We start from the raw sequence: 57,420 nt of genomic DNA, 5'->3' as shown, positions 1-57,420 counted from the left end.
CAAGACTACCTTGGTTCAAGGTATAGCTGAAGGTTTAGGAATCTCAGACTCGATCGAAAGTCCTACTTTCACGCTAATTAACGAGTATTTTACAGGGCGAGTTCCGCTGTATCATCTAGATTTGTATCGACTGGAACCCGAAGAAGCGGAGGCTTTGCACTTAGAAAGTTATTGGGACGGCTTAGAAATGGATTTGGGAATTGTGGCGATCGAATGGGCGGAAAGATTGCAGTACAAACCCGAAAATTATTTGCAAATTTCTTTGAGTTATCTAGATAACGGGCGGCAAGTCGAAGTAATTGGTAATGGCGACTTATTGGATTGGCAATGGTAAATTTGAGAAAAGGCGATTGAATTTAGATGTTGCACCATTCTCACTCAGCCTTTTCTGAACAGGCTTTCCGGCCTGTTCCACAAGAAGAAAATTCACTCTTTGTGGAACAGGCCGGAAAGCCTGTTAAGAGAGAATAGTGCAACCTCTCAGCGCGAACTTACTGCGGACCGTTGACACGAATCAATTTGCCTCTCAAACTTTCTTCACCAGCAATAGCATCATTGATGCGTGTTGCCAACCTTTCTAGATTTTTATCGTCTGTACACACGATAATACCAGCATGATGTGGTTGTTGAGTGTGCAAGAGAATGAAATGCCGACGATTTTGCGTCATAACCGCCCGATCGTTATTCACAGCAAAGGCTAATACTTCGGGGTCATCATCTCCGGCATTTCCTACCTCTTGAATAGTCAGGGCATCGTGACCGAAATTTCGCAGCAATGCCACAACAGAAAACGGGAACTGTTCATCTGCATACAGACGTGCCATAAATTATACTTCCTGCATCATTGCTGCTGCTTCTTCTCGGAGTGCTGTTTCAATTTCTTTGGAGTTAGCCTCAGCATAAGTCCAGACATTTACTAAGTTTGCAGCATTCAACTGGGGATAAAATTGTAGAAGTTCAGCATCACTTGAACCTTGACGGCGCAAACTCACGAACAGCCAAACGGGAAGTCTAGTTTTGGCAATGCAAGCATCGCCACCACACACGTCGGGAGTTTTGGTAATTCCTGGCCAACTATTGTTTATACTTTGGGTTAAAAGCCGGATCACTTCAGCTTTCTCAGTCGGAGTTAAGGCCAGGAGTTGTGTTTCTAGTTCTTGGAGAAGCATGGGTAATATCGCCTTTGCGATCGGGAATACCCAATTATAACACTTGAGTTAAATTCAGGCTTACTCAGCGTCAAATGTCAATGCTTCTCCCCTCACATTTGTATCCAATTTACCATTATCAAAAACAACTTTTCCTCCCACAACCGTGACCACAGGCCATCCAGTCAAACTCCAACCTTCAAAGGAACTCCAGCCGCACTTGCTCGCCATCTCTGCGCCGACCACCTGGCGGTATTTCTCCAAATCAACTAAGACTAAATCGGCGTCAAAACCCGGAGCAATCGCCCCTTTGTTCGGAATCTTATAAGCCTTAGCAACTGCAGCCGACATCCAATTAGCAACTTGAGCAACTGTACATCTTCCCTCTACTGCTTGCGTCAGCATCAAAGGCAAAGAAGTTTCGACTCCCGGCATTCCTGACGGCGTATTTGGATATTCTTGAGCTTTTTCTGCTAATGTGTGCGGCGCGTGGTCGGTGGCGATAAAATCAATTACGCCGTCGAGTAAAGCTTGCCAAAGTATTTCGTTATCGCGGGGTTCGCGCAAAGGCGGATTCATCTGAGCTAAACTGCCAATTTTTTGATAGGCGCTGGTATTTAACAACAAATGCTGCGGCGTAACTTCTGCTGTCACCCAACTCGGTTTTTCCTGGCGCAAAAACTCAGCTTCATCCCCCGTTGAAAGGTGCAGAATGTGCAGTCGGCGCTGATATTTATTAGAAAGTTTTACTGCTAGTTGAGTTGCCAATAAAGCTGCTTGATTGTCTTGAATTTGGGAGTGCACTGCAACATCGGAAATCCCGGCAAATTCCTGACGCCTCTGGTTGATTCTAGCTTGGTCTTCTGCGTGCACGGCAATTAGTCGATCGCCTGCAGCAAAAATCGCCTCTAAAGTTGCTTCTCCATCCACCAACAACTGCCCGTGCATCGAACCCATAAACACCTTAATTCCCGGAGTCGGATTCGCATTCAACAAATCCGGCAAATTCTCCGGCGTTGCACCAATAAAAAAGCCGTAATTCACCAAACACTTCTCGGCAGCGCGACTTAGTTTATCATCTAAGGCAGCTTGGGTTGTAGTCAGGGGTCGCGTATTCGGCATTTCGAGAAACGATGTCACGCCGCCTTTAGCGCAAGCACAGCTAGCGGTAAACAAGTCTTCCTTGTGTTCTAAACCCGGTTCCCGGAAGTGTACCTGGGGATCAATTACTCCGGGTAACAGAGTTAAGCCTTTCGCATCTATTTCTCGATCGCCAGATTCGACAATTTCAGCAGCAACCTTGACAATTTTGCGATCGCAGATTTGCACATCTCCTACCAAAAACTCACCATTGGGCAAAAGAATGCGAGCGCGACGGATTAACAAACTTGATTGGGGAGTCATAAGATATCCTTAATTGAGTAAACAGCGTGCTAGCATGGAAGCATTATTAAGTTTATAATTCGTATCCAGCTCAGTCACTACAATACCCTATGACTCGTCTAGACAAGTCAGCCGACGAAAAACCTCCGCAAGACACCGAAAATCCTTGGATCGAAGGAATTAAGACGATCGGCTTAGCAGCATTTTTAGCCTTTGGTATCCGCACCCTGGTTGCCGAAGCACGCTACATTCCCACCGGCTCAATGCTCCCAACCTTACAAATTAACGATCGATTAATTATAGATAAGGTAAGCTATCGATTCCAAGAGCCCCAGCGAGGAGATATTATCGTATTTATGCCTCCAGACCAGGCTAGTTTGTGCACGGGACAGCCGCCACCGATCAAAGATGCCTATATCAAGCGAGTGATCGGGCTTCCAGGGGACACTGTGGAAGTCAGAGAGGGAAAAGTTTTTATTAACAAGCAGCCGCTACAGGAAAAATATATTGAAGAAATTCCGCAGTATCCCTACGGGCCTGAAGTTGTAGCTCCAAATTCTTACTTGGTGCTCGGCGACAACCGCAACGCAAGCTGTGACAGTCATTACTGGGGCTTTGTACCCAAGCAAAATATCATCGGTAGGGCGATCGTCCGTTTTTGGCCACTCAACCGCACAGGTTCGATCGATCCCACGCCCATTTATCCCGCTAAAAATTAGCTACAACCCGCAACCCGCAGATTAAAATCTGCGGTTGTCAGTTTAAAGTACCAATTAGCTATTAGCCATTTTCCACGACCAAATAATTAATGGTTAAATGAGATTTAGTAGGAGGTTTCGCGATCGAGAACTTTCACAACTTTGTTATACATCTCCTCAGCTTGTTGCGGCGAATTGCCGATACTCGTCACTCCCAATTTGCCAAACTCCGACAAACAACCCATTAAATGAAACACACTGCCCGTCTCTGTACCGCTGTCAAAGTGCAGTTGATTGTCAGCAATAATATCCATCAAATCGTTCGGTAATAACCCCCGATAACGCTCTTTTTTCAAATTGTCCGAAGCGACATAATATTTCGGACGACCCTGCTGGCTGTAAAATAATCCGGTACTACGCTCGTACCGACCGTTTGTTAACAGCTTCAAAGCCATAAACGGATGAGTTGTGCCTCCTTTCCGCAAGTTAATTTCTATTGCTTGAATATCCCATTTCCCATCGGATTGCTTTACCGCGAGAAAATCTACTCCAAATCTCTCTAAAGCCCCTTTTTTAGCTAAGTTTTGCCCAACTTTCCATGCCAATTCCTGCAACGCTATTCGATAAGATTCGTCTGCCGGAAATTGGCAACCCAAGAAAATTTGACCGTCTGGGCCTCCTAAAATTTGGTCGTGGGTTGAGAGAATTTCTACTTCGCCACTGGGGACAATTCTGCCTTGAACGCTGGGCGAGAACTTTTCTTCTCCTTCGATAAATGCTTCGGCAATTGCCCCTAATTCGGGAATGCGGCTGCTAAAATTTTCCCAGGTTTCGCCCGTTGCTTGAAAGCGCAAATTATGGAAGTGATCGCCAATTGCCTTCGCTCTTTCTGTAGGCGCTTTACCTGCGAGGGGCTTCAGATCTAAAATGGCATTTCCTTCCCCCGAAAAACCTTCATTTAACTTAATTACGATCCGTTGCAAATGCGGCTGCCGTCCCCACAACTCTGCCGCAGCTTCCGCTAAATCTTCCGCATTCCAAACCAACTCGGAACCGTCAGGATAAGGCACGCCACATTCTTTAAAAATTTGCCTGCTACCGCTTTTTGTTCCCCAGTATAACAGATCGGGATCGCTGGCCCACAAAGGAATCCCCAATTTAACAGATAACTCGCGTTCTAAGGGCGTTGAGTTATAACAAACCATATAAGATTTTGTCGGCCGCACTGCTTGACGAATGCGCTCCATCAAGCGGGGACGATCTAAAATTTTCTGGGTGAGGGATTTGGCAGAAGCGTCGTAAGCACTGAATAGCAAAAGCCGATCGCGCGCGTGAGAAAACGGAATTCCCGGCAGCAATTGCAGGTAATAATCCACAATCATCGGGTGTAAGGGCTCGGAGGTAATGTAAATTAAGCGCGTGCGCGGATTTCGCAGGCGAATCAATGAAAATAAATGCCGCTCTTCGTAGTGGTAAGCACCCTCAACTTTCTGCATTTCTTGCTGATCTAAGCTGAGAGAAGGAATGATAATAATGTCACAATCTCCGCTGTCGAATTCTTCTATCGCTCGCCAACGTTCGCGTAATTCTGTCTGAAGATTGCGAAACTTCTGTGCGGATTCGGAAGATGATTTATTTAACTCTTGCATTGCGTTTTATCCTAAGTATTCAAATAATTATTGCTGATGATGTCGGGTGTGTCAGCCCCAATACTTGAGACAACTGACACAGTTTTTTTGTCTGACGCACTTTACCGGGAATATTGACAAAAATGCCCAAATAGTGATTTAAGGTGCGTCCTGCCAAATATTTGAGGCAATTCAAACAGTTTTTTCTGCCCCCACCCAAAAACCGATACCATGCCACCTACTCCTGTCGTGAATCTCCAAAAATTTTAGACCAAAGTTTAACCTCCCAGATTCATCTGTGGAATAAATCTAAAATCTAAAATCTAAAATCTAAAATTGACTGACGCACCCTACCGGGGACGCTCGTCCATTTCTGTCCATCTGCTCTAAGAAGCTCGCCGCACTCTAAAAAGTCTGGCATATTCCAATATCGGCTCTAAGCGGCGTTGATTTTGCTTGAGTGCCGATCGCAATTTTTCCGAAGGGCGGAACACCAGGGGAGCCGAATATTTGTTCAGCATCTCGATTTCTGGCGACTGACTCATCAGCATCAGCCGCACGTCTTTGTCGAGCAAATAACTCAGAGACAGCAAATCTCCCATGTTCGTAAAATCGTTGCCGCGATCGCTAATTACAATTGTATCTTTAATCGACCGATTAGCTATCGCCTCTTTGTTAATAATTTTCGCAACTTCAGCATTAAAATAGCTCAAGTCTTTGCTCCACCAAGTATCAGAAAAAGCGCTAACTGTACAGGAGGCTACACTTGCTGTAAATACCAAGGCTAAAATGACTTGCCAAAACCGCTGCTGAGTTTTCACGTTACTGGCGAGCAAGTAAGCAACTGCTAGCTGAACTCCCGGAAAGCAGGAAATCAGATAGCGGCTGACGGCCGAACGTTTGCCGCCTAGGATTATATCCGGTAACGCCAGGATCAAAAAAGGTACAAAAATTGATGTTAAAATAAACAGCCAAGTTGAAGTGCTAGCCCGACGGCAGATTTTGTAAAGGGCTGCCGCAATTAACAGCCCAAATGGCAATCTCAGCAGATAAGTCCAGATATTATCAAACCCGAAGTCGAAGTCAAAAAATAAGGCTGTAAAGCTGAGCGTCCACAATTTGAGAAGATACAGCCAACCCGGAGATACTCGCGTCCAATCTGTCGTAGCTGATGCTCGTCCCAGGTTGGTCGCCAGCACGTAAATCCAAGGAAGATACAATATTAAAGCTGCTGTTACTGCTAAAAAAAATTGGGAATTAGTTACATGACCTGGCAATTTGGTTTTTTTGACAAACAACCAGTAAGCAATTATAAAAACTCCGTGTCCGATGAGTGTTAAACTGAAGAAAGGATGAGTGTAGAAACCAAGGGCGATCGCCAGCGAGTAAAATACCCAATCTTGCCAACCCCGCAACCGCACTGCTCTCAGCAGCAGCCAACTGCTGCCAATAACTGTGGCTGTCAGCAAACTGTACTGCCTTGCTGTCTGAGCAAACAAGATGTCAAAGGGAGATAAAGCCAAAAGTGCTGTTGCTAATAACGCGGCCAAATTCGAGGCGAAAAGTTCCTGAGCTAACACGTACATCAAAGGCAACGACAGCAAACTCAATAGTGCTGGCAAACTGCGGGATGCTGTTAGAGAACTGCCAAATTGCTGCATCCACCAACGAGCCATGAGAAAGTATAAAGGCGGATGCTGCGGGTCTTCTAGTGCTAAAGAACGAATTGTTTCGGCTTCTGTACTTCCCGGTTTAATCCGCTGATATTTTTGCAATTCTGGTGCCGGAACAATCCGGTTTTGGAATAGTTCGTCGTCGATTTCTTGGCGGGTGAAACCAGCGGCGCGGATTGATGTGTAAGCTTCGTCGTGCCAGTACAGTTTGCGATCGATCTCAAAAAACCGAAATCCGATACCTAATAAAATGCCGATCGCCAATAAGTTCATCAGCCAGCGGGAATTTTTGGTATTAATAGATGTGTCTTGATGTGTTGTAGATCCCATGCTTGTCCTAATTGTGGCGATTCCCTCCGGGATAGCTACGCTTCACGGAATTTGGAACTGTAGATCATCGTAAACCTCACTCCAAGAGCGATCGATACTAACTACATCCCCTAACAGACAATAATTCTACCCTCTGCCGGATGCCGAATACTTCTACATCAGAGCCTGCTGAAAGCTGGCTGAGGCTGAACCCTCCCCAAAATCCAGAATCTTCAACCAGATCCTCCCAGAACCTCCAGACCCCAAAAATAACTGCTAACATACGTGTTGTACAGTTAATCAACAAGCTCCGCAAGGGGTCTACCCGCGTACCGCAAATGGCAAAAAAAGAAGCGTCTATAAAAACTTCCACTGAAAACTCAGAAAAGCAAAAAGCTCTAACTTCCGTACTCTCCCAAATCGAGCGCAGCTTTGGCAAAGGGGCGATCGTCCGATTGGGAGACTCCACTCGCATGAGGGTAGAAACCATTCCCACCGGAGCCCTGACACTGGACATTGCTTTGGGCGGCGGTTTGCCAAAAGGCCGAGTTATTGAAATTTACGGCCCGGAAAGTTCCGGTAAAACCACTCTAGCCCTCCACGCGATCGCCGAAGTCCAAAAATCCGGCGGTATCGCAGCCTTCGTCGATGCCGAACACGCCCTCGATCCCACCTACGCCTCCGCTTTAGGCGTCGATATTGAAAATCTCTTAGTTTCCCAGCCGGATACCGGCGAAATGGCCCTAGAAATTGTCGATCAACTCGTGCGTTCCGTCGCCGTCGATATCGTAGTAATTGACTCCGTAGCCGCCCTCGTCCCCCGCGCCGAAATCGAAGGCGACATGGGCGACTCTCACATGGGTTTGCAAGCCCGATTGATGAGTCAAGCTTTGCGGAAAATCACCGGCAATATCGGCAAATCTGGCTGTACCGTCATCTTCCTCAACCAATTGCGGCAGAAAATCGGCATAACTTACGGCAACCCCGAAACAACAACCGGCGGCAACGCACTCAAATTCTACGCCAGTGTGCGGCTTGACATTCGCCGCATTCAAAGCTTGAAAAAAGGTACAGAAGAATACGGCAACCGCACGAAAGTTAAAGTTGCTAAAAATAAAGTTGCTCCGCCTTTCCGTATTGCCGAATTTGACATTGTATTTGGCAAAGGCATTTCTACTTTAGGCTGTCTGACTGACTTGGCCGACGAAATGGGAGTAATTATCAAAAAAGGTTCTTGGTATAGCTACAACGGAGAGAACATAGCTCAAGGACGAGACAAAGTGATCCAGCACATGGAGAAAAACATCGATTTCAAAAATGAAATTGAGGAGCTAGTTAAAAAGAAACTTGAGACTGGTGCTCTAGTTTCTGCTAATTCTGTCGCTCCTATTGAGGTAGATGATGTAGATGAGGTAGATGATGTAGATGATGTAGATGATGTAGATGATGTAGAAGTTTTGGACGAAGAAATCTAATTTTTTTAGTCCTCAATTATTACTCGTTTACGGGTTGTTTACTCGTTTTACTTGTTACCAAGCTGGAGCGAAAGTAACGCTCAACAGCGACAAGCGAGCCTCGAATTTAATTTTCGCTCGGCTTCGGCTCGCTTGTCGCTTACACGGGTTAAGAGGCACAGCCAGTAAACCAGTAAACCAGTAACACAGCGAAAGGAACCAGTAAAACCAGTAAATTATGCTTCGGCGCGATCGAATTTACTGGTTTATTCGTTTTACTCGTTACTTTCGCAAAGAACGAAAGTAACGCTCAACAGCGACAAGCGAGCCTCGAATTTAATTTTCGCTCGGCTTCGGCTTTTCCTCTAGGTATCGGTTCCCAGGCTCCAGCCATAGAACCAGTAAATTGACCCGACATGATATGAGATCGGGATTGCCGAATATATTGCGGATTGCTATACTTGTACAGTAAGTAGTACAAGTGTCAAGTACATGAATATTGTTTCTTTTAGCGAAGCGAGAAATAACCTCAAGGCTGTTTTAGACAGAGTAGTGGAAGATACGGACTATACCATAATCACTAGACGGGATGCGGAAGATGCCGTGGTGATGTCGCTAGAGTTCTTTAATAGTTTGCTGGAAACAGTTCATTTACTCAAATCTCCCGCCAATGCTGCCCATTTGGAGCGTTCTATTGCTCAGTTTAAGCAGGGGAAAGTGGTAGAGCGAAATTTGTTGGATGACTAGAAAGTTAGCATGGACGGATGAGGCTTGGGGCGATTATTTATATTGGCAAGGGCAAGACAAGAAAACGTTAAAACGAATTAACAAGCTAATTGAGGCAACAATCCGATTGCCGTTTGAGGGGATCGGAAAGCCAGAACCACTGAGGGAGAATCTGGCTGGTTTTGGGTCGCGGCGAATTGATGATACGAATCGATTAGTTTATGCTGTGGATGACGGGTCTCTAACGATTATCTCTTGTCGATACCACTATTCTGATTGACATCCTCCTTCGCCTGCTTAGCTATGGTGCGGCGTTTTTGTTTAACAGGAAAGTCGGCGATTCTTTGAGCAGTTTAATTTTAATTTTATGACGATAGCGAGTTTCTATTTAACGGGCGAGCGTAACTTTTGTCACGCTATGTAAGTTTTGCAGGATAAACAGGGATGAGAGGGTACTCCTTTGCATGGCAATTGTTATGCAGTGATCCATTGTTTAGTAGTGAAGCCACAAAATAACGCGGACTTTTTATTTAAATTGCATATTCGAGGCGGGCGGGACGCCCAACCCCTACTCCCCACAGGAGTTTTATTGTTTTTTGACATACAATTTAAATCCAGAACAACTTATCCCAACAGAATTGTTTTCAAAATACTCCTTGTAAACTGGATTCATGTCTTTTGGTAAGCCGCGTGGCTCTGACAGCAGAACTGGGAGCATCTCATATTTGTAAAAATACTTCTTCTGGCTCCTTCCTTCTGCCTCTTGCCTCAAAACTCCAATTTCTAGCTTGGCTGCTTTCATTGAGATGCTCCCTACTTACGATAACTTATTCAGGCATAGAAACTGGCTGAACGTATTGAGAATTAGCGCGCACATAACAGTTTTGTCTTGTCCGCAACCAGGGTTGACCGTTCGTCATCGTAATCGCATTTACTCCCCTGAGTTCAGCAGCAATTGTATCTCTATCCGCGCGGTAAACTTGTTGAATGGCTCCGTTTGGCGTCTTACGGCAGTTGAGTTCTCCATCTCGCGACGTGACTCGCCAAGCAGGCCAAGTTGCAGAACCAGCAGTTTCAGTCAACCAAGTATTAGAATTGCTAGAAGTATAGTCGCCACTTGCATTAGGACGCGGTAAAGGTTCGACTAAATTTACTTTAAATGTCTGGCCAATAGAAGGACAATTTTCTCCTGCTTTCACCTTCCAAGTAACTTCGGCTCCCAATTGGCTGCTTCTTCCAACTTGACGCCTGACAATGGCAATATCTCCAGAACAAACAATTTTTCTGCCAGGGCCGGTCGCACTGTCTTTGAAAGTCCCATTGTAATAGTAAGAGCCGGCTGCTCCTTCGGAACGGGTAATTTGAATATTGCCCAAAAATTCCCGATTGCCTACTTTGGTCAAGTAAAAACCTCTGCGATTGTTCCCTTTTTCTGACAAGTTTAAAGTAGTTTTACCGTTAGGATTAACATAAGTCGTAGCGCTAGCAGCACCGCACCAAATCAATGACACAACTCCTGTGGATAACAAAATGGAAAGTTTTTTCACAGCAACACCTTGTATGAATCTCTACTTTATTTGTAGCTGTTGGTGGAAATGCTTGACCAGTCGCTCAAATGAGTGACACTCATTTGAGCGACATTCTAACGACATACGGGCAATCGCCCATGATTGCCACGACAAATTCGGCAACTACGGGGGATTGGCACTACGGCGTAATTCCGAAACATCAACTCTGCATAACTTCACCTTGCTTCAGCTTGCTTCAACTCTCTTCACTTGTATGCACCTGCATCACGATGCCTGCAAGCTTCCACTTCTGCCTCATTGCAAGTTCCAATAATTAGCAGCAGAATAAATTTATATACGTAAGTAAAGGGGTTCCAATGACCGCTAAATAGTGTGGATTTTACGGATACCTCCCGGTGGGTCAAGTTGGGATTCCAAAGACTAGGGTGATTTTTACAGATAGCAAATTTCACATCTAAGAAGGTTTGTAAAGAAATGTAAAAGCTCCTGATAGCCGATTGCTTTGATAGAAAGTACGATTTTTAAGCTGAGTCGGTAAAAAAAGTCGTCTTGATTCAGCGCAAAAATGAACTTGACAAACAAAAATTAATTTGCTCGAAACTTAAATCATTGTTGAAGGGAGAATAAATTATGGCTGACGGTCAATTAGGAGTTATATTAAAGATGGCTCAAACAATTAATCCTCAAATTGAGAGCGATCGACATTTTGAAATAGACTTGGCAAAATTGCGCCAACTGCCAGCAGGAACATTAGGGTGCGAAGTGGCGCGATTTCTAGACGAACAAGGCTTTGAGCCGATCGCATCGGGAGACTGGATTCAGCGAAACCACGACGTGTGGCACGTTCTGACTGGTCTTTCAGCTTCAACAGAAGATGAATTGATACTTCAAGCGTTTACTCGCGCTCAAGTATTTCGCCCTTCTTGTGCGATTTTAGTGTTAGTTGGACTGATTAGCGGCAAATGCGCGATCGGACAAATTATCAAAGGCTTAAAACACGGAAAATTAGCCACTCAGTTAATTAATTGGGACGTTGCATCTGATTGGGAAACTCCTTTATGTGAAGTTCGAGAAAAACTCGGAATTCTACCCTTAATTGATTAGATTTTAACTCGTTACCTCATTGCAAAAGTATGCAAAGCACAAGTTACAAACCGGAAATTAGCCTGAGTCCACGGGAAAGAGCGATCGCGCAATTAGTAGCCCAAGGGCTGCCCAACAAATGTATTGCCAAAAATTTAAATATCAGTCACTGGACGGTTGCTACTTACGTAAGGCGGATTTTTATCAAACTCGGTGTTTGTTCCAGAACTGCGATGATTGCACTGCTGATCCAAGAAAATTTGCTCTGGGACTGATCAATAAGTAGGGTGCGTCAGCTAGCTTTAATTCTCTGGTAATCCAGAAACTCTAGGCACGACGCACCCTAAAAAAAACCTATCCCTAGACAGATGAAAACCCGGTTTAGCTGTAAAACCGGGTTTTAATTTGCAATGTTTAAAACTTTCTATGCCAAAGCCAAAGAAGGAGAAGAATTTCTCAGAAAACTCAGCAATTCTCGATTCACCGTTTGCGGCGCTTCCTGCTGAATCCAGTGACCACAGTGAGGAACTAATTTCAACTTAAACGGAGCCGTAATTAATCTGTCTAAACCTTCTACAAGTTTGTGGCTCAAAAACGCATCTTCTTCTCCCCAAAGCACCAAAGTAGGCACTGTCACAGGTTCTAATTTCTGCCCCAAATTCCAAAGCCTCTGCGGATGAAACATCTGGCGGTAATAATTGATAGAGGCGGCTAATACTCCCGGCTTTTCTAAAGCAGTCTGATAAATCTTAGTTTCCTCAGCGCTAAAAGCTCCTTTGCGAACAGCTTGTCCTTGGAAAACATTGTGTACAAAATCTTTCAAGTTTTGCCGGATCAACCATTCGGGAATGCCGGGAACCTGAAACGCCAAAACGTACCAACTGCGGCGGATTTGATCTAAATTGCTCGCCATTTCCTGCACGAATCGCTGCGGGTGCGGAGCGTTTAAAATTGCCAAGCGGTTGAGTTGTTCGGGGAATTTTTGAGCTAAGTGCCACGCAATCGCCCCTCCCCAATCATGACCTACAACGTGAGCTTTTGTATAACCGAGGCTCGCAATCAAACCGCGAATATCCGCGCTCAGCGTATCTAAATCATAGCCGCTTTCCGGCTTGTCGGAATCGTTGTAGCCCCGCAAATCCGGCACTACCACCTTGAAATGACGCGCTAAAGCAGGGATTTGATGACGCCAAGAGTACCAAAACTCTGGAAACCCATGCAGGAGGAGAACGAGCTCGCCTTCTCCTTGAGAAACGCAGTGCAGGCGGATGTTATTGGTTTCGACAAAGATGTGTTGCTGTTCGGAATCGAAAGAATTCATAGTTGGAAAGTTAGACTTATTTTCGGGAAGTAAAGAACCCGCCGACTGATAGCAGGCTGAAACGGCCCAATGGTTTTAATTTTTCTACTTTTATTGTAGCTGCTTTTCGATCCCCGCCGCTGCAATCTAATGAAACTTAAAACTTGTATGGTTTGGGGGTGTCCTGTTTTTTAGGTGTAACTACTGAGCTTAACTTTGTCACCTTAAATCTGTTGTTTTAACAGCGGCGCAGGCGATTCAATAATAGCACAATTTCGTCAGTTGCCGATCGCATTTTTGCAGGCGATAGGTCAGATTGATTGACGATAATGCTAAACACCAGCGGCTCGTAATTCGGAACTTCGATATATCCCGACAGCGCCGAAACTCCACTCATAGTTCCTGTTTTTCCTTGCAAAATTACGCGGTTTGGTGTAATATTAAAACGATTTTTCAAAGTGCCGCTCTCGCCAGCGATCGACAGTGACTGGCGGTAAATCGATGCAGCAGGTGAATTAGCCATCAATCTCAAAGTTTCCACCAAGGCTTCTGGGCTAATTAAATTGTGGCGGGAAAGTCCCGAACCGTCGGCTAATATGTAGCTGTTTGGATTTACTCCTAATTGAGTTAAAGCGGTTTTTAACTCTTTCAAACCTATTGCCCCTGTATCCTCTTGCTGCTGGGGCATCTTGTCTGTAACTTTTCCCAGCAATCTCAATAAAACTTCTGCATAAAGATTGTTGCTTTCGCGATTAGTTTCTCTCACCAATTCCGCCATCGGGGGCGATTCAACGGTTGCTAATTCTTGATTTAAATTGCGAGAAGCCGATGCAACTAAACTCTGTTTAACAGGAATTCCCTCAGTCGCCAGGGCTTGTTGAAAATACTGCAAAAAATTATTAGCGGGGTTGACAACTGCGACATAAGCTGATTCAGGTTCGCCACCAACTTTCAACTGTCCGCTAACTCGAATTATAGGTCGATCGAACTCCCGGCCAACTTCAATAAACTCGGATTCGTTTTGAGCGACGGTAACAGTATTGTTCTGAAGTTGCCACTGATTTGCCAGCTTTGCTTCGGCAAAAGTAACTTTCAGAGGTTGCCCCAGAGCCTGTGGGGACAAAAGAAGGTCGATCGCGTTTTGATTGAAAATTAAACTGTTAATGGGCGCTCCGTAACCCGCTTGGGCGTCTTCCCATTCCCAATTCGGATTAACTGCACTGCCTTGAAAATAGCTGTCATCGCCAATCAACTGGTTAACTTGACTGATTCCCCGCTGCTTCAACTGCTGCGCCAAAGATTTCAACTGAGCCTCAGCAATGCTCGGATCTCCCCTGCCGGCAACGTACAAACTTCCATTTTCGCCGCTGTAAACCGATGTCTTAATCCGAAAATCAGCACCGAGTTTCTGCAAAGCAGCGGCTGTGGTTAGCAGCTTGACATTTGATGCTGGAATAAAATATTTTTGGGCGTCGCGGCTGTAGAGAGTAGCAGTAGAAGATAGAGGTTGAATCAAAATGCCCCAGCGCGATCGACTAAATTCGGGACGGTTGGCGATCGCATCTACTTGCGCTCCCAATTCCCCAGGACAAATATCCCCAGAAACCGCCGACGTTTGAGCAGTAACCGCCGACGGACGCCCCAGAACTAGGACTAACAAACTAAGCGCAATTCCTTGGATTTTCAAAGTGCCAGTTCCTTAACAATAACTATTAAAATTAGATGCGCCAGAGCTTGGAAGTTTCACCGAATCAAGTCAATATTAATAATAATAACGCGCATGAATTCTCGGATTGAACAGCGCCTCTACAGGTTTTCCCTCTTTGAAGTGCTCTTCCACAATTAACAGTACATCACTCGGTTTAACTCGACAATACCAAATTTCGTCCGGGGTAACTCGTACAGTCGGGCCAGTGGTGCACTGTCCCTGACAGCTAGTAGCCTCAACTTTCACCCCTGCAACTTGTTGAGCTTCAAAAGCAGCTAGCACTGCTGCTGAACCATTTTTCAGGCAAGATAGATACTGGCAAACCAATACACAGCGCGCTTCTGGTTGGGAGCCTGGTTCTGAGGTTGGAGATTCTGGCATTGGTAAGGATTTATCTGCTCTTTAATATATCTTAACAATCTTGGCAGGTTGATCGCTCGCCAGAGGGAGGCAAACGGCCGAATTTTATAGTGCGATCGAAAAAAACAGCAAAATTCTGGCATTCAAACTTTTTCCTTCTTTACTACCTTCAAACCAATCCTTTCAGCAGAGTTGCCTTTCTTCAGTCTGTGTCACGCTTTGCCTATATGATCGATTTAGAGCAACAACTCAATCAACCGCTAATCATGCCAAAAACAGTAGCCGATGTAATGAGCCGCGAGCCGATTTTGGCGCGACCAGAAATGCCCTTGAACGAAGCGATTAAAATTTTAGCCGATCGACGCATTAGCGGTCTTCCCGTCGTAGATGAGAATGACTTGTTGGTAGGAGTCATCTCCGAAACCGACTTGATGTGGCGCGAAACCGGCGTAACTCCCCCCGCTTATATCATGGTGCTCGACAGCGTGATTTACCTAGAAAATCCAGGTCGTTATGAGCGAGAACTCCACAAGGCTTTAGGGCAAACAGTAGGAGAAGCGATGAGTAAAGAGCCAGTTACCATCGATCCCGACAAATCTCTCCCAGAAGCTGCAAAACTAATGCACGATCGCAGCATCCACCGATTGCCAGTAGTCGATGCTGCGGGCAAAGTAATCGGCATCCTCACTAGGGGAGATATTATTCGAGCGATGGCGGCCGAGTCTTAATTAACTTTTGCAGTTCCAGGACTGTATCAGAAAACGAGCCGATCGCTCTTTCAATCTGCGAATTTTTGGCAATGGCCAATTACCAAATCTAAAATCTAAAATCTAAAATCTAAAATCCGATGAGCATTACCCCTGAGTCTGTCGAACAATTGCTGAATTCCGAGGATTTTGGCGAAAGACTGCGAGCAGTCAACCAACTGCGGCAACTAGAACCCGCGATCGCCTATAAACTCATTCAAATTGCGATCGGCGACAAAAACGTCCGGGTTCGCTACGCAGCAGTCAGCCAGATATCAACCCTCGGTACGCAGAATCTGCCGAACGCTTTAGAGGTACTGCGAAACAGCCTGAACAACGACCCCGAACCCGACGTGCAAGCAGCAGCAGCCGATGCTTTGGGCGCATTGAAATTAACCGATGCTTTAGAAGATTTGCAGCAAGTTTATAGCAGTACCTCTGAATGGCTGGTGCAACTGAGCATCGTCGCGGCTTTGGGAGAAATGGGAGATCCGAAAGCCTTTCCCATGTTAGAAAATGCCCTCACTTCTGAAAACGAATTGATCCAAACCATTGCCATCAGCGCATTAGGTGAATTGGGAGATAAACGGGCGCTGCCGCTGCTGCTTCCCTACGCTTCCAATGCAGATTGGCAGATCCGTTACAGAGTCGCCCAAGCTCTGGGGCGGTTGGGCGGTAAAGAAGCAGAGGCGGCTTTGGAAAATCTCGCCAAAGATGAGGTTGAACAAGTTGCTCTGGAGGCTAAAGCAGGACAAGAAAATAGTTTGAAATCTTGAGATTGCTTTGGCGATCGCGAACAACCCTGCGCGGTTGTGAATTTTGAATTTATTGAGATTTTTTTGTGAGGATTCTACTAAAAACTCTGTTCGCGATCGCACACAGAATTCAGAAACCCGGTTTCTTCCTATATTTGTCGTTCCTCTCTGCAAAACTCGTAGAAACCGGGTTTCTAGCCAGCCAGCCAGCGGGCTGGGTGCGTAGCGCAAACCTTACTAATCAGGAAAAATCTAAAATCTAAAATCTAAAATTGTATTGATGCCACGGGCGATCGCAAATTCCTTTGAAACTCTCCTTAAATTCGAGCGTACTCTTCGCTTTCCCAACCAGAGCCGGGATCTTGACATCCGCACTTTGAGAACAGCTATAATCAAGATAGATAAAGCAGCGGCAGGGATTAATACAAGTATTTAATGTTGCCCAGCTAGCTACTGATCGGGGAAACTATCGTTAAGACGGTAAGCCATCTACCAGCAAAACCATGTCTTAAAACTCTCGATCATCCCCATGCTTGAACTACAAAATTCCGGTTCTCAGTCCTTGGACATTTTTACAGGAGAGCGATCGGCCTCTCAAGTAGCACCAACTTCAACCAATCAAAACTTTATTTATAGAGTTTTAGAACTTACCAACTTAGAACGCAGTAAATTAGGTTTGTCGCCGCTAACCTTAAATACTCAGTTACTAAATGCGGCGGAAAATCACAGCCAAAACATGGCACTGCAAGACTTCTTTTCGCATACCGGAAAAGATGGTTCGTCATTCACCAGTCGCATTACTACAACGGGCTATCAATTCTCAGCGGCAGCAGAAAACATCGCTGCGGGATCTTCTACACCCGAACAAGTTGTATCCTCTTGGATGAACAGCAGCGGCCACCGGACTAACATTCTTAACCCCAATCTCAAAGAAATTGGGATTGGTTACTATTTCTTAGCCGACGATACTGGCACAGAAAATTTCAATCACTATTGGACGCAAGTTTTTGCGACTTCTCTTGACGGTAGTGTCAATCCCGCACCGACACCGACACCTACTCCCACGCCTACTCCCACACCTACTCCCAACACATTGGTATCGATTACTTCGCCAATACCCAATGCTACAGGGGACGGCAGCCCGACGACAGCACCCAAAAATACAGCCAGCGACGGCAATTATTTCCTATCAGATAGTGCCGATATTCAAATACCGACAAATGCTGCGGGATTGCCAATTTTTGCCCTTTCCGGCAAAGACAATATCATGGGGGGAGAAGGTGCTGATAGCATTAATGGAATGCAAGGTGCGGATACAATTAATGGCGCAGGAGGCAATGACAGCTTATCCGGCGGCAAAGAATCCGATTTGATTGATGGCGGTGTTGGCAATGATTTTATCAGCGGCAACAACGATAACGATCGACTAATCGGATCTGACGGTAACAATACTATTCGCGGTGGCAAAGAAGATGATGTCTTGATGGGCGGTAACGGTGACGATTTGTTGGCGGGCGATCGCGGGCAAGATATTTTGACCGGCGGCGCTGGAAATGATACCTTTATCTTAGCAGGAGGTTTGTCTGCTTCGGCTACTTTAATTAGTGCCGATGTAATTGTCGATTTGGGGGCTGGAGATAGAATTGGTTTGACGGACGGTATCGGATTTGCAAACTTGACTTTTGAAGCTGTGAGTTTGCAGTTGGATGGAGGCGCAAGCGTCGCTTCTACGGCGATTAAGTCTGGCAGTAATTATTTGGGAATCGTGCAGGGTGTCAGTCAAAGTCAGCTTACATCTTCTGTTTTTGTCAACGCCTAAAAAACAACCTACCCAGATTCCCGACTTCTTGGAGCAATACTTAAGTGCCAAATAGTTTGCTAAAATTCTCCATAGTTAATCATTGAGAGGAAGTTTTGTGTTTGCTGTCAAACGAGCGCTCAAACTGAATAACAACGAAGCGACTTTGATGGCAAAACACGCAGGATTCCGGCGCTTAGTATTTAACTTTGGGTTAAGCTTGCGGACTAAAATATATAACGAGGGGAAATTCACCGATTCAAAGGTGATCGACGAAGTTAAAAAAGTTCTCACCAACTACGTCAAGAAACAGCCTGAATTTGGTTGGATGAACCAATTATCTAGTCGAGTCTACCAAAATGCTTTAATTGACTTGAAAGATGCTTTTAGTCGGTATCGCTCTGGAAAAGCAGGTCATCCAAAATTTGCTAGCCGCCGAGACGGTCAATCTTTCACAGTCGATTCGTCGAACGGCAAAGTTTTGCTAAACGCTGGCAACACAATAAAAATTCCTACCTTGGGAATTTTTCGTCTCTACGAAGCCCTGGAATGTGGTTATGTGTCTCAAACTTTTACGATTTCAAAAGAAGGAAGTCGTTGGTTTGTTTCCTTTTGCGTTGATGCCGAACGTTTGCCAGTTCAACAATCTGAAAGCTCTGTAGGAATCGATGTAGGCATTAATTCTTTTGCCACGCTGTCAAATCAGCAGGTCTTTGATGCGCCAAAGCCGTTAAAGCAAGCGAAAACCAAACTTGCTAAATTGCAACGCAAAGCATCAAAACAGGTAAGAGGCTCCCAAAATCAGCGCAAAACCTACCATAAAATCCGTCGGCTCCATGCACGGATAGCTCGTATTCGTTTAGATTTCCTTCACAAGCTAACAACTTATTTAGCCCAAACTTTTAAGCTAATTAAGATTGAAAACTTGAACCTTCAAGGAATGATGGCGAATCACAAGTTAGCCGGGGCAATATCGGATCTAGGGTTTTACGAATTCAAACGCCAACTCGATTATAAGTGCAAAATGTATGGGGCAAATTTGGTGCTGGTAGACCAATGGTTCCCCAGCACTAAAACTTGTTCTAATTGTGGCACTAAAAAAGATATGCCACTAAGCATTCGGACTTTTGACTGTCCTGCTTGTGGCAGATCTTTAGATCGTGATTTCAACGCCAGCATCAACATTTTAAACTGGGAACCCTCGGCTGGAGGGGGATAGCCTACTTATCTTGGGATTAGCCGTCTACCCAACAGCGTAGGAAGTAAACTCCGAATTGTATCTAAAGATGGCTTTAGGTAAGTTTAGATAAGTTTTATAAAGCAGCGATAGATGCTGGATCAGACTGAAACGACTCGTTTAGCAGTTTGGCGATGGTGTCAGCGTTAGCAGGGCGACTGAAGTAAAACCCTTGACCTTCATCGCAGCCTCGCGCTTGCAGGTAGTCACGCTGCTCCTTGGTTTCAATCCCTTCTGCGGTGATCGTTAACCGCAGACTTTTTGCCAGAGCAATGATCGCATCAGTAATGGTGGCGCTGTCCGGGTTAGACAGTACATCTTGGACAAAGGATCGATCGATCTTGAGCATATTAACCGGAAACCGTTGCAGGTAGTTGAGGGAAGAATAACCTGTGCCAAAGTCGTCTAGGGCGAGGGACACGCCAAGTTCTCGCAGTTGCGTTAAGGTTTTGACCGATCGCTCAATGTCAGTCATCAAGGCAGTTTCAGTCACTTCCAGTTCTAAATACGCAGCTTCGAGTTCCGTCTCTGCCAAAATTTGGCCAACCATCTCAACCAGATTCGCCTGCTCAAATTGTCGAGCCGACAGATTCACCGAAATCCGCAGCGCTGGCAGCCCAGCCAGTTGCCAGCTACGGGTTTGAGCGCAAGCCGTTCGCAAGATCCATTCACCAATGGGCACGATCTCGCCATTGGCTTCGGCGATCGGAATAAATTTTGCCGGAGAGACCAAACCCTCTGTAGAATGCTGCCAGCGAACCAGCGCCTCCGTTGCTGTTACCTGTCCGGTGTGCAGGTCGATCAGCGGTTGATAGTAAACCAGTAGTTCGTGACGCTCCAGCGCTCCGCGCAGGCTATTTTCTAGGGCCAGTCGCTCCTGTAACTGAAGGTTCATTTCTGGTGAATAAAACTGATAGTGACTGCGCCCTTGCTGCTTTGCCTGATGAAGTGCGAAGTGAGCTTGCTGAAGAAGTTGCTCTGCAGAATTGGTATTTTCTAAATGGTTCAATGCAATGCCAAGACTGGCGGTAAGGTGGATCTGGTTGCCCTCCACAGAGAAAGGTTTTGCTAGCGTACTCAGCAGCAGTTGGGATAGCTTGACCACACTCTCCAGCGAGGGGAGTTCGCTGCGAGCGATCGCAAACTCACCGTCGCCCAAACGCGCCAAGACATCTGACCGATCCATGCACTGTACCACCCGCTGGGAAACGGCTCTAATTAGTAAGTCGGATATCCCAGGCTCCAACGCATGGCGCATCCCTGTGAAATCATCGATACCCAATACCAGCACTGCGACCAAGGGTGAGTCATTTTGAGATCGGGTTTGATTCAGGCGATCGCAGAATAAGTCACGATTTGGCAATCCAGTCAGTTCATCGTAGTGGGTAATGTAATGAATCAATTCATCTAGTTTGTAAAGCGTTTGTGAGGAATTTGCCATCAGCGTACCGACTTCATCAGTAAACTCTGTGGGTAATTTCGGCAATGTTCTTGTATCGAGGTAGTTTTGTAGAGCCTCCGAGGTTAAGATTACCGGAACCAGGAGGTAGCGTAGCGTAGAAAGCGTTACTGCCGTACCCGCTAATGTCGCCAGCAGAGCAATCAGCAGAACCCGGACTGATGTCTCTACAGAGTAAGCGTTTGAGGTAAGAAACCAGACCATTAAGGTTAGCAAAGGAACGTGCGTGCCTAAAAATGCAACCACCATAATTTTGGCAGTGTAGCTTTTTTTAAGCCAGGGGAGATGGCCCAAGGATGAGTATAGGTTAAGGTTAGGCTTTGGTTGCATAGGACTGGGTTTGAAATTTCAAAGTGGGTAGAGTATCCAGCAGTCTCGTACTAGGTGCGTTGGCTTCAGAAACGGCTTTTTTAACTAAGGAGCGATCGCCTTAGATTTTACCGATATTTTACAAATCGATCGACAATACCGGGCCGCGATCGCTTGTCTGATAAAATATCCAAGCGATCGCCAAACAACAAATATATATACTGACCCTAATAGCCTTTCTCAAAAACGTCAATGATCTGCGCCAAAAATCACCGAAATTGAGTTTTTTGAAACCTATAAATTAGATATACCTTTAGCTTTTAGTCCGCTACTGATAACTAATGACTAATGACTAATAACTAAATTACTAAAAAGTAAATTATGAAAAAAGTAGCGGTGTTTGGTAACGCTGGAGGCGGTAAATCAACTCTCAGCAAGAGATTATCGGAAATCACTGGTTTGCCACTTTACATCTTGGATAAGATTCAATATCAATCTGGGGGCGCTGAGGTGAACTATGAAGAATACAAGCATACCCATGAGAAAATTCTGGCGACCGATCGATGGATTATTGACGGGTTTGGTTGCAGGGAAACCCTCTGGCTGCGACTCTATGAGGCGGATAGTCTGGTTTTTGTCGATTTACCGTTATACGTGCATTTTTGGTGGGTGACTAAACGGCTGATTTCAGGTAGCTTTATACCGCCAGAAGGCTGGCCTGAAAACAGTCCGATATTGAAGAGTTCAATTAATAGTTACCGCGCTCTTTGGTTGTGTCACAAGTATTTGACTCCCAGATATCGCGAGTATGTCGATCGCGCTCAAAATACCAAAAGTGTTTATCACATCAGATCCACTGAAGAGATTTCACAATTTTTTGAATCGATATTGCAAATGACTAATGACAGATGACTAATGACAAATAGACCTCTCCAGAAATTAAGTTTTTGCCCAGACAGTGCAAGGGTTTGATCTCCTTTTTTGGAGAGGTCTAATGACTAATGACTGACTAATGACTAATTGATGCCACAGCCGATCGCAAATTTCCTTGAAACTCTTCCAAAATTCGATCGCACTCTTCCTTTTCCAAACCAGTCCAGTGCATCATCAAAGCTAATTTTACAGACTTGCCACTTTTTTCGAGCAAAAAACCCGCCTCCTCCCGGCTTAAATCAGTCAAATCCTGCAACATCCGCACAGCCCGATCGCGCAATTTCTTATTAGTAACCGCCACATCAACCATCCGATTGCCGTACACCTTCCCCAGCTTCACCATTACCCCAGTCGAAAGGATATTCAAAGCCATTTTTGTGACTGTACCGGCTTTCAAGCGCGTCGAACCCGCCACTACCTCCGGGCCAACCAACAACCGAATATCAACATCAGCCTCAAAATTCACTTGTTCGACGGGTACGCAGGCCATAAACACAGTCTTCGCCCCCCGCTGGCGCGCCGCCTGCAAAGCGCCCGCGACAAACGGCGTCGTACCTCCAGCCGTAATCCCGACAACCACATCTAAGTTGGTAATGTGACGGTGGGCGATCGCCTCAGCCCCATCCTCAGCCCGATCCTCCAAATCCTCCGAACTCCGCACCAAAGCCCCCGCACCCCCGGCAATTATGCCCTGTACGAGTTCTGGCGGCGTACAGAAGGTGGGGGGACACTCAGCCGCATCCAGCACCCCCAAGCGCCCGGAAGTACCCGCACCGACGTAAAACAGGCGACCTCCTTGACGTAGAGACTCGGCTGCAATGTCGATCGCTTGGGCTAACTGTTCGCGGGCACGGGCGATCGCGCTTAAGGTTTGGGCGTCTTCGCGGTTGAACAAGTCCACTAATTCGATCGAACTGAGTTGGTCTAAATTCTCGCTGTTGGCATTCACCTGTTCCGTCAGTAGATGCCCTCTTTCTTCTAAATTTTTCATATTTTTTGATTAGTCATTTGTCATTTGTCATTTGTCATTGTCATTAGTCGTTATCATTAGTCATTAGGTGTACAAAATAGGGTAAGCATTGCCTGCCCGCTGGTGAGCTTGGTGAAGTCGTGACTCAAAGGCTCGAAATTTGCGGTTCTGGCGATCGGCTAAATCTACTTCCGAGAGAGAGGCAATTACCCATTACCCATTACCCATTACCCATTACCCATAACTGCTGACTAATGACTAATGACTAATGACTATTACAAAAGTCCTTCGAGTCGGCGGCGAATAGAATCCAGTTCGTTTTGGGAAACCTCAGAATCAGGCTCGGGCTCGGACTCGGACTCCGGCTGCCACTGAGTCTGTGTTACATTGTCTTCTGGGGGAATAGCCAGCGCGCCCGCGGGCACAAGTTCCCAATCATAATCAACACTGTTGCAGAACTCCTTAATTTCCTCCTCGTCGATCGCCTCGACAGTGGGCTCCGGGAAATCCTGAGCTTCCAACATCACGCCAAAGCGGGTGGCGTCGTCTTCTGACTCAAACATCAGAACTTTGTTGCGATCGCCGAGTTGAATGGTATGAATTCCCTCATTCTCGGTGCGGGCATTGAAGAGTAAGACGAACACTCGCATAAGTTTTAAAGACCTTCTTAACCACCGTTTTTTTATCTTAGAAGCGATCGGGCAACCGATTTTAAATTTTATATTTTAGATTTTAGATTGACCACCGATCCTGCACTGGCGGGATCGAAAAGAGTTGGGGCATTTGGACGACTTGGTTTGAAATTTTAGATTTTAGATTGACCACCGATCCTGCACTGCGGGGGGAATCTAGAGGATTTGGGAGAGTTGGAGGACTTGGTTTTAAGTGGTGTTGCGTGTTTTGATTAAGTTCGGTAAAGGTTTCTGGAGTTTACCCTGGAGTGGGGGCGTGCCTTTTGCCTGCGATCGATCCTGGGATCGGCACTTCCTACCTCACTTTTGAGTCTACCAAAGGCAGAAGCCACCCTGGCGAATCACAGAGATTATACCTGTCTAAAATCGGCTGATTCCCTATAATTTCTGAATTCTCTGATTTCTGAGAAACACCCATGACTAACTCGGACGATAACAAAAATCAACTCGCACCCCGTCCCCACCGCCGCTGGTGGCGTCTGGTGCTGCTTAGCGGTACGGGATTGGGCATTATCGCCTTGGTTGGGGCGGCGCTAGGATACCAGTGGGTGCGGGAAAAGTTAGCTCCCTTGGTGGAAACTGAAGTCAGTCAGTTGCTGAAGCGGCCCGTGCAACTCGGACGTTTGGAGGGATTTTCTCTGACAACTTTGCGCTTTGGTCGATCGACTTTACCTGCAACTCCTACCGATCCGGATTACGTTTCTACAGAAGCAGTTAAAGTGCAGTTTTCGGTTTTGCAACTGCTCTTCACCCGCACTCTCAAATTAGATATTACTTTAGTTAAAGCCAACGCTTATATCGAACAGGATGCTAAAGGCCGCTGGGTTAATCTTCCAACTGCGGAGCAGAAATCTCCGGGTTTATTTAAAACAGAAGTTGAAGCATTTCGAGCTGAAAATTCCGTCGCAGTTTTGGTACCGAGTCCCGCAGTCGGACAGAAAACTTCGGCTCCGATTTCTGTAAGCGTGAAAAATGGCAGCGCTCTATTTCGCGACCAAAATCAGCGCGTTCTCTACGAACTAAACGGTCAATTTACTAATAGCGATAATTTTATAGTTAAAGCTGATTCTATGTTACCTGCGGCTCAAACTAACGTACAGTTGCAAGGTCAAAAATTGCCTTTGCCCGACCTCGCTCGCTTGCTCAAACTTCCCGGCATTTATTTACAAAAAGGTCTTGCTAATGGCAACTTAACCGTGCAATTGCGAGACAATAAACTATGGGGAATTACCGGAACCGCTAGTTTTGGAGGAGTGCAAGCGAGTATCGCTCCGCTGAAACAAATTATACAAAATAGCAGCGGTCAGTTGCGGTTTCAGGGAACTAATGTGATTGTCGATAGTCTGGCGGCTAATTACGGTCTAATTCCGCTTAGAATAGCAGGAACAGTTGCAACTGGAACTAATTTTAATGTGGAGAACGCTAGCTTCAATCTGACAACTAACGTGCAACCAGTGGCTTTCGCAAGTGTTGTCAGTGCGGTGGAGACAGAGTTAGGGAAGAAAGTAGTATGGCCCGTTGCTGTTGCGGGGGAGGTGAAGGCGGATGCCAAGCTAACTGGAACCGTTGATCTGCCGGTGCTGACAGGTGTGATAGCCTCGACAAAACCCGCTACAGTCGATCGACTGCAATTAAACAATATTAGCACTAATTTCAAATTGGAACGCGGGAGAATGGCTCAAATCCCAACTCCCAATTCTCAATCTTCTATTCCCCCGTTTTCCTCTTTAGCATTGACTTTGAGCGATATTTTGGTAGTGCCGGCGGCGGGTGGTAAAATTGGCGGGAAAGGTGAAGTCGATATCAGGTTGGGAAGTGAGAATTCGCGATCGGGTTTGGTGTTTGACCTCCAAGCTGAAAACGTGCCGGCCGATGCGATCACCCAAATTTACGATCTCCCGATTCCTGCTACTGTTCAAATTGGCAATGTCTCCGCCAAAGCTCAAATTTTCGGCCCGTTAGACAACATTCAAGCTAGAGTTCAATGGCAAGCACCGCAAGGGACTTTCCCCGCTGCGGGCGAAATTCGAGCCGGAGGCAATTCGGTGGATTTGCAAAATACGGTTGTGAAAATTGGCGACGCTTCCGTTAACGTGGATGCTGCGTTAACAGGCCGTCAGTGGCAAGCTTTGATCGAGGGCGATCGCGTAGCCCTGAACAGTTTGCAGCAAGCCCTGCCAGACCTTAATTTGCCTCCTGAACTAGCCGGTTTGTTCAGCGGAACCGCCGAAGCTGCGGGAACTTTGGACGATTTGAGTTTAAATGCGATCGCTGCGACGGGCAAAGGAACGCTGAATATTGCTGACAGTATTGTTGATGTTAATGGTGAACTCGAATCGGGTAACTGGCAAGTTATTGGCAACACTGAAAAAGTAGCTGTCAATCAATTGATTGACATTGGCTTGCCGTTTTTAACACGGGAAACGACCGCCAATCGCGAGAATCTAGAATCTAAACTCCAAAATCTAAAATCGCTCGGCGGGCAGCTAGCAGGTGAATTTCGAGTGGGGGGCAATGTTGATAATTTGACTGCTAGCGGAATCAATGTTAGTGGCAACGGTAGACTCAATTTTGCCGACAGCAATGTCAATTTAAACGGAGAATTGGTAGCGGGAAACTGGCAAGGAACAGCACAAACCGATCGCACTGACATCAGCCGCTTAGTAGATTTGACACTGCCGATTTTAGATGTGGCTTCAGCATTCAATCCCGAAAATCAGCAATCTGCCAATCTAAAATCTAAAATCCAAAATCTAAAATCAATCGACGGACAGCTATCGAGTCAATTTACAGCATCGGGAAGTCTTGACAATTTGACAGCTAGCAGCATCAATGCCAGCGGCAACGGCAGACTCAATCTTGCTGGCGGCAATGTTAATTTAAAAGGAGAATTGGTAGCGGGAAACTGGCAGGGAACAGCAGAAACAGATCGCACTTCCATCAGGCGCTTAGGAGATTTAGGATTGCCGCTGTTAGATGTTGGCTTAGCTTTCGCTGCTGACAATCCCCAAACAGTCGCCAATATCAACAATCTAAAATCCAAAATCCAAAATCTCCAATCGCTTGACGGACAAATATCCAATGAAATTCAAGCCAGTGGCAGTCTTGATAATTCAACCGCCGCCGAGATAGGCGTCAGCAGCAGCGGCCTACTCAATATAGGGGACGGTACTCTTGCTTTTAGAGGTAAATTAGAAGACAGACGCTGGCAAGCTTTCGCCGATGCCGATCGAGTTATTCTCAGTCGCTTAGAACAAACAATCCGCAATACCCAACTCATTACCCTAACGGCGACTTTGCCTAAAGGATTTGACGGCAGAGTTAACGGCGAATTCCAAGCAGCGGGCAGTTTGGATAACTTGACAGCGAAGGGAATTAATGCTAGCGGAGAAGGAGTGATTGTGGTCGATCGACTCGGGGCGATCGATACTACAGCAAAATTGGAAAACGGCAACTTGCAAGCATTGCTGGAAACGAACGGAATTGCCGTCAGTAATTTAGAACAAACCCTCAAACAAACTGGTTTGCTGACAGCGGATTTACCGCCAGAAATTAACGGAACCCTCGACGGCCAAGTCCGCATTTTGGGAACAGTAGATAATCTAACCGCCAACAACATCACCGCCAACGGCGACGGACAAATTAGACTCGCCAACGGCGGAGGAATTGTCAATGCTAAAGGCAGCGCCGCATCGGGGAATTGGCGCGCGTCAATCGAGGGCGAGCAAATTGCTCTAAGTCGCTTCCAGCAAGCCTTTGAGTCGCAGCGACAAAGCTTGGAAACCGGAGGGGTAGTCTCCAGTACCCAAAATCTCCCCCAGCTTGGAGGACTGTTTAACGGCAATATCAATTTATCCGGCGCGATTGCCGGTTCCCTACAAACAGTTCGCGCTGGGGGAAGTTTCCGCATCTCGGAATTGCCGTTTTTGAAACAACCTTTTGAGGCAGTATTTAATTGGGACGGCAAACGGGTGGAAATTGAGAACGCCACAACTCCCGGTTTGACAGCAAACGGCTTTGTTAACGTCGAACTCGAAGGTAAAGGAGGGCCCTCAATTTCCAACTTAGATTTGGATGTCAAACTCGCCAACTTTAACCTGGAAGCCTTACCAGCAGAACAGTTAGGATTTTTGTCGGCAATTGCGGACAAAAATTCCTCACAGCAAAACTCACCCCTGCGCGGCAATGTCGATTTTACCGGCAGCCTCACCGGAACCCTCGCCGCCCTCAGCTTAGTTGGCGACGTGGAAGTTCGGGATTTAGCAGTAAATCAAATCGCTTTTGACCCGGTATTGGCGGGGAGTGTGAATGCGGATGCTGGGAAAAGTGTAGATTTGCGTTTGGCCGGCGCCAGCGACAAAATTCAAGTAGCTTTAAATCAATCTTTTCTGCCGACATCTTTCTTAATTCAACGCGGGGAATCTGTGGCTAGCGGCCAAACCGAGGGAGAAACTTTGCGAGTTAATTTAAGCGATTTTCCCCTGGCTGCTTTGAATCTATCGCCGGGGAAAGAGGCTGGTTTGGGGCCGATAACCGGTACGGTTTCGGGACAAGTAAATGTGCCTGGTTGGAAGCTGCCGTTAAATCCGGCGACTTTGCAAGCAAGCGGACAAATTGCGATCGCCCAACCTGCGATCGGCTACATTAAAGGTGACAGTTTCCAAGCCGAATTCAGCTACGCTAACGGCAGCGCCACTCTCACAAATGGCATATTCCGCCAAGGCAGCGGTCAATACTTAATTTCTGGCAATGTTCAAACAGGCGCAAATCCGCAATTTGCCGGGAAAGTTAACGTCCAGCAAGGCAATTTGCAGCAGGTTTTAACCGCTTTGCAATATTTCAATTTAGGCGACTTGGCTAGAGGCATAAAACCTCCCGTTTACGGTGACAGTGGCGACGTGCAAACTGTAGCAGTGGGAGAACCAGAAGCCCCGCTAATCGAACAGTTGCGCCGCTTGGCAGAAATAGAAGTAATTTTGCAGCAGCAGCAGGCAGTGGAAGCATCAGAAAAATTGCCTCCCTTATCCCAATTGCAAGGCACTTTTGGTGCGGAAATTGCTGTAGCCGGTTCTTTGCAAACGGGTGTGGAAGCTCAATTTAATGTGAAAGGTGATAACTGGCAGTGGGGAGAATATGTCGCTGAAACGTTCAGCCTTGAAGGCAGTTTTCAGGACGGGATTTTAACTGTTTTGCCTTTGGAAATTCGATCGGGCAAAAGTGCGATCGCCTTTTCGGGACAACTCGGGCAAAAATCTCAATCCGGGCAGTTGCGGGTAGAAAATGTGCCCGTGGAAGAGTTGGCAAAACTGGTGGAATTGCCTTTTGTGGATGTCACAGGAAATTTGAATTTGCGGGCGAATTTGGCCGGCAGTTTGGAAAACCCGCAAGCCACCGGAGAATTGAGTTTGCTTGAGGGTACGCTAAACGGAGAACCGATTAAACAAGCCGACGGCAGTTTCAGTTACAGCAACGCCCGCCTGAATTTTGGCGGCAGCGCTTTGGTAACTCAAACCGAACCAATTGAAGTGCAGGGAAGTTTGCCTTTTGAGTTGCCGTTTGCAGCGGTGAAAGCTGATAGCAATCAAATTGATTTGAGGGCGAATTTGCAAAATGAAGGTTTGGCAATTATTAATGTATTGACTCCGCAAGTTGCGTGGGTCAGCGGCCAGGGACAGGTGCAAATTCGCGTGGGAGGGACGCTGCAAGACCCGGTAGCGCAAGGAATTGCGAATTTTGAAAATGCAACTGTCCGTGCGAATGCCTTCCCAGAACCGCTGACAGGGCTGACTGGGACGGTGCGCTTTGAGGGCGATCGTATTCGGGTAGAGGGAATTCGGGGACAGTTGAGTCAGGGACAAGTTGTGGCCCAGGGTGTAATTCCGCTGTCTGTGCCCTTCGCGGAGGGCGATGTCGATGCGGATAATCCCCTGGCTGTGAATCTCGACAAGTTGGCAGTGAACCTCAGAGGATTGTACAGCGGCGGCGTTGTCGGTCAAGTGCAAGCAAGGGGCACGGCTAGGCGCCCGCAGTTGAGCGGTAATATTGAACTGTACAACGGTGAAGTATTTCTCCGGAGTCCCGGCGGCGGCACAACTGACTCAGCTTCTTCCTCTTCTGGTTCTGATTCTGCTTCCACATCTTCTCCTTCCGCTGCGACTGAGGTTTCTGATTCCCCTACAACTGAGGTTTCTGCTTCTCCTGCGACTCCGACTTCCCCTTCCTTTGAAGTTGGATTGAACGATTTGCGGCTGAATTTGGGCCGGGGAATTCGGGTAACGAGTGCGCCGATATTGAGTTTTCAGGCGACTGGGGGCTTGACGGTGAATGGAACTTTAGATGACCTTCGCCCGGAGGGTACGATTCGGTTGACTTCCGGGTCGGTGAATTTGTTTACGACGCAGTTTAGACTCGATCGAGGATACCCGCAGACTGCTACCTTTGTACCAACACAAGGACTCGATCCGACGCTGGATGTGAGATTAGCAACTTCGGTGCAGGAAGTAACGCGGTTCCGCATTCCCGGCACATCTGTAGCTTCTGAAATAGCAGACGAACCGACAAGTTTCGGCAATGTGCGGAGTGTCCGAGTTCAAGCGTTAGTGCAGGGAAGGGCTTCTCAGTTGGGGGAAAATCTGGAGTTGAGGAGTTCTCCGAGTCGATCGGAAATAGAGATTGTAGCGCTGTTAGGCGGCAGTTTCGTGGAGACTTTGGGACAGGGAGACAGTACACTGGCGATCGCAAATTTAGCTGGTGCGGGTTTATTGAACAACCTTCAATCTGCGGTTACAAACGCCACAGGATTGAGCGAATTTCGCTTATTTCCCACTCGGATTAGAGGCAACGAAGCACAAAGTGCTAGTTCCAGTTCGGGTGCGGGTTCTCTCGGCTTAGGTTTAGAAGTTGGGTTTGACATCACGCGCAATATTTCAGCATCAATCATTCGAGTTTTGTCAGCAAATCAACCGACAGAATTTACTGTGCGCTATCGATTGAGCGATAAACTTTTACTCAGAAGTTCCAGTAATTTTCAAGGAGACAATCGGGTCACTGCTGAATATGAATTGAGGTTTTAGGCATCAGCCAAAAGTCCACAGTCAACAGTTACCAATTTCTAAATAATTTGCTATAATAGTAACAGCAGTAAATTGGTACTGCCAACCCCGCACACAAGGTTATAGGAGTTAAGTCAAATGGCAAACAAACTCCAAGTTAATACACAGTCGATCGGCTACAGCGACTTTTACTGGAACCGCTTTAGTCCGAGAGTTGCGACTATCAGCAGTGTCCGCAACGCCAATCACTGGGAGGGCGGATTTATCACCTATATTGCATTTCCCACAAAAGTAGAAGCTACAGCAGCAATGAAATATTTGCTCTTGCATCAAAAAGCTGCTGATGTCGATATGCGGAAAGCCAAGCGAATGAAAGCAAAAGGCATTCGGTGGGAACTCAAAATTCGGGGTTTAGCTTTTAATGAAGTGCTGAAACTGGCAACAATGGATATAACTGGAAAGCTAGTTATGTCACCTGCAACTACTACTGAAGCCACAGGCTGATAAAAGCATTCAGATAACAGGTTGGGTTGAGACAACAAAATCCAACCCTTCCAATATTTGTCAATATCCATCTTCCTCTCTTTTCTCCTCCTCTGCGTCCTCTGTGCCCTCTGCGGTAAAAAAAAATCCTCTAAAATATATGCGTTTCATCAGTCCCAAAACAGACTTTGCATTCAAAAAAATATTCGCTTCTTCCGAACATCCAGAAATTCTCATCAGCTTTCTAAATGCAATGCTGTATAACGGAGAACCAACAATCCAAGAATTAGAAATAATTGACCCTTATTCAGCCGGAAGCGTTACAGGATTGAAAGACAGTTACCTGGATGTCAAAGCCAAGATTACCGGCAACAAAACCGTGATTGTGGAAATGCAGGTACTCAACGTTGCCGCCTTTGAAAAACGGGTAGTGTACAATGCAGCCAAAACCTATTCAACTCAACTCAAAGCGGGAGACGGTTACTTAAGATTAAATCCAGTCATTGCTTTAACCATCACCGACTTTATCTTATTTGAAAACACCGAAAAACTAATTTCCAATTTTGAATTCACAGAAACCGAAGAGAAATTCGTCTATCCCAACTGCGAGTTAAAATTAGTGTTTGTCGAGTTACCGAAATTCAAAAAAGAATTGAACGAACTTGAAACTCTGCCGGAAAAATGGATTTACTTTATGAAAAACGCGCCCTCTTTGGAAGCAGTACCAGAGACATTGGAGTCTGTTGAAGAGATTAATACCGCGCTGGAAATTGCCAACCGAGCTAATTTGACAGTCAAAGAAGCGGCAGATTTGGACAAGCGAGAAATGTTTATCCAAGATCAGCTTGGATCTGTAATGAAAGGGATAGAAATTGGTATACAACAAGGAATCGAACAGGGAATACAACAAGGAATCGAACAAGGAATCGAACAAGGAATCGAAAGGGGTAAAATTGAGGGGGAAATAGGATTAATTATGCGTCAGATAGTGCGGCGGGTGGGTGAGGTTACACTGGAAGTTCAAACTCGCATCCAGGGGTTATCTGCGGAACAGTTAGATGATTTGGGAGAGGCTTTGTTGGATTTTAGGAGTCAAGAGGATTTGATTGCGTGGTTGGAGTCTGCGGGATGAACTGATGAGTTAAAAAGAGAGGCAGGGATTTTTAACGCGGATTTGGTAGAATTCCCAATCTCTGCATTCATTTAAACTTTAGTATCTGCGGGAACTTCACTCTGTACCAGCATCCAACCTAACAGCGCTAAACTAACTCCAAGAGCGAGAAATCCTAAATCCCAAGCTAACTCGTTGATACCGGGTTTGACGTGGTGGATTCCCAAAATTTGATGGTCAACAATGCCTTCAACAAAGTCAAACAATCCAGCACCAATTAATATTGAACCGAAAAAAGTTTGAGTTGACAAAGGAACATCTTTGCGCTTCACAGCACTCCACAAACAGAGGATTCCCGCTACTGTTACCAACCAATCCGCAGCGTGAAACAGTCCATCTCCGAGGGTATTTAATTCTAAACCGCCAACAGTAGCATCGGTTTTAACGCTGCTAAACATATGGTGCCACTGGAGGAGTTGATGGATCACAATGCCGTCAAAAAAGCCGGATTGACCGATACCGAGGAGAATTCCTGCGATAATTAGAGGTCGGCGGTTGTTAACAGGGGTGGCTGGTGAGTTTGTGCGATCGTCCAATGGAAAACCTCAGATTATTTAACTGCTGAGTCTGGGTCGGTGAAGGGATTTGCCAATACATTTTTTAGTTTTGCTGGGGAGGAGGGGCGATCGCATCATCCGCGAGATAGATTTATCGAGTAAAGTGCGATCCTCTTCGAGGGCTTCGCTAACGCGCGTTGATTTTTGATGGATGATTGGAAAGTGCGATCGAATCTTGCCTGCAATAACTTTTACAACACCATCCACATACTAATTGATAGTTTTCATTACATTAAACCTCAACATATTTGCATAAAGTCCTGGCTTCAGGAATAGACGAACCAGATTGACGCAACTCTTCTAAATGAAAAACTATTGCTGCTTTAATTTGCTGTTCTACTTCCTCGATTGTTCTTCCTGTTCCTAGGTCTCCGGGGATCTCTGGGAAAATAAGCCGAAGAATTCCTGTTCCTAGGCATCCCGGGAACTATGGTAAAATAAGTCGAAGAATTGCTTTCTGATTTCTGGATGCCAATTGCATAAATTCTAATTCTGCTTTGAGTATATGCTTTTGGGTTTGCCAACACAATAGACCCTTCTGGAGTCAATTCCCATCTGTCGCGAGGCGAATTTGTTTCTACATATCGTTTAACCAAGCCATCAGCAGCCAGTTTTTTTAAGACAACCATCATGTCAGGTTCTCGCGGTACATCTCTACGGGAAAGTGCATTCGCGAGTTCGTACCAACTCCACTTTCCTTGACCTTTAGCTACTAATTGCAGCAGCACTAATTCAAGCTGGGTTAATTGAGTTAGGTTTTTCATCAAAATTCCTCTACGCTCGGATGAAATAAAACGCCGAATCCTTCTTTTAATTTATAATCTTCAAGAGTAGCTGTGTGAGCATTGTTCCAAAGTTCATAAGCCTGATCCGGGTCAGGGGGTTGTCCTGTTGGGTAGCCAAGCTTTTTATACCTAAGATACTCGCGTAACTCGTGAGTATAAAAGCGTAAATCAACAGGCTCAGCTACAAGGGTTTGGGTGGCGATACTTCTTAACCTTTCAACCATTTTTAGCTCAGCTTCACCAACTGGCTTAAATCTGCGAACATGAGCTTCAACTAAGCCAACGCCTTTATCAGTAATTTTAACATTTTGATAAGATAAGTTGAGAATCTTGCCGCCAGCTTTTGAGGGAGTGAAAGGTCTGCCACTTATTGCACCTTTTTCTAACATTGTATTCGAGTGGCTTTAATCTATCCGTAGTTAACAAAGTTCTGAAACGCTTAGATGTTAGACCTTGCAAGTCTCGACGCGAGAGAAGAGACTCTCTATTCCCCCTATTCCCCACAATGGTGCCCTCACAAAAATTGTGAATTCTAAATTCACCTGTTTCTTTCGCAACTTTTGGGGCGGTGTAGAAGACTTCGGCGGTGCGTCCACATCTAAGAAAGGCGCTCCTCCCATTCCGAGGGCTGTCTTCCCACCATCAGCAGTAACAAGTTGAGGAGACTCGTCCGAAGTATCGGCAGTCACAATCCAAATCGTTTCATCTGGCATAAGTGTTTAAGACTCCCAACTATCTAGATATTTTTGCTAGATACGATCGCCCACAATAATTTTCTATTCTACCTGAAATTTATCAACCGTTAAACAAGCCCCCGGATTCATCTGTGGAATGGGTATCCTGGCAGCCCGGAATGTTAAATTTTAATACTAAAAAATCGATCGCCCGATCGCCCAAAACTACATAAAGTGAGTTACAAGTTCGATCGTACTTCTATCAAAAATCCTAAATCCCAAAACCTCATTGCCCAAACAGACCCTTTCTGTGCAAACCTAAAAAACAGCAGACACAATTTTATAAACTCTAATTACAGAACACTAGCAACCAGTTATGCAAACTCTGCCGAACCCCACTAAAACCCTCACCACCGAACCAACCTTCGACACCACCATCAAACGCCGCAAAACCCGGCCCGTCAAAGTCGGTAGCGTCACCATCGGCGGCGGCTACCCCGTCGTCGTACAGTCGATGATTAACGAAGACACCCTCGACATCGACGGTTCAGTCGCCGGAATTCGGCGCTTGCACGAGATTGGCTGCGAAATAGTCCGCGTCACCGTGCCCAGCATGGCCCACGCCAAAGCTTTAGCCGAAATCAAGCAAAAACTGCACGCCACCTACCAACCCGTGCCCCTCGTTGCCGATGTCCACCACAACGGCATGAAAATTGCCCTGGAAGTCGCCAAACACGTAGACAAAGTGAGAATCAATCCCGGACTTTACGTGTTCGAGAAGCCGAAAGCCGACAGAAGCGAATACACCGACAGCGAATTCGCCGAAATTGGCGAAAAAATCCGCGAAACCCTGGAACCTCTGGTAATTTCCCTGCGCGACCAAGGCAAAGCTTTGCGAATCGGCGTTAATCACGGTTCCCTCGCCGAACGGATGCTGTTTACCTACGGCGACACGCCCGAAGGCATGGTGGAATCGGCCCTGGAATTCATCAAAATTTGCGAATCCCTCGACTTCCGAAATATCGTACTTTCCCTGAAAGCCTCCCGTGCACCCGTGATGGTTGCTGCTTACCGCTTGATGGTGCACCGGATGGACGAACTCGGCATGGATTACCCGCTACATTTGGGCGTGACGGAAGCAGGAGACGGCGAATACGGCCGCATCAAATCCACCGCAGGCCTTGCACCGCTGCTGACTGACGGTATCGGCGACACCATCCGCGTCTCGCTGACAGAGGCCCCAGAAAAGGAGATTCCGGTTTGCTACAGCATTCTGCAAGCCTTGGGACTGCGGAAAACGATGGTTGAGTATGTCGCTTGTCCTTCCTGCGGTCGCACTTTGTTTAATTTAGAGGAAGTTTTACACAAAGTGAGAGAGGCGACCAAGCATCTCACCGGTTTGGACATAGCAGTAATGGGCTGTATTGTCAATGGGCCCGGAGAAATGGCTGATGCTGACTACGGCTATGTCGGGAAGCAACCGGGTTATATTTCGCTGTACCGGGGCCGGGAAGAAATTAAGAAGGTGCCGGAAGACCGAGGCGTGGCAGAATTGATTGACTTGATTAAATCGGACGATCGCTGGGTTGATCCTTAATTGCTGTCGATCGCTCCTAATGCCTGTTGTTAAACCCGGAGATCCCCCCTAGCCCCCCTTAGTAAGGGGGGGACAAGAGCGCTCAAAGTCCTTGTTAAGGGGGGGACAAGAGGGCTCGAAGTCCCCCTTTTTAAGGGGGATTTAGGGGGATCTACGCTTCGGTACAAACATGGAGATAGAAGGTTTCAGTCTTAAGTTGACACCGCAGAACTCGGCAAAGTTGAATAATATATGTACGCCAACTACGACCGAGCCTTGCCTGTGTTAGATTGAGCGTAATTATTCTGAACTCTTTTCGTCCCGCGCGTCACACAAATGGTTATAACAAAACGAGGGCTTTTTCTAAGTGCAGCAGCGGTGGTACTCACTGCTGTAACACTTGCGAACACTGGTTGCAGTTCTAAATCTCTGGCTTCTTTTCGGGGAAGCCCTAAAGAGTTGGTTGATGAAGTTTGGCAAATTATTGACAAAAGTTATGTTGATGGCACTTTTAACCAGGTTGACTGGAAAGCGGTGCGGAATGATTATTTGAATCGGACTTATACCAGCGACGACGAAGCTTACAAAGCAATTCGGGAAATGCTGAAGAAGCTGGACGATCCTTATACGCGGTTTATGGACCCTCAAGAGTTCAGAAATATGCAGGTTGAAACTTCTGGGGAACTCACAGGAGTTGGGATTCAGTTGACTCAAGATGAGGAAACTAAGAAGTTGGTGGTGATTTCGCCGATCGAAGATACCCCTGCTTTTACTGCTGGTATTCTGGCAAAAGATATCATTATTAAGATTGACGGCAAGAGCACAGAAGGCATGGATACGAATCAAGCGGTAACTTTGATTCGCGGCCAGGCGAATACTGAGGTGACGCTGACTATTGTGCGGGAAAACAAGGAATTAGAATTTAAGCTGAAACGCGCTAAAATTGAAATTCATCCTGTGCGGAAGTCGGTGCAGAAAACTCCCATCGGAGAAGTCGGCTATATTCGCTTAAATCAGTTTAGTGCGAATGCTGCATCGGAAATGCGATCGGCAATTAAGGATTTGGAACAGAAAAAGGTAACGGGCTATATTCTAGACTTGCGTTCAAATCCCGGCGGGTTGCTGTACGGAAGTATTGAAATTGCTCGGATGTGGCTCAAAGAAGGTACGATCGTCTCGACGGTCGATCGAGTCGGTGAGGCCGATAAACAAACGGCAAATAAGGCAGAGCTCACAGACAAACCGTTAGTTGTACTGGTAGACGGCGGTTCAGCAAGTGCTAGCGAGATTCTATCCGGTGCTTTGCAAGACAACAAACGCGCGGTTTTAGTGGGAACAAAGACGTTTGGTAAAGGTTTGGTGCAGTCTGTACGCGGCGTGGGAAATGGTGCCGGTTTGGCGGTGACAATTGCCAAGTATTTTACTCCCAAGGGCACTGATATCAACAAGGCCGGGATTGAACCGGATTTTAAGGTAGAACTCACTGACGCTCAAAAACAGGAATTGAGGCGCGATCGCGATAAAATTGCTACGACGGCCGATCCGCAGTACGCAAAAGCTATGGAAGTTTTGACACAGCAAGTTACTGGTAAAACAGGGAACAATAAGGCGGAGTCGAAACCGAATGCAGCGCCACCTAAGCCAAATGCAGCGCAAGCAAAACCTAGTGCAGCACCTTCTAAATCTAAATAGAAAACCTGTGTAAGGTTTCAGTTAAAAAAAGCATTCGGGGGAAGATTTACGGCTAAAAGCCAAGATTTTAAACTCGAATGCTTCGCTATTTTTTGCTATCCGTCATTGCGAGTCAATCGATTTTAGATTTTAGATTTTAGATTAAAGAATTGAAGCATTGACCCCACGGATAAATTCGGGGGCTCCTTTATCGGATACAGGTTTTTTATTTCTCCACGGATGAATCCGGGGGCTTGTATCCTGGATGCTTTTGGTCATTGCGGCTGGCATTTTCCGGCGCGAATTAATCCGATGCGGCGGGCTATGGCATCTTCGGGCGAATCGTAAGGGCCCCACTTTTCAATAATAGTGGGGTTTTGTTGTTCGAGTTGCGCGATCCTCTGCGAGGGCTCCGCCAACGACAAAATTTCGCAATTACCGGCAGGACGTTTGATAATATAAAATTTGGGTTTTTCTGTCATAGCTAAATTCGTAAAATAAAAGCTGGATACTAACTAGGCAATTGGCTCATTATATCAAATAGGGAAACGGCACTGCCGTGTCCAAGGCGTGTCTTAGCATTAAACTCGCATTCTAGTAGTGGCTGAAACCCCTTCTGGACTGAGGATTTAACCGCCTGCAACTAATAAGAATTAAAAAAAACTAACACTTTTGGAAGATGCCACAAAATTTATCTATGATAAAAATATAGACATTTGTCTAAACAGTGCATTAAATCCTTTCAGAACTACCCAAATATTCTAATCAATACCAAAAAAAACCATGCAATTTTTGCCCAAAACAATTCCCGAAATTCAACCCGAAATCCTACCCGTTAACGAATCACCGCCAGAACTTGTTACTTTCGATGTCGGCGGGATGAAATGTGCCGGCTGCGCGAAAGCTGTGGAACGCCAACTTATGCAGTATTCAGGCGTCATTTCAGCTTGCGTTAACTTGGCCGTAGAAGTCGCGACGGTTGAGTGTCAACCGGGGACTGTCGATGCAGAGGCTTTAGCGAAAAAGTTGACTGATAATGGATTTCCCTCTCAGTCTCGTTCAGGTGAAAATCAGCAGGAAGCAGAAGCGGCAACAATTGAACGGCGGGGGCAAGAAATTCGACAGCAAATCAAGCAATTGACGATCGCCCTTATCCTAATTATTCTATCCGGTTTAGGTCACGTACTCGGCACAAAAGCCCCAATTCTCACCAATATTTGGTTTCACTGGGGACTCGCCACCCTAGCTTTGCTGCTACCGGGCCGCCCGATTATCGTTGACGGGTGCCGCAGTTTGTGGCGAAATGCACCCAACATGAATACTTTGGTCGCTTTAGGCGCTGTCACAGCTTACACGGCTAGCAACGCGGCGCTGCTGTTTCCACGGATGGGATGGGAGTGCTTTTTTGATGAACCGGTGATGCTGCTGGGCTTTATTTTGTTGGGCAAAACTCTCGAACAGCAAGCCAGACGGCGCGCTGCATCTGCTTTGCAAGCTTTAATCGCATTGCAACCGGCGAAAGCCCGCTTAGTTGATTTTAAACTTTCGAGTTTGGATTTGCGATCGCAAGAATTGCCTTTAAATTCGACATCAGAGGTCTACGATCCACAATACATTGAAATTCCAGCCGATCGCGTCCGAGTCGGAGAATGGCTGCAAGTTTTGCCAGGGGAAAAAATACCGGTAGACGGTGAAGTCTGCGAAGGCAAAACAACGATAGATGAGTCGATGCTGACTGGCGAATCGATGCCGGTTTTGAAGCAACCAGGAGATACAGTTGCGGCGGGAACTATCAATAAATCCGGGGCAGTTGTGATGCGGGCAACTCGCACCGGTAAGGAAACAACTGTAGCTCAAATGGTGGCTTTGGTGCAGGCAGCCCAAACTCGCAAAGCGCCGATTCAAAATTTAGCTGATACTGTTGCAGGATATTTTGTGTATGGGGTAATGGCGATATCGCTTTTGACTTTCCTATTTTGGTATTTTGCCGGCACTCATATTTGGCCTTCTGTGCTTGTAGGACAGGGGGCAATGGATATGGGACACGGGGCAATGAATATGGGAAATCAACTGCCAATTATCCATTATCAATCGCCTTTGCTGTTAAGTTTGAAATTGGCGATCGCAGTTTTAGTCATTGCTTGTCCTTGCGCTTTGGGACTGGCTACCCCAACTGCAATTTTAGTCGGTTCTGGCATCGGCGCGGAGCGCGGGCTTTTAATTCGCGGTGGTGATGTTTTAGAACGGGTGCATCAATTAGATACGGTGGTTTTTGACAAGACTGGCACTCTGACAACCGGAAATCTCACACTCACAGATTATTTGCCTATTTTCCAGAATTCGGAGTGGGATTGGAATTCAGATATTAATGTGGGAAACAGGCAAGATGTTTGTTCCACAATTGATGGAGTTTCTGGGAGTGCGGTTAATTCAAAACTGCTGCAAATTGCGGCGGCGGTGGAAAGGGGCGCGTGTCATCCCATCGCCGCAGCGATTTTGCTGGAAGCTCAACAGCAAGGTTTGCCGCTGCTAGCTGCTGAAGATTTCTGCACGGAACCGGGCTTCGGGGTTTCTGCTTTGGTGGAGGGCCGGCGCGTGTTCGCGGGGAATGCCGAGTGGATGAAGAAGCAGGGGGTGGCTGTGGCGATGGAACTTTTGGGTTCTTGCAAAGGCAAAACGGCGGTTTATGTGGCTTCAGGGGGCGTTTTGCTGGGGGTAATCGGGTTAAAAGATACTCTGAGGCCGGATGCTAAGGAGGCGGTGGAACGTTTGCGGGGCATGGGATTGCGGGTGATGATGCTGACGGGGGATACGGCGTCAGCGGCGGCGGCGACGGCGCAGCAGCTAGATTTGACGGCGGCTGATGTTTTGGCCGAAGTCCGGCCGGAAGGGAAGGCGCGGGCGATCGCAACTTTGCAAGCCCAAGGCTGTAAAGTGGCTGTGGTGGGGGATGGCATCAATGACGCGCCGGCTTTGGCTCAAGCTGATGTCGGTATCGGTTTGCACTGTGGCACTGATGTCGCAGTTGAAACTGCTCAAATTGTGCTGATGCGAAATGCTTTGATGGATGTTGTTGAGTCGATCGAGCTGGGGCGCGCTACTTTTAATAAGATTCGCCAAAATTTATTTTGGGCTTTTGGTTACAATACTCTGGGAATTCCGGTAGCAGCGGGTATCTTGCTGCCTGCAACCGGAATTCTACTCAGTCCTGCCGCGGCCGGAGCATTTATGGCGTTTAGTTCTGTTAGCGTGGTTACAAATTCTTTGTTTTTGCGCCGGGGATTTCGAGCTTAAATTTAGGGATTGCATATAAAAGTCGGAGGCCATCGGTCATTAGTTAGAAATTAATGACTGATGACCTCATCCCAAGAGGGTGACAAACCCCTCACACCAGGAGTCGAAAGCCAAGAAGTTTCGACGTTAGTTAGAACCCCCTGATTCATCTGTAGAATCAATCGAAAATCTCACACCTCAAATTGACTGACTGATGGCTACAGTGCCATACTTTCCAAGAGCCGCCAGTTATTGTTGTTCATAATTGAACGACTCACTAGCTCGAACATTTGACGGCAGTGGTTGTTGGTTTGCAGTGGCAGTTCTTCGTTTTTAATCACGAAGTTCATGCGAACCTCTGAGTCGCTAGCCGTGTTTTTCTCAATTAGGACTTCTGCGGTGACAAGTTTGGCAATCGAAACTTGACCTGGGAGCTCGCGAGCCATGACGGAATCTCCTGTATTGTAGATAATATCAAGATTGCATGACTCTAAAATTTCAATCAGGGACTGACGGAGACGGTCGATGGGAACGGCAACGATAAAAAAACCAGTATAGCGAGCCATAAAAAACTCCAGCCGTGAGGCATTTAGACTTTATTATCATACCGAACCTAGAACCGATGAACAGAACAATATGGATTTATTTTATTCAGGTGGAAAGTTAGGGCAATGAAGGGCAAACTTATCGTGTTTGAGGGGGTTGAAGGTGCGGGTAAAACTACGCAAATGCAGCGGTTGATACAGTTCCTGCAAGCAAGTTGCTGTCTGAGAGTCCGCTTGGTGGCTACTCGCGAACCGGGGGGTACTGAGCTGGGAAGGGGACTGCGACATTTGCTGCTGAAACAAGATGGGGGCGAATCTGTATCCGATCGAGCAGAATTACTCATGTACGCTGCCGATCGCGCTCAACACGTCGAAACTTTTCTCCAACCCGAGTTATCGAAAGGAACGATTGTTTTATGCGATCGCTTTACTGATTCTACGATTGCTTATCAGGGCTACGGCCGCGGTCTTAACTTAAATTTAATTAAGCAGTTGAATGACATTGCCACCGGCGGCTTGGAAAGCGATCTGACTTTGTGGCTGGATATTAATGTGGAAGCGGGTTTGGCTAGGGTAAGGGCCCGGGGAGGGTGCGATCGGATCGAGCAAGCCGATTTGAAGTTTCACCGCCTTGTGCAGCAAGGTTTTGCGGAGTTAGCCGAGGAAAATAAATCTCGAATTGTCCGGATAAATGCCGATCGCCCTGAATATGAAGTCGCTCAGGAAATTCAAGCTATTGTAACTAGCAGGTTAGAAGCTTGGGGATATTTAAATAATACCAATTCTGAAAAATAGCGCTAGATAATGTGTAGAGACACGGCAATGCTGTGTGCGGCTCCGGCAACTTACAATTTACGTTCTTAACTCAAAACAATTATTTAGCAGTCCATTAAACCACAATAACCTTTTGGTCTTATAGCAACCACCCCCGACGGTTAAGATGTTCTTAATTGCTGAAACCCTAGATTTTCTTCCTTCATCCTTCATCCTTCATCCTCATATCCGTTACATCCGTTACATCCGTTACATAATCCGTTGCCGAACTTTCTTCTTCCTGAGCAAACATGAATTATTTCACATCATTAATCGGACAAGAGCGAGCAGTAGAATTGCTAACACAAGCAGTCGAGCGCAACCGAATTGCTCCTGGTTATTTATTTGTCGGCTCTAACGGCATCGGCAAAAGTTTAGCGGCTCAGTCTTTCATCGAGCTTTTATTCTCAGCCAATCTTCCTGAAACCAGACTAATAGCCTCCGTGCAAAATCGCGTGCAGCAGCGCAATCATCCAGACTTACTTTGGGTAGAACCAACTTACATGAACCAAGGTAAACGGCTTACGCCAAAGGAAGCAGAGGAAGCCGGTTTAAAGCGGAAAGCCCCACCACAAATTCGTTTAGAACAAGTTCGAGAAATCGGTGATTTTCTCAGCCGGCCGCCGCTAGAAGCTGCGCGTTCAGTCGTAGTGTTGGAACAAGCAGAAACAATGGGTGAGGGAGCCGCTAACGGTTTGTTGAAGACATTGGAAGAACCGGGAAAAGCAGCCTTAATTTTAATTGCTCCAACTGTGGAAGGTTTGCTGCAAACTTTAATTTCCCGTTGTCAAAAAATCCAGTTTTCTCGGCTGAATCCCGAAGCAATGGCACAAGTTTTGCAGCAAGCCGGATTCGCAGAGATTTTATCCCATCCCGAGGTACTGGGGATGGCTCAAGGCAGTCCTGGCGAGGCAATTGCTATTTGGCAGCAACTGCAATCAATACCCGATGATTTGCTGCAAAAGGTGAAGCAGTTGCCTCAAAATCTGCGGTCTGCTTTGGAATTGGCCAAGGAAATTGATAAAACTTTAGATACTGAATCTCAGTTGTGGTTAATCGATTATTTACAGCACTGTTACTGGCAACAATTTTTGGCCGGAGGAATTAGTCGATCGCCCTTAGAACCCTTGGAGAAAGCACGACAATATTTGCTAAACTACGTACAGCCGCGATTAGTTTGGGAATGCACACTAATGGGAATATGTCAAGCATAATTTATTGCCAAGTTTGAGCGCAATACGATGAATAACACCATGGAAAAAGCCACATTTGCCGCCGGTTGTTTTTGGGGAGTTGAACACAAGTTTCGCGCCGTTGTGGGTGTCGTCTCGACTGCTGCGGGCTACACCGGAGGTCACTGGCCGAATCCCTGCTACCTAGATGTTTGCGCCAGAGTCACTGGTCACGCTGAATCAGTGCTGGTAGAGTACGATCGATCGCAGGTGAGTTACGAAGCACTGCTAGATGTATTCTGGAACTGTCACGATCCTACCCAAATCAATCGCCAAGGCCCCGACAGAGGCGAACAGTACAGGTCTGTGATTTTTTATCATAATTCCGAACAAGAAAAAGCCGCTCGCCTCTCCAAACAAAAATTGCAAATTTCCGGTAAATACAACAAAGATATTGCTACCGAAATCAAACCTGCTGCTGAATTTTATATGGCAGAGGATTACCACCAGCAATATATTGAGAAGAAGCGACATTCGTCAAAAGTTATTAGTTAACAAGTAGGCAGACGCGACCAAAAATAAAAGATATTAGGGGCGGCTAAGGCAATTATATACTAGCCACAGTTTATTATTAATGCAAAACCCGGGCTCCCCCAAGCTTTGTTTATTTCCACCTACTCAGTAATAAATCATTAGTGATGAGATAGTGTTTGGTAGGGGCAATCCCCGTGTGGTAAGCCGATGCGATGGGGAGGCGACACAAATCTCAGCTTTGACAATTGCCAAAAGAATATAGATGCGGGGCGGGGAATGCTAATCTGAAGAGGATTGATAGCGTTTTAAACAGATTGTTACGCCAGTCATAATTTTATAAAAATGCTGTATTAGTTGGGGACGTAACACCCAAATAATTTTGCAAGAAAGCCTAAATAAAGCTTGGGAATTTATGTTTAAATTAAATTGACGTAATCCCACTTTTGGCATTTAGGACGGTAGTCATTAGTCAGCAATTAGTAGCCCTTAGTCCGATGACAAAACAAAAAGGAAATAATATCTAGTTTGGCAGTCTCGCCTGTTTATTTGCTAAGCTAGAGGTGGCGCTCTGTTATCACGAAACATTAGATTTATGCACAGGTTATTAACTGGAAAATTGCGGGTAGAGTATTTAACAATACCCATCGCCAATCTTCCAGCAAATCTATCCGGTACTAAAATTGTACAGCTTACTGACTTTCACTATGACGGGGTGCGACTGTCGGAATGGTTGCTAGAAGAGGCGATTGCAGCAGCCAATGAAGCCGAACCAGACCTGATTTTTTTAACTGGTGACTTTATTAGCTATGACCCCGCACCTATTTACGGCTTAGTGCAGCGATTGAAAAACTTGCAAAGTCGGGTGGGAATTTACGCGGTTTTGGGCAATCACGACCACTATTGGCCGGAGGCAAAAAGAGAGGTTACTAAGGCTTTAAATAGCGTCGAAATTCGGGTTTTGTACAACGAAGCAGTCTATCCTTTGGGGTCAGAATTGGCTTTAGTTGGTATGGCAGATTTTTGGTCGGGCGATTTTGCGCCTAAACCTGTAATGGCATCAATAAATCCCGCGATTCCTCGGATTGTTTTGTCTCACAATCCCGATACTGCGGAAAAACTGCAAAATTGGCGGATTGATTTGCAGTTGTCTGGGCACACTCACGGCGGTCAAATCGTTATTCCCGGTATCGGCCCTTTGTACGCTTGGGTCAGAAAAATTGGCTATTGGATTCCTCAACCAATCCGAAAGTTCATTCCTTTTATGTCGGCTTGGGATCGAGTAGTTACTCACTGGGAATGGGCTAGCGGTTTGCATCAGGTTGGGAGTAATTTGCTGTACGTGAATCGCGGTTTGGGAACTTATGCGCCGGGAAGGCTATTTTGTCCGCCGGAGGTGACAGTAATTACTTTAGTTTCTCAACATCCGTAAGGGCGGGTTTAGGGTGCACACTTTCCCGATAATAGACAATATAGCAGAGGGAAAAAGGAAGTTGGGCAACGGATTCGCTCCACCGATGTAACGGATGTAATGGATGTCAGGAAGAGGGAAGTTCGGCAACGGATTGTGTAACGGATGTAATGGATGTCAGGAAGAGGGAAGAGGGAAGAGGGAAGAGGGATTTTTGTACAATTGCTATTATTTTTAATTGGCTTCTCCAAAGCGATAGCCTCTGCCGTAGACTGTGTGGATTAGCACAGATTCGCCCGGTGCTTCTATTTTGCGCCGCAGCAGGCGAATTTGAGCGGCTAATACATTGCTGCTGGGTTTTTCTGCTTCACTCCACAAATACTGGTGGATTTGTTCGTGTGTTAGCAATTGACCAGGATGGCGCATTAAGTATTCTAACAACTGACATTCTTTTTCTGATAAATCAATTGTACGATCGCCGCGATAAGCTAATTGATTGTCGTAGTCTAGCTGTAAATCTGCCACTTGCAGCCGCCCGACAGCAACCTCGGCATCAAAAGTAGGAGGCCGCCGCAATAATGCGCGGACTCGGGCTAGGAGTTCTCGCAGTTCAAAAGGTTTGACTAAATAGTCGTCTGCACCGGCGTCGAGTCCTTGTACGCGATCGTCTACGGTATCTTTGGCGGTGAGAAATAGCACTGGCGTACTCCGTCCTTGCGATCGCAACTTCTGGCAAATTGTCAGTCCAGTTTGTCTCGGCAGCATCCAATCCAAAATTAGCAAATCGTAATTGCCCTGCATGGCTAAATTGCTGCCAATTTCTCCGTCAAATGCCACATCAACTGTATAACCTTCGCGGCTTAAAACTCGACTCAAAGGGTCAGTTAACTCAACTTCATCATCAACTAAAAGAATCCGCATCCTGATTTCATATTTGAGGCTTAAAATTTGAGATTTTAAGTTAAGTAAACTGATTTTTCCTAGATTTTAATGTGGGCAATACTTTCCGATTCGCTGCAAGCTGCTGCTACCCATTCCTGGATGGCCGGCAAGGCCAAAATCGCATCCGCATAAGCTTTTGCTACTGAATCTAATTTGACTCCGTAGGTGACAAAACGCATCACAACTGGGGCAAACATAGCGTCAACCACTGTGAATTTTCCGAACAGCATATTGCCACCTGTCCCGAATTGTTGGCGGCATTCGCGCCAAATGGAAAAGATGCGATCGATCTCTGCTTCTACACCGGGAGTCATCCCTTCTCCCGGATAGCGGTTGCGGCAGTCCATCGGCATATTTTCGCGCAAATTTTGGAACCCCGCGTGCATTTCGGCGGCAATAGAACGGGCGATCGCCCGTTCCGCTACATCCGCCGGCCACAAATCATTTGCAAAGCGATCGGCAACGTATTCGCAAATTGCTAAAGATTCCCACACTTTCAGATCGCCGTCGATTAAAACTGGCACTTTTCCCGAAGGAGAATAGCGCCGAATTTCTTCATGGGTTGTCGGCCAGTCTAAGGGGATTCTCACCTCGGAAAATTTTAGTCCAGCTTGTTTCATTGTCAACCAAGCACGCAGCGACCAAGAGGAATAATTTTTGTTGCCAATAACAAGTGTCAATTCGGTCATAATTTAGCTGTCAGCTATTTGCAATCGCCGGTTAAATTTTAAGTTTGAGAGTTGAATACACTGCTAGGGGCGTGATACTGAATGGCGCTCCTCTTCGAGGGCTTCGCTAACAGGCGATCGTCCAGTTCTGTGCACCAGCCTCTGCAAGCATTTTACATTAACAGCCTCCCAGCGTTCCGCGTTTTTCTGCAAACAGCGATCTGGCGGCGTCATCGAACACGCTTGAGTTCACATCCACTGAGGTCTTTCGGGTTATGGCGTGTTTAGGGGTAGGTACGGCTACTGTATAGTCCATTTCCTCGGCCTCTACACCGCCGCCTGAGAGGATTTCATCTACTGTAATTTTCAGGTAATCCGGGTCTACACTGGGAAATTCTCCGTCAAATTCTTGACTGTCAAACTCTCGATCGTTTTCCATACTGACCGCCCTTTAAAAAAGTGACTTAATATAATATATACCCAAACAAAGGAGCGAGCAATACCATAAATTTATTTTTTGCTATGAACTCTATGTGTTATTCTGAGTTGGGCAAAAGCTGTTTATGCTTGTGCCGCGATCGTCCCCTTGCCAAATTAAGCAATTTAGACTCTAAAAATTGACATGATTACTGTTGCACTTCCCAAAGGCGGATTATTAGGAGATAGCATTCGGCTGTTTAAATCGGTTGGATTAGACTTCAGTGCTTTTCTCGATTCCTCTAACCGACAGCTTCAAATTTATGACCCTACTGGCACTGCAAAAGCTTTGCTAGTAAGGACCCACGACGTGCCGGTTTATGTGGAATACGGTCAAGCTGATCTGGGGATTGCTGGCTATGATGTTTTGCGGGAAAAAAAGCCGAAAGTTGCCAATTTAATTGATTTAAAATTTGGCAAGTGTCGGCTGTCGGTGGCAGTGAAAGAATCTAGTTCTTACAAGCGAACGGTGGATTTGCCTCCTCACGGTAGAGTTGCTTCTAAGTTCGTACACTGTGCAAGGGAATATTTTCACAATTTGAATTTGCCGGTGGAAATTGTGCCACTTTACGGTTCTGTGGAGTTGGGGCCGATTACGGGTATGTCGGAGGCTATTGTGGATTTGGTTTCGACTGGCAAAACTTTGCGGGAAAATGGTTTGGTAGAAATTGATGTTTTGTTTGAAAGTTCGGCTTATTTGATCGGTCATCCTTTGAGTTACCGTTTGAATACCGGAGGTGTGAATGAGTTGATCGGGAAGTTGAGAGAGCAAGTTTTGACGACAGTTTGATGCCAACTCTAATTAGAGTAGACTTATTGGATAAATCTTTCATTGATAGGGAAACCACAAACACAACGCAGGATAGTTAGCTACTTTTATAATAGGTCTAAACTATTGTAGGGTGGGCTTGTAGCCCGCCCAACAAGTTAAATCTTTATGAACTGCTATTTCCCGGTATAAAACCTAGTTTTTCCTGGCAGCGATTTATATAAAAACGGACAACTGTATCCGCAGGGTTTTGTTCGATTAGTTGCTGAAAATATCCCAAGGCGGCGACAATTTTTTCGGATTGCCATCCTTGAATTCCTTTGTCAAATAAACCCTGGGTAAGCTGCTTTGCTTCAGAGTCGGGACAGGAGGCGGCCCAGATTTCGTAGATTTCTATAGCTTGCTGCTTGCCACGCGGGGTTACTCGATCGATCCAGCGATAGTAATAATTGTTGCTTGGCGAATAGCTGCCTGCCGCAGTCGCCCCAGAAGTAGAAATAATACTCTCCTGTGTTTCCACTTCCAAGTCGCACTTTAATAATAGACTTTCTTTTGAGTGTGAGTTCAGACTTATGCCATTTAGAAATTCTCTTGCATGAACGATCGCATTTTCGCTAACAATAATTTGGCAACCGTATATTTTAGTTAAATTTTCTAACCGAGAAGCTGTATTTACCACATCGCCGATGACTGTAGAGTCCATGCGGCGATCGGAACCCAAAGTGCCGATCATGCCGATACCTGTGTTAATTCCCGTACCAATATTGAGGGGAGATTCTAAATTGTACTTGTGGCGACTGGCATTAAATTCTTGCAAAGTTTCTTGCATTGCTACTGCGGCTTCGATCGCATCCATAGCGTGAGAATTCGGCTTGTCAAATACTGCCATGATTGCATCGCCTAGGTATTTATCAATAAACCCAGCGTGAGACGTTATGCAATCGTTCATTTTAGTGAAAAAAGCGTTCAACCATTCAAAAGTCTCGCGAGCTTCTTGAGATTCTGCGATGGCAGTAAACCCGCGAATGTCGCAAAATAAAATAGTCAGCTCTTCTTCTGTGACATTGCCCAACTGAATAGATTCTATTCCTTGCGGTGCAATCCGTCCAAGAATTTGCTCAGGCACAAATAGCTGAAATTTTTGGGCAAGATATTCGTTGGCTTCCCAAGCTGCGGCGATTTGGCGTTTGCTTTGCTCTCTGACTTGCTGGTGGAATTGGGAAGATACAGCTTGCGATCGCATTTGACTCAACTGCAAAATATTTTCAACTTTCGCCAGCAACAAGCGGCTGTTAAAAGGCTTGGTCAAATAATCATCGGCCATCATTTCTAGCCCTTTGATGCGAGAGGTATCGTCATCGAGGGCAGTCAAAAAAATCACCGGTACAGTTTGCAATGCCGTATCCTTCCGCAGGCGATCGCACACATCAAAACCGTCCATCTCGGGCATCATAATATCTAGTAAAATTAAATCGGGTCGAGATGCGCGGGCGAGGGAGAGCGCTTCATCGCCAGATAGCGCTGATACTGTGGTGTATCCTTTCATGTGCAATAACTCTTCCAGTAAAATCAGATTAGCTGGCTCGTCATCAACCAACATGATGCAGGGCGACTTGTTTGACATGGAATATGATAGGTAAAGTTTGGCCACCGATCGGCAAGGACGAAGGATTTAGCTATTTAGCTACGATTGACGCACGATCGCCTAGAAATCGGATTTTTTCCGAAAATACTGCATGCAGACTTTTAATCGGGGTAAAAAACTCGGTTTCTTTAGTCTAATAGCGTCCAGAACTGATTGTGCTGTATTCTTGACCCTTTCCCCTCGTTCCTGAAAAGAGATGCCCCCGATCGCCGTAATAGTTGAGTTAGGTTAATAGAAGTTGATTTTACATTCAATCTAAACTTTCTCTACTATTGAGTTTAGCGTTTCGCGTCATAAAATGTAATAAATTACACCTCTGTGGCAGTGAACCCAGCATTAGTGGCAGTTGGAAAAGTAGGAGGCCCAGCAGTGGCAAATACAATAGTGCGATCGAAGACAGCCTCACGTAGGGCTGTTTTCCTTTTCCCTAATAGTCCTGGACGCACGGGTGGCCAGAAACCGGGTTTTTTTACGCAAATCCTCGGCTGTAGTCCGCAGATTAGGTAAAAAACCCGGTTTCTTTGTCGGGGGTGCGTAAGTTCTGCCTAAAAAAACCGATTCCTATGATCGGTTATCAGTCATGAGGTGTCAAATCAGTGTGATCGGGCAAAGCAAACACAACTTTCAATCGGATATTGGGGACTCGCTGGCGACACAACTGAAGATGTCCGTCAGCGTCCGATCGATTGCGGTATCGCCCGACAATCGCCCATTGCAAATTGGGAAGCAAACGGGCAACCGCCCAAGGCTTGAGGCACTCTTTGTAAGTCATAATGGTTTTATCTCCATTGCATAAGGGAGCCAGAGCCAGCGCGGACACTTGGTAGGTAGAGGCGCTGGCTTTTGACTTGATTATTCATTTTATAGCGCTAGCGCATATATGTCAACGTATATACTTAAGTACATAGGTGTGAAAGTTCTAGTTCTGACACTGAAATACTCATAAGCTAATGGGTATGTATCGAGTAAAAGTTAGAGTCAAAGAGCTTTGCGAAGAGCGGAACTGGAGCCTTAACGAACTAAGCAGACGTTCTGGTGTCACATACACTACCGTTCGCCGTTATGCAATGCAGCCAATGGCGAAGATAGAAATAGACCCAGTTAGTCGGATTAAGGAAACGTTTGGCTGTTCTTGGGATGAGTTGTTGGAATTGCTTGGAGATAATTCTTTTGAGGAGTGAGTGCGATCGCTGTTGCATTTTTATAGGAGGGATGAGGCGTGCGATCGCTATCTGGACGATTGCTTTGAGCGTGGAAATGAAATTAATGTTAATTTTTTCAGCTTCTTGCTGAAATTGTGATGTCTACTAAGCGCCAATGTGTGGATGATTTATCTGATGAGTACGCTGTAATGCTTGCACAAATAAGAAAATAGCTAACCCTGTTATGAGGTGTGTGATATCATACTTGTATGAGAGAAAGAGAAGTAGCGTCTAACTATTAGCTCAATGGCTGTAATTAGAGTTAACTATTCATAGTGAAAATAGAGATATTATGAGCATTACTCCAAAAGGTATAAGTGTCTTAGAGTTGTACCGACTTTATAGAACGCAAAAGTTAATCGTCAACCGTAGATATCAACGCAAGCTTGTATGGACAAAAGCGGAAAAGGCTTGTCTCATAGAGAGTTTATTACTGAATTATCCAATTCCATTGATTTTACTTGGAGAAGTCAAAAGTAGTGATGGAGAAGATATATATGAAATAATTGATGGAATGCAGAGACTTAATGCAATATTCAGTTTTATTGAAAATCAGTTTACCGTTCAAGAAAAATATTTTGATTTAACTAACCATCCCTTGGCCCATCAGTTATGTCAAAAAGGCGAATTTAAAGCTGTATACCCTGAAAACAAGCCTCCAACTTTTTTTGATGCTGATAAGTGTGCTAAGTTTTTAGAATATTCCCTCGCGGTCACAAGTTATAGAGCAAATTCGATTACAGAAATTGAAGATATCTTTAACCGAATTAACTCCAATGGTAAACATTTATCAGCTCAAGAAGTAAGACAGGCAGGAGTGACAACAGAATTTTCAGGATTAGTGAGACAACTTGCTTCTGAAATTCGTGGTGATGTCTCCAAGGAAGAACTGCCACTCACGGATATGCCCGAAATTAGTATTGATGCTAAATCCATCGATCTAGGCTATGGAGTGCTTGCGGAAGATACATTTTGGTGTCATCAAGGCGTTTTACGTGTTTCTGGTTTACGGGACAGCGAGGATGAGCAGCTAATAGCAGACATAATACTCTCTGTAGCATTGGGAAAGCCTTTTGCAGCTAGTAAAGAAAACTTCGACTCTTACTATGGAAAAGGTGAAGATAATAATTTAGATGAAATCCAACTAGGAATTGCTAAATATGGAGCAGACAATCTGACACAAGATATTAAAATGGTTCTATCCCACATCAAAAATGCAATTAAGGCGTCAGCATTAGATAATGAAAAGAACTTTTTAAGAAATAAATTGAGCCGTAGGTCAGGAGTAGGAAATCCCGTAAAAGAACCTTTTTATACGTTGTTTATGACCTTTTACGATCTTATTATAAAAAACTCACAAGAGCCATTTGACTATGAGCAAATTTTTAAGGCTGTATCGGGCTTGATTACAAAGATTAAAACGAGTCCAACTACCACAATAGAAAATAGAATTAAAAACATAAATCTTACTAAAGGCTTGGTGCAAAATTATTTTAAACCATCAAATAGTTCGACTCGTAGTAGTGGGTCATATGCTGTAGATTTTGAAGTTTACTTGAGACGATCAAAAACTGAGGCTCCTAATTATGATTTTAAACAAGGGCTTTATAGTTTAGACGAAAAGAATAGAAAATTTGATGATAAAAATTTTGATAAAATTCTACAAAATATTGCTGCAATGGCAAACTTAGGCAAAGGACAGAAAGGGTACATATTTATCGGCGTGTCTGACAAAGAAAAAGATACTCAACTTATTGAAAGTTTAGACAATATTGTAGCCCCTCGGTTTTACTCATTTGGTATCGTGGGTTTAGAGAGAGAAGCATCTCTTAAAAAAACTGACATTGATGATTACGGTCTTTTCATTACTAGAAAAATTCGTGATTCACAATTACCTGAATGGTTAAAAACAGCGGTTAATACAAAGGTAACTCCCATCACATATATGGATCACACAGTATTAATGATTGAGGTAAGGGCTGGTGATGAGCCAGTATGGTATGGAGGTAAGCTGTATATCCGTGATGGACATGAAAAGAAATCGCAAGATGTACCGCAAGAAGTAGCTGGTGAGCAGATAGCAGCAGTTTACAATCTCTTCAAGTAATATAGACGCGATCGCCCTCACCCTCATCAAATCAATACACTTGGAAGCGATCGCCCTCCGAGACATTACAGAGTGCGATCGCTTAATTGAACAAAAACAACCCCGGATCGACGTGAAAAAACCTCCCCAAAGCCTCAGCTTGTTTCTTGCTGATTTCTAGCCGATCGTTAATTACCTCAACTACCGCCTCACTTGAACCCATAATTTCTACTAAATCCTCTGCTTCTAGACTCCGAGCATCCATCAAATGCAGCAGCCTTGACTTTGGCGTTGATGTATTAAGTTGATAGTGCCGGTCTTCAAAATCCTCAATCAGTTTTACCAGCAGTTCCAACAGCGCATCTTCTTCTGGAGTCAGATTTGGACGTGAGAGTAATTCTTCAACAATTTCCAAAAATATCTCGTTTTCCTCTTCAGTTTTGATAATTCGAGGCTGATATTGAGAGAGCAAGCTACTGTAAATTTTTAGGTCAAAAGTAATAGTCATTTTTCCAGGTTTCCTTATCATACTCGGCGTGAGTGAAAACGTATTTTACATAAATAATTTGCTTCTCATTCGGCTAGTTGGATCGCAGTGCAAGATCCGATCATGTGAAAACGTATTTTACATAAATAATTTGCTTCTCATGGTTAATACTCGCGATTAAGCGATATTTATTTCCTTTGATATTAAAAACTGTAAAATTTCCAACTGCTTCAGCTTTGAGATAAACAGCTTGAACTTCAACAAGATTAGTCCAGGCTGCTTTAGTGGCAATTTTATACCAGTCATCAAGCGCTTCGCAGGAATCAGCGTGACTTTGGCAGTAGTCTCTTAATTTTTTCCGACTGATAACGTGCATTTAGCTATCATTATGATATTTTCTAGATGTCTGAATCGCGTCATTATCTATTATATAGCGCGTCTAAATCATTTCAAGCAAATTTTTATTGGCACTTTGATGGACAAGCTTTTCTCATCCCGCGCAAGCTAAGAGTTACTTTGAGAAGCTTTGTATAAATGCTGTTTAAGTGAGAAAAGAACGGACAGTAGCGATCGTCAAATTCAGATCCAGCGGCTTGCTCAAATAACCAGAAGCGCCAGCTTCCAAACATCGATCGCGATCACCGGGCATCGCCATCGCCGTCACTGCAATCATCGGTACCGACTCCCAGACAGGATCTGCTTTAACTCGACGCATCAACTCAAAGCCGTCAACATCCGGCAACTGAATGTCCATCAAAATCAAATCCGGCAGCAACTGCGGGGCAGCAGAGGCGGCGAGAATACGATCGACCATCGCCTTCCCATCCGCGAGTACCTCTACCCCGTACCCCTCCAATTCCATCACCTCAGAAATTAACATTTGGTTAAAAGGCTGGTCTTCGACAACTAAAATCCGCTTGTTGCCAATTGGTAAAGCAATAGCAGAAGCAGGAACTAACTTGGAATCCAACGCACAAGAAGCAAAATTTCCCAACTCTTGACGCATCTCCGTCAAAGGCAGCCAAACGCGGAAAAGACTTCCCCGATCACAAACAGATTGAAAAGAAACAGTCCCCCCGTGCAATTCTGCCAGTCGCTTAGTCAAAGCCAAACCCAAACCTGTACCTTCGTGCCGCCTAGTGAGGGAAGAATCCACCTGTTGAAAAGGTCGAAATAGCAAGTGCCAGCGGTCTTGAGGAATGCCGATGCCGGAGTCTTTTACCTCAAAACAAAAATAAGGAGTGCTGGCATTTACAGGAGAACAATCGGGCCGGTAGTCGCCCTCTATTTCGCTGCCGTAGGCCAAACGCCCGATGAGTTTAACTTGTCCCTGTTCTGGGGTAAATTTGATGGCATTGGAAAGTAAATTAATCACAATTTGTCGTACTCGCCGTTCGTCGAGCCAAACTTTAGTAATTCGATAGTCGAGTTCTAAAGACAAAGCTATCCGCTTTTTGTCGGCGCGGGGCTGCATCATTTTCAGACAGTCTGTGGCGAGTTCGTGAACGCGCACCGGCTGTAAATTGAGTTCTACTTTACCCGCTTCAATTTTAGAAAGGTCGAGAATATCGTTGATTAGCTGCAACAAGTGCTGGCCGCTTTTTTCGATCAGTTCTGTATAGTTTAGTTGTCGATCGCTCAACTGTCCGGCTGTTTGCCGCAGCAGCAAGTCAGAAAAGCCGAGAATGCTGTTGAGAGGCGTCCGCAATTCGTGGGACATTGATGCTAAAAACTCAGATTTCAACTGAGAAGAATACTCTAATTGTTCGTTAACTTGGCGCAGGTTTTCTTGTGTCTGAGCCCGCTCGATCGCCGCCCCCAGAGTCCGGCAAGCAGCCTCCAGGACTTCTTGGTGGAGGGCGGTTTGCAGTTTTTTGACGTTGCGGGACTCCAGCGTCAGTACGCCAATAATTGTACCGTCGGTGGCTGCGATCGGAAAAATGCCCAGTTGTCCGATTCCCGGATGCCGAAATTCCGGCACGGCATTGGGATGTTGGGCATAATCCTCGACGAACAAAGGTTTTCCAGTTTTCACCACTTCCCACAGCAAACCTCTGCCGTAGGGAATACCTTTGTCGAGCAATTCTTGCATTCCTGCGGCAACCGGTTCCCCGTAAGTAGCCAAAAATTGACTAGAAACTTGGTTGGAAATCGCCGCCGCTTGTCGATCGTTTCCCTTGCCACTAATCACCTTGACATCTCCGAAAGCTGCATTCATTGCCTCTACCAGATAGGTGAGGGCAAACTGACCTATTTCTCGCAAACTGTCAGAGTTTTGCAGGCGTTCGGTTAAACCTAAAAGAAATCTCAGCCGTCTGACTTCTGCGTTCAAACTAGCTTGGGAGTTTTGGTATACCGTAACATCTCGAAAGGTAAACAGCCGTCCGCCACTGTTGGTAATAGTGGCACACACCTCCAAACAAACCGCATTGGATTGCTCGAAATAAAATGATAAACTTTGATCCTGAGATGTTTCCAGTGCTTGCTGAAACTCTTGCCACTGTTGAACAGACAAGTAACCCCGATCGACAATTTCCGCAAACAGCAAGTGGCACTTCGGCTTTGTTTCCAGCCATTCTGGGGACAGTTCCCAGATTCCCGCCAATTTTTTGTTAAACAAAACTAAGCAGTCAGACGAGTCGAACAAAGCGATCGCATTGTCTACTTGATTGAGAATTAGTTCTTGGTCTCCCCTCCACTCCTGCCAATCTATCTCCATTTTCTTTGTGTCTGTAGCTCTTAGTTTTGTTGTCATAACTTTCTACGGATATGGCAAGACTGCTTTGATCACCTTTTACTTAATGTGACATAATTTTAGGTTTTTTGGCAGTGAGGGCGATCGATCGGCTTTGTGATCTGAAACACTTGCTAATTTCTGAGGGCGATCGGAACGGCTTTTCGACTGCATCGGCTACACTGCTTAATCATGAGGTAATAAGGACGGAAAGCATCATGATAAAAGCAAAATCTTTTAATAACAATGCTGTCGAAGTTGATGGCATCTGACTTGAAACTATGGTGTCCAACCCTGTGCTACATTGACCCATCATAATAAAAACTAATTCCGCTGATAAGAAATTAGCATATAGCAATCCTAAATAATTTGTGAATTTCTTACTTTCTCCCTGCGGGTTCGGGGAGGGTTGGGGTGGGGTAAAAAAAATACGACTCCTGCAAGGATTGCTATATGTCAAATGCAATCATGACATTACCCTTAAATTTTATTAGCAATAACTTGGTTATTTGGATTAACTGCTCAAGCAAGTGTTGGATTCAAAAACATAAACATAAGGCGCGCCCTAAGCACCCGGAGACAGTGATATCAGTTTCAAAAAAGCAACTGTAGGCTCGTGATCCCAACCCATACACAATCAGTTATTCCCAATAATTTAATCTAAAATTGTGCGACTGAGCGGTCACGCCGAAGTCTAAAATCTACAATGGTATGAGTTATTACTGTAGTTTAGACTAACCAAAGATGAGAACGGTGGCAAAAGAAGAACTAGAGCCACCGTTAAGGAGAGAATGAGGG

At 45.7% G+C, this 57,420-nt stretch carries 55 protein-coding genes (1 of these 55 only partly in view); 25 read left to right on the top strand and 30 right to left on the bottom strand.

The window, feature by feature from the left end; translation table 11 throughout:
- Positions 1–334, top strand: partial view of a tRNA (adenosine(37)-N6)-threonylcarbamoyltransferase complex ATPase subunit type 1 TsaE gene (gene tsaE, locus QUA70_RS13115; protein ID WP_333332993.1) — the 3' portion only. It extends 110 nt beyond the left edge of the window; 334 of the gene's 444 nt are visible here — the last part of the coding sequence; its start codon lies beyond the left edge, outside the window; the stop codon is at positions 332–334.
- Positions 335–491: 157 nt separating this feature from the next.
- Here the strand turns inward: tsaE and QUA70_RS13110 are convergent, their stop codons facing one another.
- From QUA70_RS13110 to QUA70_RS13100, 3 genes are read right to left on the bottom strand one after another with little or no spacing between them, the layout of a single operon-like run.
- Entirely contained in the window at positions 492–824 is a 333-nt protein-coding gene (locus tag QUA70_RS13110) for a DUF5615 family PIN-like protein (RefSeq protein WP_333332992.1), read from the bottom strand.
- 3 nt (positions 825–827) lie between these two features.
- Positions 828–1,169 carry a DUF433 domain-containing protein gene (locus tag QUA70_RS13105; RefSeq protein ID WP_333332990.1) on the bottom strand — a complete coding sequence of 114 codons (342 nt, stop codon included), beginning with the start codon at positions 1,167–1,169 and terminating at the stop codon, positions 828–830.
- A 60-nt stretch (positions 1,170–1,229) separates the two neighbouring features.
- Positions 1,230–2,552 (bottom strand): dihydroorotase, encoded by a 1,323-nt coding sequence (locus tag QUA70_RS13100; RefSeq protein ID WP_333332988.1) that lies wholly within the window; start codon positions 2,550–2,552, stop codon positions 1,230–1,232.
- An 89-nt stretch (positions 2,553–2,641) separates the two neighbouring features.
- Between QUA70_RS13100 and lepB the strand changes: the two genes are divergently transcribed.
- Entirely contained in the window at positions 2,642–3,250 is a 609-nt protein-coding gene (gene lepB, locus QUA70_RS13095; protein ID WP_333332985.1) for a signal peptidase I, read from the top strand.
- Positions 3,251–3,354: 104 nt separating this feature from the next.
- Here lepB and QUA70_RS13090 read toward each other — a convergent pair whose 3' ends face one another.
- From QUA70_RS13090 to QUA70_RS13080, 3 genes are all read right to left on the bottom strand, one after another.
- A complete protein-coding gene (locus QUA70_RS13090) occupies positions 3,355–4,878 on the bottom strand; it encodes a peptide ligase PGM1-related protein (protein WP_333332983.1) in 1,524 nt (507 codons plus the stop codon).
- Positions 4,879–4,897: 19 nt separating this feature from the next.
- A complete protein-coding gene (locus tag QUA70_RS13085; protein ID WP_333332982.1) occupies positions 4,898–5,053 on the bottom strand; it encodes a hypothetical protein in 156 nt (51 codons plus the stop codon).
- 190 nt (positions 5,054–5,243) lie between these two features.
- The gene (locus QUA70_RS13080; RefSeq protein WP_333347485.1) at positions 5,244–6,860 is read right to left on the bottom strand and encodes a glycosyltransferase family 39 protein; all 1,617 of its coding nucleotides are present in this window, start codon (positions 6,858–6,860) and stop codon (positions 5,244–5,246) included.
- A gap of 317 nt (positions 6,861–7,177) precedes the next feature.
- On the opposite strand from QUA70_RS13080, the gene recA reads away from it, so the two are divergent.
- From recA to QUA70_RS13065, 3 genes are all read left to right on the top strand, one after another.
- Complete coding sequence (gene recA, locus QUA70_RS13075) at positions 7,178–8,314, top strand: recombinase RecA (protein ID WP_333347488.1); 1,137 nt, start codon at positions 7,178–7,180, stop codon at positions 8,312–8,314.
- A gap of 471 nt (positions 8,315–8,785) precedes the next feature.
- On the top strand, positions 8,786–9,040 hold the full coding sequence (locus tag QUA70_RS13070; protein WP_242720579.1) for a type II toxin-antitoxin system Phd/YefM family antitoxin: 255 nt from the start codon (positions 8,786–8,788) through the stop codon (positions 9,038–9,040).
- The gene (locus tag QUA70_RS13065) at positions 9,033–9,299 is read left to right on the top strand and encodes a Txe/YoeB family addiction module toxin (protein ID WP_333347490.1); all 267 of its coding nucleotides are present in this window, start codon (positions 9,033–9,035) and stop codon (positions 9,297–9,299) included. Before QUA70_RS13070 ends, QUA70_RS13065 begins: the two co-directional genes overlap by 8 nt.
- A gap of 306 nt (positions 9,300–9,605) precedes the next feature.
- On the opposite strand, the gene QUA70_RS13060 is transcribed toward QUA70_RS13065, so the two are convergent.
- A complete protein-coding gene (locus tag QUA70_RS13060; RefSeq protein ID WP_333347493.1) occupies positions 9,606–9,821 on the bottom strand; it encodes a hypothetical protein in 216 nt (71 codons plus the stop codon).
- Between the two features lie 25 nt (positions 9,822–9,846).
- Positions 9,847–10,566, bottom strand: coding sequence for a hypothetical protein (locus QUA70_RS13055; RefSeq protein WP_333347496.1), 720 nt, complete (start codon positions 10,564–10,566; stop codon positions 9,847–9,849).
- A gap of 612 nt (positions 10,567–11,178) precedes the next feature.
- Between QUA70_RS13055 and QUA70_RS13050 the strand changes: the two genes are divergently transcribed.
- Together QUA70_RS13050 and QUA70_RS13045 are read left to right on the top strand one after the other, a co-directional pair.
- Positions 11,179–11,652 carry a Coq4 family protein gene (locus tag QUA70_RS13050; RefSeq protein ID WP_333347498.1) on the top strand — a complete coding sequence of 158 codons (474 nt, stop codon included), beginning with the start codon at positions 11,179–11,181 and terminating at the stop codon, positions 11,650–11,652.
- 29 nt (positions 11,653–11,681) lie between these two features.
- Positions 11,682–11,906: a response regulator transcription factor gene (locus tag QUA70_RS13045; RefSeq protein ID WP_083888111.1), complete on the top strand. Its 225-nt coding sequence runs from the start codon at positions 11,682–11,684 to the stop codon at positions 11,904–11,906.
- A gap of 149 nt (positions 11,907–12,055) precedes the next feature.
- On the opposite strand, the gene QUA70_RS13040 is transcribed toward QUA70_RS13045, so the two are convergent.
- From QUA70_RS13040 to QUA70_RS13030, 3 genes are all read right to left on the bottom strand, one after another.
- Positions 12,056–12,952 (bottom strand): alpha/beta hydrolase, encoded by an 897-nt coding sequence (locus QUA70_RS13040; RefSeq protein ID WP_333347501.1) that lies wholly within the window; start codon positions 12,950–12,952, stop codon positions 12,056–12,058.
- Positions 12,953–13,169: 217 nt separating this feature from the next.
- Complete coding sequence (dacB, locus tag QUA70_RS13035) at positions 13,170–14,612, bottom strand: D-alanyl-D-alanine carboxypeptidase/D-alanyl-D-alanine endopeptidase (protein WP_445251634.1); 1,443 nt, start codon at positions 14,610–14,612, stop codon at positions 13,170–13,172.
- An 81-nt stretch (positions 14,613–14,693) separates the two neighbouring features.
- On the bottom strand, positions 14,694–15,020 hold the full coding sequence (locus tag QUA70_RS13030; protein ID WP_333332970.1) for a (2Fe-2S) ferredoxin domain-containing protein: 327 nt from the start codon (positions 15,018–15,020) through the stop codon (positions 14,694–14,696).
- Between the two features lie 245 nt (positions 15,021–15,265).
- On the opposite strand from QUA70_RS13030, the gene QUA70_RS13025 reads away from it, so the two are divergent.
- The 4 genes from QUA70_RS13025 (at position 15,266) to QUA70_RS13010 (ending at position 19,517) form a co-directional block, all read left to right on the top strand.
- Positions 15,266–15,727 (top strand): CBS domain-containing protein, encoded by a 462-nt coding sequence (locus QUA70_RS13025; protein WP_333332968.1) that lies wholly within the window; start codon positions 15,266–15,268, stop codon positions 15,725–15,727.
- Positions 15,728–15,846: 119 nt separating this feature from the next.
- Positions 15,847–16,521, top strand: coding sequence for a phycobilisome degradation protein NblB (gene nblB, locus QUA70_RS13020; protein ID WP_333332967.1), 675 nt, complete (start codon positions 15,847–15,849; stop codon positions 16,519–16,521).
- A gap of 508 nt (positions 16,522–17,029) precedes the next feature.
- Positions 17,030–18,319 carry a CAP domain-containing protein gene (locus QUA70_RS13015; protein ID WP_333347512.1) on the top strand — a complete coding sequence of 430 codons (1,290 nt, stop codon included), beginning with the start codon at positions 17,030–17,032 and terminating at the stop codon, positions 18,317–18,319.
- A 97-nt stretch (positions 18,320–18,416) separates the two neighbouring features.
- Positions 18,417–19,517, top strand: a complete 1,101-nt coding sequence (locus tag QUA70_RS13010; RefSeq protein ID WP_333347515.1) for an RNA-guided endonuclease TnpB family protein — start codon at positions 18,417–18,419, stop codon at positions 19,515–19,517.
- 94 nt (positions 19,518–19,611) lie between these two features.
- Here the strand turns inward: QUA70_RS13010 and QUA70_RS13005 are convergent, their stop codons facing one another.
- Complete coding sequence (locus QUA70_RS13005) at positions 19,612–21,243, bottom strand: bifunctional diguanylate cyclase/phosphodiesterase (RefSeq protein WP_333347517.1); 1,632 nt, start codon at positions 21,241–21,243, stop codon at positions 19,612–19,614.
- 441 nt (positions 21,244–21,684) lie between these two features.
- Between QUA70_RS13005 and QUA70_RS13000 the strand changes: the two genes are divergently transcribed.
- On the top strand, positions 21,685–22,215 hold the full coding sequence (locus QUA70_RS13000; protein WP_333347520.1) for an adenylate kinase: 531 nt from the start codon (positions 21,685–21,687) through the stop codon (positions 22,213–22,215).
- 97 nt (positions 22,216–22,312) lie between these two features.
- On the opposite strand, the gene murQ is transcribed toward QUA70_RS13000, so the two are convergent.
- Positions 22,313–23,227, bottom strand: coding sequence for an N-acetylmuramic acid 6-phosphate etherase (gene murQ / locus QUA70_RS12995; protein WP_333347523.1), 915 nt, complete (start codon positions 23,225–23,227; stop codon positions 22,313–22,315).
- Between the two features lie 254 nt (positions 23,228–23,481).
- Positions 23,482–23,856 carry a DUF3110 domain-containing protein gene (locus tag QUA70_RS12990; RefSeq protein ID WP_333332958.1) on the bottom strand — a complete coding sequence of 125 codons (375 nt, stop codon included), beginning with the start codon at positions 23,854–23,856 and terminating at the stop codon, positions 23,482–23,484.
- Between the two features lie 458 nt (positions 23,857–24,314).
- Between QUA70_RS12990 and QUA70_RS12985 the strand changes: the two genes are divergently transcribed.
- From QUA70_RS12985 to QUA70_RS12975, 3 genes are all read left to right on the top strand, one after another.
- Positions 24,315–30,971 (top strand): translocation/assembly module TamB domain-containing protein, encoded by a 6,657-nt coding sequence (locus tag QUA70_RS12985; protein ID WP_333347526.1) that lies wholly within the window; start codon positions 24,315–24,317, stop codon positions 30,969–30,971.
- Positions 30,972–31,088: 117 nt separating this feature from the next.
- Positions 31,089–31,454, top strand: a complete 366-nt coding sequence (locus QUA70_RS12980; protein ID WP_333321168.1) for a hypothetical protein — start codon at positions 31,089–31,091, stop codon at positions 31,452–31,454.
- Positions 31,455–31,593: 139 nt separating this feature from the next.
- Complete coding sequence (locus tag QUA70_RS12975) at positions 31,594–32,565, top strand: Rpn family recombination-promoting nuclease/putative transposase (protein WP_333347529.1); 972 nt, start codon at positions 31,594–31,596, stop codon at positions 32,563–32,565.
- Positions 32,566–32,636: 71 nt separating this feature from the next.
- On the opposite strand, the gene QUA70_RS12970 is transcribed toward QUA70_RS12975, so the two are convergent.
- From QUA70_RS12970 to QUA70_RS12945, 6 genes are read right to left on the bottom strand one after another with little or no spacing between them, the layout of a single operon-like run.
- A complete protein-coding gene (locus QUA70_RS12970) occupies positions 32,637–33,140 on the bottom strand; it encodes a DUF2243 domain-containing protein (protein ID WP_333332952.1) in 504 nt (167 codons plus the stop codon).
- Between the two features lie 18 nt (positions 33,141–33,158).
- Complete coding sequence (locus tag QUA70_RS12965) at positions 33,159–33,368, bottom strand: hypothetical protein (RefSeq protein WP_333332950.1); 210 nt, start codon at positions 33,366–33,368, stop codon at positions 33,159–33,161.
- A 25-nt stretch (positions 33,369–33,393) separates the two neighbouring features.
- Positions 33,394–33,510: a hypothetical protein gene (locus tag QUA70_RS12960; RefSeq protein WP_333251297.1), complete on the bottom strand. Its 117-nt coding sequence runs from the start codon at positions 33,508–33,510 to the stop codon at positions 33,394–33,396.
- Positions 33,485–33,925: a hypothetical protein gene (locus QUA70_RS12955; RefSeq protein ID WP_333328271.1), complete on the bottom strand. Its 441-nt coding sequence runs from the start codon at positions 33,923–33,925 to the stop codon at positions 33,485–33,487. Before QUA70_RS12955 ends, QUA70_RS12960 begins: the two co-directional genes overlap by 26 nt.
- On the bottom strand, positions 33,925–34,335 hold the full coding sequence (locus QUA70_RS12950) for a hypothetical protein (protein WP_333328274.1): 411 nt from the start codon (positions 34,333–34,335) through the stop codon (positions 33,925–33,927). The genes QUA70_RS12955 and QUA70_RS12950 overlap by 1 nt, the downstream gene beginning before the upstream one ends.
- A gap of 57 nt (positions 34,336–34,392) precedes the next feature.
- Entirely contained in the window at positions 34,393–34,659 is a 267-nt protein-coding gene (locus QUA70_RS12945) for a hypothetical protein (RefSeq protein ID WP_333328276.1), read from the bottom strand.
- A 337-nt stretch (positions 34,660–34,996) separates the two neighbouring features.
- Here QUA70_RS12945 and ispG point away from each other — a divergent pair, with 337 nt between their 5' ends.
- Both ispG and ctpC read left to right on the top strand, forming a co-directional pair.
- A complete protein-coding gene (ispG, locus tag QUA70_RS12940; RefSeq protein ID WP_333328279.1) occupies positions 34,997–36,217 on the top strand; it encodes a (E)-4-hydroxy-3-methylbut-2-enyl-diphosphate synthase in 1,221 nt (406 codons plus the stop codon).
- A 315-nt stretch (positions 36,218–36,532) separates the two neighbouring features.
- Positions 36,533–37,888, top strand: a complete 1,356-nt coding sequence (gene ctpC, locus QUA70_RS12935) for a carboxyl-terminal processing protease CtpC (RefSeq protein ID WP_333347532.1) — start codon at positions 36,533–36,535, stop codon at positions 37,886–37,888.
- A 254-nt stretch (positions 37,889–38,142) separates the two neighbouring features.
- Here ctpC and QUA70_RS12930 read toward each other — a convergent pair whose 3' ends face one another.
- On the bottom strand, positions 38,143–38,349 hold the full coding sequence (locus QUA70_RS12930; RefSeq protein WP_333347535.1) for a DDE transposase family protein: 207 nt from the start codon (positions 38,347–38,349) through the stop codon (positions 38,143–38,145).
- Between the two features lie 301 nt (positions 38,350–38,650).
- Here QUA70_RS12930 and QUA70_RS12925 point away from each other — a divergent pair, with 301 nt between their 5' ends.
- A complete protein-coding gene (locus QUA70_RS12925) occupies positions 38,651–41,161 on the top strand; it encodes a heavy metal translocating P-type ATPase (protein ID WP_333347537.1) in 2,511 nt (836 codons plus the stop codon).
- A 197-nt stretch (positions 41,162–41,358) separates the two neighbouring features.
- Here QUA70_RS12925 and QUA70_RS12920 read toward each other — a convergent pair whose 3' ends face one another.
- Complete coding sequence (locus tag QUA70_RS12920; RefSeq protein ID WP_190659999.1) at positions 41,359–41,706, bottom strand: hypothetical protein; 348 nt, start codon at positions 41,704–41,706, stop codon at positions 41,359–41,361.
- Between the two features lie 105 nt (positions 41,707–41,811).
- Between QUA70_RS12920 and tmk the strand changes: the two genes are divergently transcribed.
- The 4 genes from tmk (at position 41,812) to QUA70_RS12900 (ending at position 45,633) form a co-directional block, all read left to right on the top strand.
- Positions 41,812–42,480: a dTMP kinase gene (tmk, locus tag QUA70_RS12915; RefSeq protein ID WP_333328291.1), complete on the top strand. Its 669-nt coding sequence runs from the start codon at positions 41,812–41,814 to the stop codon at positions 42,478–42,480.
- A gap of 269 nt (positions 42,481–42,749) precedes the next feature.
- Complete coding sequence (locus tag QUA70_RS12910) at positions 42,750–43,712, top strand: DNA polymerase III subunit delta' (protein ID WP_333347539.1); 963 nt, start codon at positions 42,750–42,752, stop codon at positions 43,710–43,712.
- Positions 43,713–43,739: 27 nt separating this feature from the next.
- Entirely contained in the window at positions 43,740–44,225 is a 486-nt protein-coding gene (gene msrA / locus QUA70_RS12905) for a peptide-methionine (S)-S-oxide reductase MsrA (RefSeq protein ID WP_445251633.1), read from the top strand.
- A gap of 571 nt (positions 44,226–44,796) precedes the next feature.
- Positions 44,797–45,633, top strand: coding sequence for a metallophosphoesterase (locus QUA70_RS12900; protein ID WP_333347541.1), 837 nt, complete (start codon positions 44,797–44,799; stop codon positions 45,631–45,633).
- A 213-nt stretch (positions 45,634–45,846) separates the two neighbouring features.
- Here the strand turns inward: QUA70_RS12900 and rppA are convergent, their stop codons facing one another.
- The 3 genes from rppA to QUA70_RS12885 all read right to left on the bottom strand — a co-directional run bounded on the left by rppA (position 45,847) and on the right by QUA70_RS12885 (position 47,661).
- On the bottom strand, positions 45,847–46,533 hold the full coding sequence (gene rppA / locus QUA70_RS12895; protein WP_333328303.1) for a two-component system response regulator RppA: 687 nt from the start codon (positions 46,531–46,533) through the stop codon (positions 45,847–45,849).
- A 59-nt stretch (positions 46,534–46,592) separates the two neighbouring features.
- A complete protein-coding gene (locus QUA70_RS12890; protein ID WP_333347544.1) occupies positions 46,593–47,243 on the bottom strand; it encodes a glutathione S-transferase family protein in 651 nt (216 codons plus the stop codon).
- 157 nt (positions 47,244–47,400) lie between these two features.
- Entirely contained in the window at positions 47,401–47,661 is a 261-nt protein-coding gene (locus QUA70_RS12885) for a hypothetical protein (RefSeq protein WP_333328308.1), read from the bottom strand.
- Positions 47,662–47,844: 183 nt separating this feature from the next.
- On the opposite strand from QUA70_RS12885, the gene hisG reads away from it, so the two are divergent.
- A complete protein-coding gene (gene hisG, locus QUA70_RS12880) occupies positions 47,845–48,489 on the top strand; it encodes an ATP phosphoribosyltransferase (RefSeq protein ID WP_333347547.1) in 645 nt (214 codons plus the stop codon).
- 145 nt (positions 48,490–48,634) lie between these two features.
- Here the strand turns inward: hisG and QUA70_RS12875 are convergent, their stop codons facing one another.
- The gene (locus QUA70_RS12875) at positions 48,635–50,092 is read right to left on the bottom strand and encodes a response regulator (protein WP_333347550.1); all 1,458 of its coding nucleotides are present in this window, start codon (positions 50,090–50,092) and stop codon (positions 48,635–48,637) included.
- A 595-nt stretch (positions 50,093–50,687) separates the two neighbouring features.
- Positions 50,688–50,885, bottom strand: coding sequence for a hypothetical protein (locus QUA70_RS12870; RefSeq protein ID WP_333328313.1), 198 nt, complete (start codon positions 50,883–50,885; stop codon positions 50,688–50,690).
- Positions 50,886–51,063: 178 nt separating this feature from the next.
- Here QUA70_RS12870 and QUA70_RS12865 point away from each other — a divergent pair, with 178 nt between their 5' ends.
- Together QUA70_RS12865 and QUA70_RS12860 are read left to right on the top strand one after the other, a co-directional pair.
- The gene (locus tag QUA70_RS12865) at positions 51,064–51,294 is read left to right on the top strand and encodes a helix-turn-helix transcriptional regulator (protein ID WP_333328316.1); all 231 of its coding nucleotides are present in this window, start codon (positions 51,064–51,066) and stop codon (positions 51,292–51,294) included.
- Between the two features lie 313 nt (positions 51,295–51,607).
- Positions 51,608–53,422, top strand: coding sequence for a GmrSD restriction endonuclease domain-containing protein (locus QUA70_RS12860; protein ID WP_333328319.1), 1,815 nt, complete (start codon positions 51,608–51,610; stop codon positions 53,420–53,422).
- An 82-nt stretch (positions 53,423–53,504) separates the two neighbouring features.
- Here QUA70_RS12860 and QUA70_RS12855 read toward each other — a convergent pair whose 3' ends face one another.
- The 3 genes from QUA70_RS12855 to QUA70_RS12845 all read right to left on the bottom strand — a co-directional run bounded on the left by QUA70_RS12855 (position 53,505) and on the right by QUA70_RS12845 (position 56,643).
- Positions 53,505–53,909 (bottom strand): transcriptional regulator, encoded by a 405-nt coding sequence (locus tag QUA70_RS12855; RefSeq protein ID WP_333347554.1) that lies wholly within the window; start codon positions 53,907–53,909, stop codon positions 53,505–53,507.
- Between the two features lie 100 nt (positions 53,910–54,009).
- Positions 54,010–54,264, bottom strand: coding sequence for a type II toxin-antitoxin system HigB family toxin (locus tag QUA70_RS12850; RefSeq protein ID WP_333347557.1), 255 nt, complete (start codon positions 54,262–54,264; stop codon positions 54,010–54,012).
- Positions 54,265–54,429: 165 nt separating this feature from the next.
- The gene (locus QUA70_RS12845) at positions 54,430–56,643 is read right to left on the bottom strand and encodes an ATP-binding protein (protein WP_333347560.1); all 2,214 of its coding nucleotides are present in this window, start codon (positions 56,641–56,643) and stop codon (positions 54,430–54,432) included.
- Positions 56,644–57,420 lie beyond the last annotated feature (777 nt).

This window comes from Microcoleus sp. LAD1_D5, assembly GCF_036702115.1.
Lineage (GTDB): Bacteria > Cyanobacteriota > Cyanobacteriia > Cyanobacteriales > Microcoleaceae > Microcoleus.
The sequence above is the reverse complement of the archived record's forward strand: the minus strand, read 5'-3'. Positions and strand labels throughout refer to the sequence as shown.

Coding starts and splice junctions, on each gene's coding strand:
- QUA70_RS12920 (WP_190659999.1), bottom strand. CDS start 41,706: ATGGCTCGCTATACTGGTTTTTTTATCGTTGCCGTTCCCATCGACCGT.
- ispG (WP_333328279.1), top strand. CDS start 34,997: ATGCAAACTCTGCCGAACCCCACTAAAACCCTCACCACCGAACCAACC.
- QUA70_RS12910 (WP_333347539.1), top strand. CDS start 42,750: ATGAATTATTTCACATCATTAATCGGACAAGAGCGAGCAGTAGAATTG.
- QUA70_RS13040 (WP_333347501.1), bottom strand. CDS start 12,952: ATGAATTCTTTCGATTCCGAACAGCAACACATCTTTGTCGAAACCAAT.
- QUA70_RS13060 (WP_333347493.1), bottom strand. CDS start 9,821: ATGAAAGCAGCCAAGCTAGAAATTGGAGTTTTGAGGCAAGAGGCAGAA.
- hisG (WP_333347547.1), top strand. CDS start 47,845: ATGATTACTGTTGCACTTCCCAAAGGCGGATTATTAGGAGATAGCATT.
- QUA70_RS12890 (WP_333347544.1), bottom strand. CDS start 47,243: ATGACCGAATTGACACTTGTTATTGGCAACAAAAATTATTCCTCTTGG.
- QUA70_RS12925 (WP_333347537.1), top strand. CDS start 38,651: ATGCAATTTTTGCCCAAAACAATTCCCGAAATTCAACCCGAAATCCTA.
- QUA70_RS12860 (WP_333328319.1), top strand. CDS start 51,608: ATGAGCATTACTCCAAAAGGTATAAGTGTCTTAGAGTTGTACCGACTT.
- QUA70_RS12845 (WP_333347560.1), bottom strand. CDS start 56,643: ATGACAACAAAACTAAGAGCTACAGACACAAAGAAAATGGAGATAGAT.
- QUA70_RS13090 (WP_333332983.1), bottom strand. CDS start 4,878: ATGCAAGAGTTAAATAAATCATCTTCCGAATCCGCACAGAAGTTTCGC.
- QUA70_RS13070 (WP_242720579.1), top strand. CDS start 8,786: ATGAATATTGTTTCTTTTAGCGAAGCGAGAAATAACCTCAAGGCTGTT.
- QUA70_RS12875 (WP_333347550.1), bottom strand. CDS start 50,092: ATGTCAAACAAGTCGCCCTGCATCATGTTGGTTGATGACGAGCCAGCT.
- QUA70_RS12930 (WP_333347535.1), bottom strand. CDS start 38,349: ATGACAGAAAAACCCAAATTTTATATTATCAAACGTCCTGCCGGTAAT.
- QUA70_RS13065 (WP_333347490.1), top strand. CDS start 9,033: ATGACTAGAAAGTTAGCATGGACGGATGAGGCTTGGGGCGATTATTTA.
- QUA70_RS13100 (WP_333332988.1), bottom strand. CDS start 2,552: ATGACTCCCCAATCAAGTTTGTTAATCCGTCGCGCTCGCATTCTTTTG.
- QUA70_RS13000 (WP_333347520.1), top strand. CDS start 21,685: ATGAAAAAAGTAGCGGTGTTTGGTAACGCTGGAGGCGGTAAATCAACT.
- QUA70_RS12990 (WP_333332958.1), bottom strand. CDS start 23,856: ATGCGAGTGTTCGTCTTACTCTTCAATGCCCGCACCGAGAATGAGGGA.
- QUA70_RS12870 (WP_333328313.1), bottom strand. CDS start 50,885: ATGACTTACAAAGAGTGCCTCAAGCCTTGGGCGGTTGCCCGTTTGCTT.
- QUA70_RS13015 (WP_333347512.1), top strand. CDS start 17,030: ATGCTTGAACTACAAAATTCCGGTTCTCAGTCCTTGGACATTTTTACA.
- QUA70_RS13105 (WP_333332990.1), bottom strand. CDS start 1,169: ATGCTTCTCCAAGAACTAGAAACACAACTCCTGGCCTTAACTCCGACT.
- QUA70_RS12900 (WP_333347541.1), top strand. CDS start 44,797: ATGCACAGGTTATTAACTGGAAAATTGCGGGTAGAGTATTTAACAATA.
- QUA70_RS13050 (WP_333347498.1), top strand. CDS start 11,179: ATGGCTGACGGTCAATTAGGAGTTATATTAAAGATGGCTCAAACAATT.
- QUA70_RS12850 (WP_333347557.1), bottom strand. CDS start 54,264: ATGCACGTTATCAGTCGGAAAAAATTAAGAGACTACTGCCAAAGTCAC.
- QUA70_RS12865 (WP_333328316.1), top strand. CDS start 51,064: ATGGGTATGTATCGAGTAAAAGTTAGAGTCAAAGAGCTTTGCGAAGAG.
- tmk (WP_333328291.1), top strand. CDS start 41,812: ATGAAGGGCAAACTTATCGTGTTTGAGGGGGTTGAAGGTGCGGGTAAA.
- QUA70_RS12950 (WP_333328274.1), bottom strand. CDS start 34,335: ATGTTAGAAAAAGGTGCAATAAGTGGCAGACCTTTCACTCCCTCAAAA.
- QUA70_RS12945 (WP_333328276.1), bottom strand. CDS start 34,659: ATGCCAGATGAAACGATTTGGATTGTGACTGCCGATACTTCGGACGAG.
- QUA70_RS13030 (WP_333332970.1), bottom strand. CDS start 15,020: ATGCCAGAATCTCCAACCTCAGAACCAGGCTCCCAACCAGAAGCGCGC.
- QUA70_RS12975 (WP_333347529.1), top strand. CDS start 31,594: ATGCGTTTCATCAGTCCCAAAACAGACTTTGCATTCAAAAAAATATTC.
- ctpC (WP_333347532.1), top strand. CDS start 36,533: ATGGTTATAACAAAACGAGGGCTTTTTCTAAGTGCAGCAGCGGTGGTA.
- nblB (WP_333332967.1), top strand. CDS start 15,847: ATGAGCATTACCCCTGAGTCTGTCGAACAATTGCTGAATTCCGAGGAT.
- QUA70_RS13045 (WP_083888111.1), top strand. CDS start 11,682: ATGCAAAGCACAAGTTACAAACCGGAAATTAGCCTGAGTCCACGGGAA.
- QUA70_RS12855 (WP_333347554.1), bottom strand. CDS start 53,909: ATGACTATTACTTTTGACCTAAAAATTTACAGTAGCTTGCTCTCTCAA.
- QUA70_RS12955 (WP_333328271.1), bottom strand. CDS start 33,925: ATGAAAAACCTAACTCAATTAACCCAGCTTGAATTAGTGCTGCTGCAA.
- QUA70_RS13110 (WP_333332992.1), bottom strand. CDS start 824: ATGGCACGTCTGTATGCAGATGAACAGTTCCCGTTTTCTGTTGTGGCA.
- msrA (WP_445251633.1), top strand. CDS start 43,740: ATGAATAACACCATGGAAAAAGCCACATTTGCCGCCGGTTGTTTTTGG.
- QUA70_RS12885 (WP_333328308.1), bottom strand. CDS start 47,661: ATGGAAAACGATCGAGAGTTTGACAGTCAAGAATTTGACGGAGAATTT.
- rppA (WP_333328303.1), bottom strand. CDS start 46,533: ATGCGGATTCTTTTAGTTGATGATGAAGTTGAGTTAACTGACCCTTTG.
- recA (WP_333347488.1), top strand. CDS start 7,178: ATGGCAAAAAAAGAAGCGTCTATAAAAACTTCCACTGAAAACTCAGAA.
- murQ (WP_333347523.1), bottom strand. CDS start 23,227: ATGAAAAATTTAGAAGAAAGAGGGCATCTACTGACGGAACAGGTGAAT.
- QUA70_RS13005 (WP_333347517.1), bottom strand. CDS start 21,243: ATGGTGGTTGCATTTTTAGGCACGCACGTTCCTTTGCTAACCTTAATG.
- QUA70_RS12980 (WP_333321168.1), top strand. CDS start 31,089: ATGGCAAACAAACTCCAAGTTAATACACAGTCGATCGGCTACAGCGAC.
- QUA70_RS12985 (WP_333347526.1), top strand. CDS start 24,315: ATGACTAACTCGGACGATAACAAAAATCAACTCGCACCCCGTCCCCAC.
- QUA70_RS13080 (WP_333347485.1), bottom strand. CDS start 6,860: ATGGGATCTACAACACATCAAGACACATCTATTAATACCAAAAATTCC.
- lepB (WP_333332985.1), top strand. CDS start 2,642: ATGACTCGTCTAGACAAGTCAGCCGACGAAAAACCTCCGCAAGACACC.
- QUA70_RS13025 (WP_333332968.1), top strand. CDS start 15,266: ATGCCAAAAACAGTAGCCGATGTAATGAGCCGCGAGCCGATTTTGGCG.